Source organism: Blautia sp. AF17-9LB (assembly GCF_003479185.1).
Lineage (GTDB): Bacteria > Bacillota > Clostridia > Lachnospirales > Lachnospiraceae > Fusicatenibacter > Fusicatenibacter saccharivorans.
Window position 1 is genome coordinate 305 of record NZ_QUGU01000023.1, and the last position, 57,671, is coordinate 57,975.

Sequence of the window (57,671 nt, forward strand, 5' to 3'; positions counted from 1 at the left end):
AACTTTCGAGGATGTGTTTCACTGTTTAATTATCAAGGATCTTTGCTGTTCCGACTCGGATCAGCTCGTTTATTTTATCACAGAACCTTTCGTTTGTCAAGAACTTTTTTAATTTATTTTTTGAAGCTCTTTCGAACTTCTTTGCCATTCTTTCGATCAGCAACTCGTTCATTTTATCAAACTTGTTTGCTTTTGTCAAGAACTTTTTTCAAGTTTTTTGAAGCAGTTTTTGCAACCCGCGGCAGCCACCCGGCTCCGAACTAGGTTTTTCTGTTTCAAAAGAACTCATTCACTGTAGCTCTCGCTGACAGCTTAGTTATAATAACACCACCAAAAGCAAAAGTCAACACCTTTTTTTCGAATTTTCTTATTTTTAGAAAAATATAGTTAATTCTGCATATTTTATATTTTATCTGACTATTTGCAATCTATTCGAAACCGTCCAAAAGAAAAGGCGCCTTCCGGCGCCCTTTCCCTTTCAACTCTTATTTCTCACGTTTACGATAAACAACTGCTCCGACCACTGCTGCTGCAGAAACGCCGAGCAGGATCACCCACAGCATCGCCTGTGTGCGGTCTCCCGTGTCCGGACTCTTTGTTGCTTTCTTCAGATAGAATACGGTATCCGCCTGGCCCTTGCTTGAAACGATCGAAATCGTATGCTTGCCTTCTGCCAGACTCTTTGTATACTCGGCCTTCAGCGTAACCTGCGTATTCTCTTTTCCAGCCGTCACATAATTCTTCGCATCAATCTCTTTCTGGTCGATGAGAACCTTTTTGAGATCCTTTGCTTCAAAATCTGCGGTGAAGGAAAGCTCCTTGCCCTGCATACCTGACTGATTGACTCCTTTGGTAATCTTCGGAAGATTCTGCGCAGTCATCGGTTTCTGTTTCAGGCCGGCAATCGCTTTTTCCAGCGCTGCCGCATAACCATCCACCGTCTTCTGCTCCGTGATATTCTTTCCGCGTACAATCGCTGCTTTTGCATCATTGACTGCTTTTACGCTCTCGTCCGTGTATTTCTTCAGATCGTTTGGAATCTTCTTCACTGCGGCATCTACTTTGCTGTAGTCCGCATCTTTATACGTAAGGCCGGCAATCGCTGCCTCGATCTTTTTTGCGTAACCGTCTACGCTCTCCTGCTCTGTGACCGGCCGCTCGGTTACGACGCTGTTCTTTGCATCTTCCAGTGCTTTTACAGACGCATCGGTATACAGACTGAGGTCCGCCGGAATCTTTTTGATGGCTTCCTCTACTTTGGAATAATCTGCTTTCCGAACCTGCAGTCCTGCCAGTGCATTTTCAATTGCTGCTGCCCAGCCGTCTACTTCTGCCTGATCCAGAATGGTTTTTCCGCTTTCTACGCTGTTGATCGCTGTCTGAAGCGGCTGAATGCTTTCTTCCGTATAAATACTCAGATCATTCGAAACTTTGGCAAGAGCCGCGTCTACGGCGCTGTAGTCCGCCGGTTTCAGGGTCAGTCCGTCAAGAGCTGCTTTCAGGTTTTCTGCAGACTGATCGACTTCCTCCTGTCTGCTGTCATCCAGATCCCATACAATGGCTTCTTTTGCCGCATTCAGTGCTTTTACACTCTTTTCGGTATAAATGGATAAGTCTTTCGGAATCTTTCCCAGGAGTTCTTCCACTCCCTGATAATCTGCCGGAACCGGTTTGCGTACCAGTGCTGCAATTGCATTCTCCAGTGCTTCCGCATAAGCATCAACTGCCTGCTGCTCTTCTACCGTTTTGGTGCGGTCGATGGATGCGATGACTGCATTCAGTGCTTCCACGCTCTCTTCCGTATAGATAGAAAGATCTCCCGGAACTTTGGCAAGTACTGCATCAACTTCTGTGTAATCTGCGCCAAGAAGCGTCAGTGCGTTTACTGCTGTCTGAATGGCTGCCGCATAACCATTTACGGTTTCCTGTTCAGCTGATGGCAGGTTCTCTTTTACCGCATCTTTTGCTTTCTGAACAGCTGCCGCGCTTTCTTCTGTATACCGGCCCATGTCCTCCGGGATCAGCGCCAGCGCTTCTGTTACTTTGGTGTAATCTGCGGCTTTTACAATCACAGTGAATTCCTGTGTGAAGTCAACGCCGGTTTTCTTTCCGTCTTTGATTGTCGCCAGAAGTTTTACGGTTCCGGCATTCGTTACTTTCAGGTTTGTGCCGTCTAAAACAGCACCTGTCATTCCGGCATCCGTGATTTCCCATGTGATCTGTTTCTGATCTGCATTTTCTGGAACTGCTTTGCCCGTCAGTGCGGTGATTCCCGGGATTTCTTTCGGTATGCCCTGGATTTCTGTTACAGCTACGTACTCATAGGTTCTTATCTGGATTTCAATGGCATCTTTTGTTTCCGTTTCTGCGATCTTTGTTACAATCCAGCTTCCGTTCCAGCTGTCTGCCTTTTTAAGCAGATAATCTGCCGGAGCCTTTTTGGCCTTTTCCGTAAGATCCTTCAGATTCCAGGAAGCCGCCGCTGCGATCACAGCCTCTTTTTCTGTTTTTATTCTTTCTTTGTCATCTTTCTTTTCATCCAGATTTGTTTTTTCTGAAAGTATTCGGATTTCTCTGTTCTCTGCATCATTTTTAATCTCCGTATCTTTGCCGAGAACGTCGCCTGCTTTCAGCGAAAGCTCTCCGAACTTCCACGTTTTGGCTTCCTCTTTTGCGAATGCCATGGTTGGGAACATCGTCACGATCAGAAGCATGGACAGTACAAACGAAAGCATTTTTTTCGTTTTCTTCATAACACAAATCCTCCTTTCCTTTTGATTGTTTTGCAGCCGCCAGGGGCCGCAGTTTCTCTTGTTACTTTCATTATACGTGTGTCAGAAAAAGAGTCAACGGGCCGTAAAAATTCGTAAGAATTCTTGTGCATTTCCGCTAAAATACTTTCAACGTTTTTTCACAATACTTCCATGAATTTTTACGGCCCGTCAGATTTTCTTAAGATATTCCTTTATTTGTGATGAAGCACATATTTCACATACGCAATTCTGCGGCTGTCCGGTGCCCAGGAGTTGACGTTGATACTGCCCTGGCCGCCGAAAAAATCCAGCACTTTTTTCTTATTCTGTCCGTCATAATCCATCATTCCAAGCGATACATACATGTTCGGCAGATGCTCATTCGGTTCCAGCTCACCTTTAGCGAAGGTCAGGTAAATGACGTGTTTTCCATCCGGCGAAACGTGGCCGAACCAGTTGTTGGCATCGAAATCGGTCATCTGGGTGAGACCGCTGCCGTCACGGTTCATCCGCCATACCTGCATCAGACCGCTTCTGGTGCTGTTGAACCAGATGTGCTTTCCGTCCGGTGAATACTCCGGACCGTCGTTGTAGCCTTTGCCGTCCGTCAGGCAGGTTTCCTCGCCGCCGTCTGATGGAATCGTACAGATCTCAATGCGCATAGTCTCCTCCTCCGGCTTTTTGCGGAAGGCACAGTACGCAAGCTCTTTTCCGTCCGGCGACCAGCCGTGCAGATAGCTGAGACCCGGTCCGGTGAGGTCTTTTGGTTCACCGCCTGTCATCGGGAGCACGTAGATGTGGGATTCATACGTTCCATCTGTGAGTTCCGGCGGCATGCAGCTTACCGCCAGCAGCTGGTTGTCCGGTGACGGAACGTGGTCATTGTTGCACTGCACGCAGAAACCGGTATCAACCTGCTCCACATGGTCTTTGTCGATCTCATAGCGGTAGATTTTTCCATCCGCATTATAAAGCAGGGTGTTTCCATCGTTCAGCCAGTTCGGTGCCTCGATGATTCCCGGAAACTCATGCAGCACGGTTTCTTCTCCGGTCTCCACATCCATCGTGCAGAGAATACTGTCGGTGTTGTCTCTGTCCCCTGTCCATCCGGAGAGCATTTTTCCGGCGCGGCAGGTATCCTCCAGTGTTGCCGCATCCATATCCACAATCTGCAGTGCACCGTTTGCGCGGGCGAACTGGAAGCAGGCTTTCAGATCAACCATGCCTTTTCCAAGCAGCGCTTCCTGGCCGGTGATTTTCATATCTTTATAATGAACGGCTTTGACTCGGTCCGCATGCGCCCAGAGGAACTCTTCCGGGTCGACGCCGCCGCAGTACATCCAGCCGGCATCTACTTCTGCTCCGACTTTTTCACCGCAGGCTTCCAGGAGATATTCGTACGCTGTTTTTCCATTCACGCGGATACAGATATCTTCTTTTTCGTTGTGGATCAGAAGACCTGCTCCGGCTTTTTCCAGTTCTTCTGCCAGTTCGCGGTATCTTGCAGCGGTTTCATCCAGAACATCTTTTGTCAGGCGTGCCGGGCTCTTTACGACAAACCAGGAAATGTGGTATTTCTGCGCCAGTTCTGTAAGAATGGCAAGTTCTCTTTCATAGTGGTATTCATCCAGGAAAATGTGGACCGCATGAACCTCAATGTGGTATTTTGCAAGCAGCGGCATTGCCTGCTCCAGATCCTCCGGGATCCAGAAACCGTAGTCCCTGGCATCAACACGGAATCCGAGACACGGCTCGATCTGGCGGTAGCCTGCCTCATAGATTTTCTTTAAAAATCCTTCGGGATCCTGTTTCCATTCTTTGGATACCCCATACATCTGTACACCAAAATACATATTTGTTTCCTCCTTCTCCAGATCCGCTGTTTCCCCATTTTCAGCGGATTTTCTTTTCCTCCATTTTACCACATTTCTTCTATTATAGATATGATTTTTCCTGTCAGTTATAAGAAACACGCTTTGCGTAAAAAAGGCGCCCCGTATGTGTTTTTTCCACATACGGAACGCCTTTTTCCGCCATTTTTTTCAGGGCCTGGTTATTCTTATACAAACTGGTTCGTTTTCTCATCGTACTCATAGTCGATGAGCGCCAGTTTTTCCCGCAGATCGGATTCCTCTGTCTGCATGGCCGCGCAGAATTCTGCGAGCGACGGGTAAAAATCTCTTAACTGCGTATTGACATAGCTCAGCAGCATTACGGGATCTTTCGGCATCATTCGTCTACTACCTCCACACCTGGTTTGATCATTGCCTTCAGGCCGCCGTTTTCCACATCCAGAAGGATCGTATCGCCCTCGCTGACCTGACCGCCAAGGATCAGTTTTGCGGTGCTGGTTTCTACCTCTTTCTGTACGAAACGTTTCAATGGACGGGCGCCGTAAACAGGGTCGTAGCCGCCCTCAATGACAAACTGTTTTGCAGCCGGGCTCAGTTCGACGGTAAGCTCCTGGTCTGCCAGACGTTTGTTCAGTCCTTTCAGCAACAGATCTACGATATGACCAATGTTGTCTTTTGTCAATGGTTTGAACATAATTGTTTCATCCAGACGGTTCAGGAACTCCGGACGGAAGTGTGCACGCAGATCCTGCATGACCAGGTTTCTCGCCTCTTCGGAGATGCTGCCGTCGTCCTGAATGCCGTCCAGCAGATACTGGGATCCGATATTGGAGGTCATGATCAGGATCGTATTTTTAAAGTCTACGGTACGGCCCTGGGAGTCGGTGATACGGCCGTCATCGAGTACCTGCAGCAGAACGTTGAAGACGTCCGGATGCGCTTTCTCGATCTCATCGAACAGAACAACAGAATATGGTTTTCTGCGCACTGCCTCGGTCAGCTGGCCGCCCTCCTCGTAGCCTACATATCCCGGAGGCGCTCCGATCAGACGGGAGACGGAGTATTTCTCCATGTATTCACTCATATCGATTCGAACCATGTTGTTCTCATCATCAAACAGCTTTTCTGCCAACGTTTTCGCAAGCTCTGTTTTACCGACACCGGTAGGTCCAAGGAACAGGAACGAACCGATCGGTTTTGTCGGATCCTTGATTCCGGCTTTGGAACGGATGATCGCATCCGAAACCTTGGTGACTGCTTCATTCTGGCCGATAACTCTCGTGTGAAGTTCATCTTCCAGGCCGAGGATCTTAGTTCTCTCGCCTTCGGTCAGTTTTGCAACCGGGATTCCGGTCCAGCGGGAGACAATTCTGGCAATCTCTTCATCCGTTACACTCTCGTGTACCAGTGAGAGATCTTCATTTTTAACTTTTTTCTCTTCTGCTTCCAGCATCTGCTGTAATTTCGGGAGTTCACCGTACTGCAGTTCAGCGGCGCGGTTCAGATCGTAATCATTCTTTGCTTTCTGGATCTGGCGGTTCATGTCCTCGATCTGCTCACGCAGTTTGGACAGTTTCTCAACGGAACTCTTTTCATTTTCCCACTGTGCCTTTGCAGAATTGAAGGTATCCTTTAACTCAGCCAGCTCTTTCTGCAGTGTTTCCAGACGCTCGCGGCTCAGATTGTCGGTCTCTTTTTTCAGTGCGGCTTCCTCGATCTGCATCTGCAGAATCTTACGGCGCTGCTCATCCAGCTCGGCCGGCATGGAATCCAGTTCTGTCTTGATCAGAGCGCATGCCTCGTCGACCAGGTCGATTGCTTTATCCGGCAGGAAACGGTCGCTGATGTAACGGTTCGAAAGGGTTGCGGCTGCAACGAGGGCACCGTCGGTGATTTTTACGCCGTGGTAAACTTCGTAGCGCTCTTTTAAGCCACGCAGGATGGAAATCGTATCCTCTACGGTCGGCTCATCAACCTGAACCGGCTGGAAACGGCGCTCCAGGGCGGCATCTTTTTCGATGTACTGGCGGTACTCATCCAGCGTTGTGGCACCGATGCAGTGCAGTTCGCCTCGTGCCAGCATAGGTTTCAGCATGTTTCCGGCATCCATCGCGCCGTCGGTCTTTCCGGCGCCGACGATCAGGTGCAGCTCATCGATGAACAGAATGATTTTTCCGTCGCTCTTTCTGACTTCCTCCAGAACAGCTTTCAGACGCTCCTCGAATTCGCCGCGGTATTTTGCTCCGGCTACCAGGGCTCCCATATCGAGGGAGAAAATGGTTTTATCTTTCAGGCTCTCCGGTACATCGCCGTTGGCGATTCGCTGGGCCAGGCCTTCTACGACTGCGGTTTTACCAACACCAGGCTCACCGATCAGAACCGGATTGTTTTTTGTCTTACGGGACAGGATACGGACAACGTTCCGAATTTCGGTATCACGGCCGATAACCGGGTCCATTTTCTGGTTTCTGGCTTTTTCTACGATATCCTGGCCATATTTTTCCAGGGTGTCGTATGTTGCCTCCGGGTTGTCGGTGGTAACTCTCTGGTTTCCGCGCACGGTGCTTAATGCCTGCAGGAAACGTTCTCTTGTGATGCCGTACTCCTGAAACAGTTTTTTCATGGACGGGCTTGGGTTTTTCAGCATTGCCAGGAAGAGGTGTTCTACGGAAACATACTCGTCTCCCATGGCTTTCGCCTCATCCTCAGCATTTATCAGTGCTTTATTCAGATACTGACCGATATACGGCTGACCGCCGGATACTTTGACGCGGTCGTTCAGCGCCGTCTCGACACGGTTCAGAAAATGATCTTTGTTGATTTCCATCTTTTCGATCATTTTCAGAATCAGGCTGTCGTCCTGATGCAGGAGGTTATACAACAGATGCTCCTGCTCTATTTCCTGGTTGCCGAAATCGTATGCGGTCTTTTCCAGGTCCTGTACAGCCTGCAGCGATTTTTGTGTGAATTTACTAATATTCATAATCGGCTTCCTCCTTATCTATTTGGGTGCTAACATTCGCTCCGAACAAAAAGAGCGTTGATGTGAATTTTCTTTTCTTTCTTTGTTCTAGTCGTACTATAACACTAGTTATTAGCACTGTCAAGAGGTGAGTGCTAATTTTTTTTATTTTTCCCGACGCTCCTTTTCTCCCTCCCCCCCTAAAAGATTTTTATTCATCGCCGTACACAGCAATAAAATGAATCAGTGCCTCTGTTTCGGAACTGGCATACTTTTTGGCAGATGCTTCCAGCGGCTGTGATTGATATGCTTCAAACGAATCGCCCTCGTCGCGTCCAGATATGTAGCGATTATCATTTAGTTTCCACTTCCTCATTTCTTCAAAATAAGCAGTATTCGCCATTTCCGAATTCCAGTCCATTCGCTCCAGCAGATAATACTCCATTCCATGATAACATTCTTCGCAAATTCCCGTAAAAAATTCTTCTGCTGTCTGAGATGTTAAATGCTCTGGAGCATACCATATTTCGTTCTCTTCATTATTATATAATGCAACGCAATTCGATGATCCTGTCTCTTTCACATACAGCGGAATTTCGGGAATTCCAAGTCGTTCTGTTTCAAGCCGTACCATCTTCTGCGCTGCAATTGTTCTTTCTTCCAGTGTTTTTTGCCTCCATTCGCTCTCCTTTAAGCTCAGCAGAAATTCTTTATTTTCCTGAAAAATGTTCTCCTGATTCTGGACGAGATTATAGTCCTTTTTTCGTTCGTAAAGTTCTGCCACTCCGGACGGAGACTCAAGCTTCCAATATATCATCATACAAGTCGGTACCATACTCACGCATACTGAAACAAACAGAAATGCGTTTAAGTCACTTCTTTTTAATCTCCAGAATTTTTTCGGAGAATATTTTCGTTTTTTTCTATGTAAATCTCTTAAAACCGTAACAAGAAATATCCCATCCAGCACTGCAAGAAACAACACAATTTTCAGTGAATATTGGGCAAATAAAAACAGCATCAGTATGCTCGGCGGAAATGTATAGAATAAAACTTCATTTGCAGTTCCATCTGCGCAGTAGCTTCGAATGGGTGAGGCCAGCCACAAAATCAGGCACAGCGCATAGGCAAAAAGCATTGTCCCCGACGAAATATGGACGGAACATTCTGTAATATATACCTCAACCTGTTTCACATACATCACATACAAGATACAGATCGGATATAAAATCGAGCTTTTGCTCAACCAGTATGCCGCTGATTTTCTTTCCCGTCTTCTTTTCTGTTCCTCCATATCAGATCCCCCTGATTTTTCTTTTGTTTTATTTGAAATACTTGTATGTTTATTTTAGCGTAATTTTTCGTTTTTGCCTATCCTTCGTTTTTCAGTTGAATCTTTCTGTAAAAACCAAAATTGCGAAACCCTGTTTTGGCAGGACTCCGCAATCTCTTTTTCCTATTTACTTTATGATACATGACGGGCAGCATATTTCATTTTCTGGTTTCCGGCGCATTTCTTAAAATACTGCCGGATCGCATCTTCGTTCATATCGTTTCCGATAAACACAGCCTGGCCGGCGTTTTTCTGTTCTGTGCCGGTGATGCTGTAGCGGTGATCGGCGACATCAAATTGGAGAAACTGGTCTCCGGCTGCGAACTGTCCTTTTGCACGGATGATATTTCCAAACGCTCCGCGAATGATCTGTTCCAGAAAACACCACAGGGTTTCCGGTGCCTCCATTCGGATATTTTCGAAGGAGAAGGTCTCCGGCATCTTTTCGCCGCTCTGCGTATCCTGTACTTCTTTCTCATATCGGCCGCCCAGCAGCAGGCTCTGGTAATCTTCCCGTGTCATCGTGGATGCATAATCCGTGATGATTTTTGCCTGCGGGTTAATTTCCTGCAGAAATTTCTGGATGCGCTGTTTTTCTTCCGCCTGGCATGCTTCTGTTTTGGAAACAATGATCGTATCCGCGCTTCGGATCTGATCCTGATACAGCTCGGGATATTCCGCCATATAGCGGCGGTAACTGTAAACATCCACAATAGTGACCGGCGAGAGAAGCTGAATTCTCTCGTACTCGATCTGACGCAGATTTTCTATAATCCGGGCGAGACTTCCGACGCCTGTCGGTTCTACGATCAGGTATTCCGGGTCTACCACATTGGCAATGGTCAGCACGGATGCTGCAAAATCCTTTTTCCCGATGCAGCAGATGCACTGCTCTGTCATTTCCCATACATTTTTCTGCGTTCCTTGCCGGTTCTGGCCAAGACGTGCGCCGTCGATTCCTGCGGCTCCATATTCATTTTCCAGTATGGCAAACCGCTGATCGACGTTCCTGGCCAGCCGTTTGATAAATGTTGTTTTTCCCGCGCCCAAAAAGCCGGATACGATCAATATTTTCATACGTTTCCTTTTTCAGTCAAATTTTCAAATCATCAGTCAGCCAATTTAACGACTGGTTTGATTAAATCCTTCGGTTTATCTCTCATGAGGAACAGTGCTTCTTCCAGATGATCCCATCCATCAAACACATGTGTGGACAGCGGGCTGACATCCAGCTTGCCTGCCGAAACAAGAGCTCCCAGTTTTTCCATGCGGAGTCTTCCGCCAGGCATCAGGCCTCCGTTAATCTGTTTGTGACCCATTCCAACGCCCCACTCTACACGCGGAATATCAATGTTGTCACCGGATCCAAGATAGTTTACATTTCCGATCTTTCCGCCCGGTTTCAGGCATTTTACTGCTTCTGCAAAGGTTTCTACACCACCGCCGGCGATGACTACTTTATCAACACCTTTTCCATCTGTCATATCAAGTACCTGCTGGAAAATCGGTCCGTTCTTGTAGCTGACAAAATCCGTTGCGCCGTATTTTTTTGCCGCTTCTACGCAGACCGGTCTCGTTCCGACAGCAATGATTCTCGATGCGCCGCGCATATTCGTTCCGGCTACCGACATCAGACCAACTGGTCCGATTCCGATGACAAGAACTGTATCACCAAACTGTACATCGGCAAGCTCTACGCCGTGGAATCCGGTCGGCACCATATCGGAAAGCATGCACGCGTCGACAACATTGATGTTTTTCGGAAGCAGCGCAAGGTTTCCATCGGCATCATTTACATGAAAGAATTCAGAAAAGACACCATCTTTGAAGTTGGAGAATTTCCAGCCTGCCAGCATTCCGCCGGAGTGCATGGAATAACCAGCCTGTGCTTCCAGAGAATTCCAGTCCGGAGTGATGGCCGGCACAAGAACCCGGTCTCCCGGTTTGAAATCTTTTACGAGCTCTCCGACTTCCACAACCTCTGCACAGCACTCATGGCCCAGAATCATGTTATGACGGTCACCGATGGCCCCTTCCCATAAAGTGTGGACATCTGATGTGCAGATGGCAACTGCCAGTGGACGGCAAATGGCATCCATCGGCCCGCATTTCGGGCGTTCTTTCTCGATCCATCCGGATTCACCGATTTTCAGCATTGCATAACCTTTCATATCTTTTGCTCTCCTTTCAGATTGTTAATGATTTATCGATTCCTATGATTCGAATATATCACTAATAGGTTACTAATTCAACAGAAAAGTCACGGAATATCGTAGAATATTCCGTGACTTTTTTATAGCTTTTGCACAATAGATTACTTATAGATACTTTTTATCAAATTCTGCACCGACCGCATTCCCATACCGAAACGGCTGCAGCCGGCTTTCTGCATTTCCTGTATAGTTTCCAGACTGCGGATTCCACCGGCGGCCTTGATCTGAATGCGACCGGCGGCTTCACGGCTCATGATTCGAACCTGCTCCACGGTGGAAGGACAGCCGGGATACCATCCGGTGCTCGTCTTTACATAATCCGCACGGCCTTTCACACACAGATCCACTGCCTGGCAGATTTCCTGCTCCGTCAGCTGCGGTGCCTCGATGATCACCTTAAAAATCGCCGAAGGCACCTGCTCCCGGATGGCCAGAAGTTCTTCTTTTACATAAGAAAATTCGTGGCTTCTGAATGCCGTAAGATTCATCACCATGTCGATTTCCCGGCAGCCAGCCTCCCACAGTTCTTTTGCCTGCCGCTTCTTCTGTCCGGTCGTATCTCCGCCGCCCGGAAAGCTTACCACGCCTCCCGCATGGATTTCTCTGGTGTCCTGCAGCCGTTCTGCCACATGGGCGCTGAACGCCGGCAAGGTAAACACAGCAGCCAGACGATATTTCTTTGCCAGCTCCACCATCGCATCAATTTCATCCATTGTATGAAATGCCTGTACACAGCTGATATCAATCTGCCGCATCAGTTTCTTCTGTTCTTCTGTCTCATCGCTCATTTACTCCGTCCTTTTCCCGAAATCTCCACCTCGTACTTGCTTCCGATGATCCGCACATGGTCAATGCTCACCGGCCGGTTCTGCCAGTAGGTGACTCTGTGCACCACAAGAAGCGCATCCTTCGGCTCCGTTTTCAGAACCTGGGCTTCCATAAAGGTCGCGGATTTCGCTGAAATTCTGTCTCGTGTCTCATCAATCTGCAAGCCGAATTTCTCCTCCAGAAACTGATACAGCGCTACAAACTGATTCTCATACGCTTCGATGCCAGGGACTTTCGCATATTCGATATAATTTTCCATCAGCGTAACAGGCTCTTCATCCGCAAGCTGCAGCCGCTGAATCCTCGCCACGCTGGTTCCCTCCGGAATTTCCAGTTCATCGGCGAGCTGTTTGTCCGCCGAAATGATGTCGATCATCATATCTGACGTCGTTACCCGATATCCTTTTTTCATCAGGGATTCCGTGACCGATGTGACCTTGTTATAATTCTGAATTGCCTTATGATTCAGCACCCTCGTTCCAGAACCCTGGCGAACCTCAACCAGTCCCTCCTGCACCAGCATCTTTACTGCATTCCGTACCGTAGTACGGCTGACCTGATAGATTTTCTCCAGTTCACACTCCTTCGGCAGAAATCCCCCGACAGGATATGTTCCCTTATTGATCTCGTTTTTCAGTCTGCTGTAAACCTTCACATAAGCCGGTGCATTTTTCATCTTCTTCCCCTCCCGTGAAATATCAATATCCGCTTTTTGATCCTTTTTGCAGTATACCATATTTTGACGGCACAATCGAGTCCCAAAGAAGAGTTCCTGTTTTCTGCTTTGTCACCGACACATACTCTGCCAGACGCACAGAAAAAAGGCAGACGCATGTCATTTCTTTATGACTCACATCTGCTCTGCATGAATCTTCTTTTTTCTGCTGTCTGCGAAATACTTCCATTCTCCAGAAGCAAATCTCTCTTTCTGCGGTGTAAATTTTTGTTACAAATTTTTTATTGTTCTTTTCTATTTTTTCGTATCAAACCGCATCACCGCCATGTGCACCACGTACGGCACCAAGATGACCGGGATTGCCAGGTATGCCAGGATGCTGTACGCCTTCTGGATCAGCGTCAGCAGACCAAACTGTGCGATGAGGAAGTCTGCGATGCAGCAAGCGAGGGCGGCGAGGATCTGGGTGCGGCTGATTTTGCCTGCGGTTTCTGTTCTGCTGCTTCGTTCAGCGAGACCGGCGTGGATTCGTTTGACCATGGCGGCAACCATGTTGACGGCTGTGGATACGGCACCGAGGATGATCAGTACGGAAATCAGCGGTGTCATGAATTTACTGCCGACGCCCTGCTGAACCATAAATAATGTCGGGACGCTCTGCTGGCTCATTTCCGGGTTCTGGTATACGGTCATGATTCCGAGGACGACCATGATCATCAGAAGGGCATTTAATACGGCACCGACTGCCATGCTCTTTCCGGCATCCTGCGGTTTTTCGAAGGATTTGGCATGCTGGACGAAGACTGCGACATTGGCAAGCTGGAAGGTTCCGTAGAGGAATGCGGCGTACAGGGCTTTGCCGAATGGGAGGTCTGCGGTTTTCATGGCGTTTACAGTATCGCCGATCTTTCCGGCTCCGGCGATGATGTTCGGGACGTAGACGATCAGCAGACCGGCGATAATGCAGATGGACAGCACTGACGCTACTTTCCGCACCAGATCCGTTCCGAATACCGAAACGACGAAAATAATTTTCCAGTTTCATAACGATTCTCCCTTCTTCCTAACAAGCAAAAGGGCGTACTGACCTTCTGTTGGTCAATACGCCCTTGTATCTCCGATGTGCTTTAGTATATCACAGTTTTAACGCGAATGCACTCAATTTTAAGCAAAACGCAAAAGATCCCGGGATTTTTCTCTCCCGGGATCTGAAAATTCTTACTATGTAATTCCTTTTTAAACCACACGTCTTACCGCAAGAATCGTGGTATACGCTGCGTTGCTGCTGATCTTGATACCGTCGCGCTCATTGCTTGCGTGTACGATTGCACCGCCGCCGATGTAGATGGCTACGTGGCCGCTGTAGCAGATAATATCGCCCGGCTGAGCCTCGGCATAAGATACACCGCGTCCTACACCACGCAGTGCACTGGAGGAATGCGGAAGGTCGTATCCGAAGTGTGCGTAAACGCTCATGATAAAACCAGAGCAGTCAGCTCCGTTGGTAAGGCTTGTGCCGCCCCATACGTATGGATTTCCAATAAACTGTGTTGCATAGGATACGATGGCACTTCCGGTTGCGCTTCCGGTGCTGCTGGAGCTGCTGGAATCATCCGAGCTGCTGGTATCGCTGGACGAAGAATCATCGTAAGAGCTTCCTCCGTTAGACGGTGTTGTTGTCGTGGTGGAGCTTCCTGTGCTGGACGGTGTGTTGTCTGCCGTTGTTGCATTATTTGCAGCACTGCTTGCGGCTGCTTCTGCCTGTCTTGCAGCTTCTGCCTGGCGCGCTGCCTCGGCTGCTTCTGCTGCCTGACGTGCCTCTTCTGCTTTTCTTGCTTCCTCAGCGGCTTTCGCTGCTTCTTCGGCTGCAATCTCTTCCTGAATCTGCTGGATCTTTGCGTTCTGTTCTGCCAGGACTGCGTTGTACTGTGCAGCCATGTCATTCAGGTCTGCAATCTGGTTCTCGTAGTCATCGGAAACGGCTTTCTTCTGCTCGAGCATTTCCTCGAGGGACTGCTGCTGTGCTTCCTGCTCTGCCTCGCTGGCTTCCAGGTCTGCTTTCTCGTCTGCGAGCTGATTGCTGTAATCCGTTACCTGCTGTACCAGATCCATGTACTCCTGCAGGCACTCTCTGTCGTATTTGTATAATTTCTGGGTGTACTCAGCCTGGTTCAGGATGCTGCTTAAATCTTTTCCTTCCAGAATCAGTGCTGCCCAGCCGTTGTCTCCGCCGCTTTCATAGAGGAATTTGATACGTTTTTTCATCTGCTCGTACTGCTCGTCCTCTTCTGCCTGTGCGTCACTTAATTTTTTCTGAGTATCTTCAATCTCAGTCTGTTTCTCTGCAATTTCATTTTTCAGATTTTCAACGGATGCCATGGTTACGACAAGCTGTGCGTCCAGGTCATCAATCTCGCCGGTAATCTGATTCTTTTTAGTTTCCAGATCGTCGATTTCTGCTTTTGCGTTGTCAAGCTGTGCGCTGGTCTCGGCCTGTGCTGCCTGCTGCTGCTGTAACTGCTCCTGTTTCGAGGCGCTTACTGTCATTACCTGAGCTGCACTTACGATCACTGCTAAACTTAAGGCAAGAAATTTTTTTCTCATTCTTTCACTCCCAAATTGATTCGTTGTATGTAGGTTTCTTTGTTTCAGGTTTCCCTGTTTCTTAGAAATTCAATTATTCTGTAACAATTTTGAAATATTTTTCCCAATTCTTTTACATAATATCACAATTCACAAATGGATGCAAGGAAAAATATCCCGACTTTTTGTAAACAATTCGTGAACAGTAACGATACATGTTATTTTACCTTCTGTACACTCACACAACTCAATTTGTATTGATCCGGCGAGGAAAGCGCATCGCCGTCAGGGATTGAAAAGTCCTCTGCGGAGAATTTCGCACAGAGTGCCCGGTACTGATCCTCTGTAAAGTACGGCACCGCATCCTGATTCCATTCCAGACTGATTTCCTGATCGGTCACGCCGCGCGTTACAATTTTCCCGCCTTCAAAATCCTTTTGTTTCATTTCTTTTAACGCATTGTAAACTGCAGTTCCATAATCCAGACGTACTTTCAACACGGCATTGGCGTACTCCTCCACGCCGCCGTTTGCGATCAGTGCTCCGCCTGCCGCAGATGCTGCTGCGCCAAGTACATTCTGATACGATGCACCGTCCGAGAAGAGAATCTGTCCGCCCTCACCATACCAGCTTTTGATTTTTTCCAAATACGACGGTGATACGCTGCTGCTTTTCCGATACGTATAATCCAGCGTGATGCTGTTTTCTCCAAGTCCCAGATCCGCAGCGGCCGCCTCTGCACCGAGTGCATAACCTGTCCCGTACTTTGTTCCGTTCTCTTCGTTTTTCTGTCCGATATAGCCCAGGTGCGTGTAGCCGGCCTGTACTGCCGCATATCCTGCCAGGTAGCCGGCCTCTGATACATCAATTTCCAGGCTTTCTGTATTTCCGCGGAGACGGCTGCGGCCGCTCTCACTGACCGGTTCTGCCTCCAGCAGCAGAAAACGGACATCCTTCCAGTCGCGCTGTGCATCGTAAACGGCGCGGCTCATGCTCGTTCCGGCACAGACGATAACGGATGCTCCCTTCTGCGCCGCCTCTTTGATGGTGTTTTCATAGTCCTCTGTTGTCCGTCCTGCCGGAACACTTGCTTCATATTTCAGACCGCTCTCGTCTCCATACTGCGCAAGACCGTTCCATGCTGACTGATACACGGCATCGGAAGCTACCTCACTGCCGTCGGTTACCAGCACCAGATCCACTGGTTCCGTCTTTTCTTTTCCGCAGCCGCCCAGCAGCAGCAACGACACTGCGCCAAGACAGAGCGCCCATTTCCAGCTCTTTCGCATGTTTACTCCCCTTGTATTTTTATTTTCCAGATTTTTTCTTTTGTATTTCTGATCTGCGTCTTTCACGCACCTTCTAGTATAGACAATTCCAGCGCAAAAAGAAAGAGAGAATACACGAACTACAAAGTTTTTTTGTATTCTCTCTTATTTTTTATAGAAGATATTTTACTGGAACAGATCGTTCAGGATTTCTGCCGGTTTCTTCCTGCGGTAGCCTTCACTGTCACTTAAGATACTGCTGCTCCAGGTGAAATGATTCACACCGGTCAGATAGGACCGGTCAAGAACTTTTACACCATACCGCTCATACGCAACCGGATAATACATTTTCATGTATTCATTTGCCAGCTCAATAGCTTCACTGTTAATGCTTCCTGTTGAAGAAACGGTTCCGCCAAGCTGAATATACGGCGGTGTCGCATGAATGACAACCACGCTGCCGTCCGAGCACTGGCCAATGACAATCCAGACATGACCGCTCTTGCTGACCACATCACCCGGCGTAAATTTCTGGGACGTATCGCCTGTCACGCAGGTTCCCCAGCCTTTTCTTGCAAAGTAGGCCGGCATTCCAGTGGAGGTTGTCGTTGCATACTCTTTCGTCACCTGATGTGCGGTCCATCCGACATAGCCGGAACAGTCAAGACCTTTTCCGTACTCATACAGATGATCGGAATAGTTGTAGGTGGAATTCTGTGTATTGAAGAATTGTTTCCACTGCGCATTGACGCCGTAACTCTCTGCCTCTGCGTCTGTGTGGCCGCCTCCCCAGATATACAGGGTGTTTCCAAGCGGAAGCAGTGCATTTTTCAGAAAGTTCCGTACGGTGCGGACACCGATCTGCGCGGACGGTTCAAATCCGTCCGGACTCTGTACCAGCTTGCCGTCCTCATCGAACACATACGTTTTTCCGTCGATCACCTGTTTTCCGGTTATCATGCCGCCCCAGTTTCGGAAATAGTATGTATTTCCGCCAATCGACTGCCAGCCGATTGCCATTTTCGAGTCAGATCCAAGGTAATAGAGGTTATTATCATAGGTAATAAACGCATTCTTGTACATGCCGCCCCAGCTTCTCGGATAATAATAGTTATAATCCCAGTATACCCAGCCGCTTGTCGCCATAACGCCGTTTTTGTCTACATAATAATAGTTTCCGTCGTACTGAAACAGCTCGTCATCTCTTCTGGTTCCATTGGCGTTGATCCAGTAATACGTTCCGTCCAGAAGCAGCCAGCCCGTATGGCTTGTGCCGTCCTCATCGAAATAATATGTTTTTCCGCCGTTCTGCACCCAGCCGGTGGCAAATGTTCCATCTGAATTGGCATAGTATGTTTTACCGCCGATGGTAAATGTCTGATCATGGTACAGACCGCCCCAGCTCTGGAATGCGTATTTTGTTCCGCCGATGGTATGAATTCCGGTGTACATGCCGCCCCAGCTTCGGAAATAGTAGCGGTTTTTGTCGTAGGTGATCCATTCAGACGATGCCATCGTACCGTCTTCTTTCATCCAGTACCAGTTGTTGTCATATTTCACCCAGCCGGTCTGAAGCGACGTATCCTTGTTGATCCAGTAATACGTTCCGTTGGTCAGATACCAGCCCTCTTTTGTAATCTGCTCGCCGTCTTCCAGAAAATAGTATTTCTTTCCATTGATATCGCAGACACCTGTATAGAAGGTTCCGTCATCTTTTGCCCAGTATTTCTTTCCCTGCCAGGTAAAAGATTCGTTATGGTAAACGCCGCCCCAGCTGTGGAAATAATATCTTGTTCCGTCAACCTCTTTCATTCCGGTGTACATCACACCGTCACCGTCGAAATAATATCGGTTGTTGTCATACGTGATCCATTCAGATGCAGCACGTGTGCCGTCCGCTTTCAGCCAGTACCATTTGCCTTCCAGCTTCAGCCAGCCGGTCTGAACAGAACCATCCTGATTGATCCAGTAAGTCTGATCTCCCAGCTGAACCCAGCCAGTCTGGCTGGCATGATAGATCGATCCGTCATTCTGCGCTATGTAGGTTTTCCCTTTTACGGTAAAGAAGGTGTTTCGATATACACCACCCCAGCTCTGGAAATAATACTCGTTTCCTCCGATGCTCTGGAAACCGTTTTTATAAATGCCGCCCCAGCTCCGGAAGTAATACAGATTGTTGTTGATTTCTTTCCAGCCGGATGTCATCATGACACCATTATCATCAAACCAGTACCAGTTATCATCGTACAGCAGCCAGCCGGTCTGCAGGACGCCGTCTTCTCTTACCCAATAATATGATGTGCCTTTTTTCAGCCAGCCTTTTTGTGTGATCTGCGCTCCCGTAGTATCATCAAATGCGCAGAGATCACCATGTCCATTCATTGTTCTGACTATTCCACGGGCAACGATACCATTTTCCTGTACATAATACATTTTTCCGCTGATGCTGAGATACACATTTCTCTGAATGCCGCCCCAGCTCTGGAAATAATAAAGGTTTCCATCTACTTCCTGAAAACCATTTTTATAGATTGCTCCGTCTCCCTTGGCATAATAAAGATTATTATCGTATGTGAACCAGCTGTTTTCTGCCATGCGGCCGTTCCGGTCCGGATCCAGCCAGTACCAGTTTCCATTCCGGTAAAGCCATCCTGTTTTCAGCTGTCCGTTCTCATAAAAATACCAGCCGCTGTCGCCTGCCTTAACCCAGCCATTCTGACTGGCCCGCACAGCAGCACCGCTGTCCTGTGAAGCCTGTGTCTGCGTTTCACTCTGTATCCCGCTCTGCTGATCCTCTGTCTCCACAGACTGGTCCATCACCGTGCTGCTCCCCACAGCACTCGCGGAAACAGTCGTCGGATGTACGCTGAGCATCAGCACCATAAAAAGTGTACCGCCCAGAAGACTTCTCAATTTTTTCTTCGATGTCATTGGCAAGTAACTCCCTTACTATATTATATCTGCTTTTCTCTCCATGTTATCATTAGAAATTATATTATCTTTTGTAATATTTTGCAATAAAAACGTAAAAAAAGAGACATTCACGAAGGAATGTCTCTTTTTTTCTGTGTTTTATTTCACGCTTTATTCTGTCTTTTCAAGACAATATCCTGTGTTATTAGAACAATCCTGTAATCTTTCCAGTAGCGTCTACATCGATACGCTCTGCTGCCGGAACTTTCGGCAGACCTGGCATGGTCATGATGTCACCGGTCAGGGCTACGATGAAGCCTGCACCAGCGGAGATTTTCAGGTTACGTACGGTAACTTCGAATCCGGTCGGTGCGCCGAGTTTGGTCTGATCATCGGTCAGGCTGTACTGGGTTTTTGCCATACAGATCGGGCAGTTGCCAAATCCGAGAGCCTCTAACTGTTTTGCCTGTTTCTGTGCATTTGCGGTCAGGACAACTCTGCTTCCGCCGTAGATCTTCTGAACGATGGCGTTCAGTTTCTCTTCGATGGAGCCTTCCAGATCGTATGCATAGGTGAAATCGTTCGGCTGCTCGCAAAGACGGACAACTTCTTCTGCCAGGGCTACGCCGCCCTCGCCGCCTTTTGCCCATACCTCGGACAGAACAACGTTGACACCGAGCTCTTTGCATTTCTCCTCAACCAGCTTCAGCTCTGCTTCGGTATCGGTCGGGAATGCGTTGATAGCAACGACACATGGCAGTTTGTATACGTTTGTGATGTTGCTTACGTGTTTCAGAAGGTTCGGCATACCTTTCTCCAGAGCTTCCAGGTTCTCGCCGTTCAGTTCTGCTTTCGGAACGCCGCCGTTGTATTTCAGGGCACGAACAGTTGCTACGACTACAACTGCATTCGGTTTCAGACCTGCCATACGGCATTTGATGTCGAGGAATTTCTCAGCACCAAGGTCAGCACCGAAGCCTGCCTCTGTGATAGTGTAATCTGCTAATTTCAGGCACATTTTGGTTGCTGTTACAGAGTTGCAGCCGTGTGCGATGTTTGCGAATGGTCCGCCGTGAACGATAGCCGGAGTTCCTTCCAGAGTCTGTACCAGGTTTGGTTTCAGGGCATCCTTCAAGAGTGCTGCCATAGCGCCCTGCGCATGCAGATCTCCTGCTGTTACCGGTTTCTGCTCGGATACTTTTCCGTAGGTATATCCGATGATAATTCTGGAAAGTCTTTCTTTCAGATCTGAGATGTCGCTTGCCAGACACAGAACTGCCATGATCTCAGATGCTACCGTGATATCGTAGCCGTCTTCTCTCGGCATTCCGTTTGTCTTTCCGCCAAGGCCGTCTACTACATTACGAAGCTGACGGTCATTCATATCTACGCATCGTTTCCAGGTGATCTTTCTCGGATCGATATTCAGAGCGTTTCCCTGGAAAATGTGGTTGTCGATCATAGCTGCCAGCAGGTTGTTTGCTGCACCGATTGCATGGAAGTCACCGGTGAAGTGAAGGTTGATATCTTCCATTGGAACAACCTGTGCGTATCCGCCGCCTGCTGCTCCGCCTTTTACACCGAAGACCGGTCCAAGAGATGGCTCGCGAAGTGCAACCATTGCTTTTTTACCGATTCTGGAAAGTCCGTCTACCAGACCTACAGAAGTTGTTGTTTTTCCTTCTCCTGCCGGTGTCGGGTTGATGGCTGTAACGAGGATCAGTTTTCCATCCTCCGCATTGGTGTCTTTTAACAGGTTGTAATCAATTTTTGCTTTGTACTTTCCGTACTGCTCCAGATATTTGTCATCAATACCTGCTTTTTCTGCGATCGCTGTGATCGGCTGCATGGTACATTCCTGTGCAATTTCAATGTCTGATTTGTAACCCATTGTTTTAAAATCCCCTTTCTTTTTTCCGCTTTGTCCGCCGATTGATAGCCATATTTTACCATGTTTTGTAAGATGATTCAATTGATAATTATTTATTTCACAATCTTTATACGTTTTGTACCAAAAAATGCAGAAAATTCCGCCAAAAGGCGGAGCGGCACAATTCTGCATTAAAAAAAGAAGGATTCCCGGCTTTTTGCTGCCGAAAATCCTTCTCTTTTTTATTTTTTAAGAATACTGCGACTCATCCACCTCAAACGGTTCGTCGCACGGTCCTTCGAGGAGGCGGTAGCTGCCCTGTGTGGAGAAGTAATACCATTTTCCGTCGATCAGTTTCCATCCTTTTACGGCGTAGCCGTTTGCGTCAATGTAGTATCTCTGCTCGGTGTCGTTTGCATAGCGGTGCGGGTTCAGGGAAACCCATTCGCTTTTGGCCCAGCGGTCTTCGTCTTCGATGTAGAACCTCCAGCCCTCATCGGTTTTGGTCCAGATGGAGGTTACCTGCTCTTCCATTTTTTCGAAGAATTTGGATTTCTGGGAGAGATCATCATTGAGCTGGTCGAAAGTCAGCTTCTCTGCAAGCGTCTGTTCACCTGAAAACAGGTTCGTTCCAAGACCGAGGCGGTCACCCTCGATGGTAGCTCCGAGACTTGCGATGGTGGTCGGGAACATGTCCATGGTGGTGAAACTTCTGTTTTTCTCCTGCTGCGGCTGGATCGGAGAGTTGATAATCACGTTGTATACGGTTCTGATGTAGTCCGGATCAATGTTCTCACAGAAATCGGAATCCATCGTCAGATGGTCGCCAGAAATTACGATCGTTGTGTTCTCGTAGAAATCCTGCTGCTGAATCCAGGAAACGAACTCGGTGACCTGCTTGCTGGAGCAGTGCAGAACCATTCCGTACTGGTTGTCACCGTCGTTTTCTTCATCGCAGAGCTCACACGGATAGCCATCCTCAAAATGGGTGTCTGCGGTCAGCATGGTGAAGTTGAACGGCTCTCCCTCTGCTGCGATTTCGGTCAGACGGTCTTTGGCAAAGGAAAAGAGTTTTTCATCCTCATAGCCCCACCATTCGTAATATCCTTCCGGGATCAGGCCTTTTTCCATAGCCCAGTTGTAATCGTCTACTTCGTAGTCGCCGTGCTCTTTAAAGTACTCTTCCCGGCCGCCGAACTGTCCGATTGAACCGATGAAGAAATACTGCTTGTAGCCTTCATCCGCCAGGACATCACCCAGGGTATTGATTTCCGGGAAGAAGCTGGCCTGATATGCCATCTCATTTCGCTGGATTCCGATGCTGAGAGGCAGACCGGAGGTCTGTGCGAAAATTCCGGCAATGGTCCAGGTTGCGTTTACGGTAGGCTGGCCGCCGCCGAGCAGCTCCGAATTGGAAAAACTGATGTTGTCTGCGGCAAGCTGGGTCAGCTCCGGGATATAGTTTTTATCGAATGCTCCGCCGGAAGCTTTGTCTGCGTAGGTGCTCTCCATGGATTCCAGATAGAGATAGATCAGATTTCGTTTCTGTTCCGGGAACGTGATATTCACGCGGTCCGGATCTACGTAGTTGTCTTCTACCACGGTATTGTACGTGCTCTGATTTTTCAGATAATCTTTTACGTCCAGTGCTGCCCACACGTCATTGATGGAATAGACGATGCTGGCGGCTCCTGCCGCGATACAGATCATCCCGAACGCCACATGGGCTTTGCGTTTTTCTCGAAGAAAAATGCTGACCAGAATCAGAAGGATGAGTGCTGCCGCTGCGATCAGCGCACTTGAGCAGATATAACTCATCAGAAGATCATGGCTGGTTCCGGCAATCGGGGCCTTTAACTGGTAAACAAGCTCTTCCATGCTCAGATTCGGCCATGTTTTCCGCATCCAGCGCTCGGACGTAAACAGCAGCACGCCAAGCGTTCCGATCAACACTGCAAACACAGCCAGCAGAATGCGCCCTGCTTTTTTTGCTTTTTTCGTTTTTTTCTGTTTCTTGTGTTTCATCTTCCTGCCTCCAAAAAGCATTACAGCTTACAAAATCTTAACTTTTTTTACAATCGCCTTACGTATTATAGCAAAGACCGTTTTAAAAAGATAGAAAATTTTTATAAAATTTTTGCACAAAAAGTACAGCCAAAAACATATTTTTTGCATGACACATAAAAACCCGCCCGGCACCGCAAATCTCTTCGCGGCCCAAGCGGGTTTTTCATCTCTATTCCGGGAAAGCCTTATCAGCTTGCCTTGTTCTTTCTCTGTTTGATGACCTTCAGTCGTGTGAACTCCTCGCGCTCCTTCTCCTCCAGTGCGTCCGCGATATCCTTGGACAACTGGGTGTAATGCGGAATCGTGATGTTCTTCAGCGCATTGGCGCGCTTCTGTGTTTTCTTGATTGCCGCAGCAAGGCGGTATGCCGAGTTCTCAATCATGGAAAGGTTTAAGGTCAGGTCTTTTACTTTTTCAAAGGCCTGTCTTGCCTGATCCAGGGACTCCTTCGTGCTGTAGTAAGCATAAGTCGGGGCCTGTCCGGACGGATCAGCCTCTACCAGCGGAATTTCCACGCCCATGATACTCCTTGTCTTGATCCGGATAGATTCCTCCACCGGAACGGTATAGGACACGGTCTGTACGTTGGTGATACCGATCTCCATGTTCGCAATCTGCAGCGCCGCATATGCTTCGCGGAATGTCACATCAATCTGACGCTGAATATCTTTTGCCTCATCGATCAGGCCCATGAGCTCGCGGATCAGAATATTCCGCTTCTTGTCCATCAGCTCGTAACCCATGTGGGCAAGTTTCAGAGAGTTCTTTGCAAGAATCAGGTTTCCCTTGGTAGGAAAGGTATTCGGGTCCATTCCGATCTCACTCCTCTCGCTTACTCATTCATGGCATCGGCTTCTGCCTTTGCTTTTGCTACTGCATCAATGGTGGTCGGATGATAATACTGATCCAGAACCTTGGTGTTGACACGGTCGAGCTCTTCTCTCGGAAGCAGTCCAAGAAGCTCCCATGCCTTGTTCAGCGTATCTTCCATGGAACGGTTTTCATCCATTCCCTGGCCGATGAATTCATGCTCGAATTCATTACCGAATACCAGGTACTGTTTATCGATCGGAGAAAGCTCATCCTCACCGATAACGGATGCCAGGGAACGCGCATCTCCTACCTTTGCATAGCAGGAGAACAGCTGGTTCGCTACGTCCTGATGATCGGCTCTTGTGTAGCCCTCACCGATACCATCCTTCATCAGACGGGAAAGACTCGGCAGTACGCTGATTGGCGGGTAAATAGACTGGCCGTGAAGCTGACGGTCCAGTACGATCTGACCCTCGGTGATGTAACCGGTCAGGTCAGGGATCGGGTGCGTGATATCATCGTTTGGCATGGTCAGGATCGGAATCTGTGTTACGGATCCCTCTACGCCCTGTACGATTCCGGCGCGCTCATACAGCGTAGCCAGCTCACTGTACAGGTATCCAGGATAACCTTTACGGGAAGGAATCTCTCCACGGGAGGAGGAAACCTCACGCATAGCCTCGCAGAAGGATGTGATATCGGTCAGGATAACCAGGATATGCATGCCTTTCTCGAACGCAAGGTACTCAGCAGCTGTCAGTGCTACCTTCGGGGTGATCAGACGCTCTACAACCGGGTCGTTTGCCAGATTCAGGAACATAACAACATGGTCAGATACACCGCTTTCCTCAAATGTTCGGCGGAAGAACTCTGCTACGTCGTATTTAACACCCATAGCGGCAAATACAATTGCGAACTTTTCATCGGAATCTCCAAGGGATGCCTGCTGTACGATCTGTGCTGCCAGCTGGTCGTGCGGAAGTCCGTTTCCGGAGAAGATCGGCAGCTTCTGGCCACGAATCAGGGTGGTCAGACCATCAATTGCAGAGATACCGGTATGGATATAGTTTCTTGGGTATTTACGGGTAACCGGGTTCAGCGGCAGGCCGTTGACGTTTCTTTTTACTTCAGCATCAATCGGTCCCATGCGGTCGATCGGTTTTCCGATACCGTCGAAGGTACGTCCCAGAATTTCCTCGGAAAGTCCGATCTCCATAGGATGTCCGGTCAGACGGGTATGGGTATTGGTAAGAGACATGCTCGAAGTTCCCTCAAATACCTGAATAACGGCTTTATCTTCGTATACAGCAACGATACGTCCCAGTTTTTTCTCATTGCCGTCTACGGTAAATTCTACGATTTCCTCGTAGGAAGCATTTTTTACACCTTCCAGAACAACCAGAGGGCCATTGACCTCACTAAGGCCTAAATATTCAATTGCCATGATGAATTCCCTCCTTAACCATTCTTCTCGAGTACCTTATCGTAGAAGGTGTCGATATCTTTTTTGTATGTGTCAAACAGATCCAGACGGTCATTCGGTACATCGTATTTAATAGAAACGACGCGGTCGAAGATCTTGTCCTCTTTCAGTACGGACATTGGCATGCCCATCGTCACGAGCGCTTTGGATTTCTTGTACAGATAAAGAATAACTTCCATCATCTTGTACTGTTTTTCCAAGGATACGCAGGTGTCATCTGGATGGAATGCGTTCTGCTGCAGGAAGCCCAGTCGAATAACTCTGGCGATTTCCAGGGTCAGCTTCTGGTCATCCGGAAGAACATCGCTACCGATCAGTTTTACAATTTCCATCAGGGAGCTCTCGGAGTTCAGGATTCCCATTAACTGGTTCCGCATATCTACAAAGTTTTTGTTTACGTGATCTTTGTACCACGGCGACAGATCCTGCAGGTATTCACTGTAACTGGTCAGCCAGTGGATCGCCGGGAAATGACGGGCGTAAGCCAGAGATTTATCCAGTCCCCAGAAGCAGCGGACGAAACGTTTGGTGTTCATGGTAACAGGCTCGGAGAAGTCACCACCCTGCGGAGATACAGCTCCGATGATGGATACGCTTCCCTCTGCGCCGCAAAGGGTCTGCATCATGCCGGCACGCTCATAGAAAGCGGACAGACGGGATGCCAGATATGCCGGGAAACCTTCCTCGGCAGGCATTTCCTCCAGACGGCCGGACAGCTCACGGAGTGCCTCTGCCCAACGGGATGTGGAGTCTGCCATGATTGCTACATCATAGCCCATATCGCGGTAATACTCAGCCAGTGTCAGTCCGGAATACAGAGATGCCTCACGGGCTGCAACAGGCATGTTGGATGTGTTGGCGATCAGGGTGGTACGGTCCATCAGCGGGTTGCCGCTCTTCGGGTCGATCAGTTCCTGGAACTCCTCCAGAACCTGTGTCATCTCGTTTCCACGCTCTCCACATCCGATATAGATGATGATATCGGCATCAGACCATTTTGCGATCTGGTGCTGGGTCATGGTTTTTCCGGTACCGAATCCGCCAGGGATGGCTGCTGTGCCGCCTTTTGCGATCGGGAACATCGTATCCAGGATACGCTGTCCTGTGATCAGCGGAACGGATGCCGGATATCTTTTCAGGGTTGGACGCGGTACACGGATCGGCCATTTCTGTGCCAGTGTGATCTCTTTTTCGGTGCCATCTTCCAGTTTCAGTTTTACAATCGGGTCAAGGATGGTGTACTTTCCGTCTTTGGCAGCCCAGATAACCGTGCCGTTGACATCCGGCGGAACCATCGATTTGTGTACGATGGAACGGGTCTCCTGTGTCTCTGCAATGATTGCGCCGCCCATCAGCTCTTCGCCTTCTGAAACAGTTACATGGACATCCCATTTTTTCTCTGTATCCAGAGAATCTACGGTAAGACCGCGGCTGATATATTTACCGGACTGCTTTGCAATCTCGGACAGCGGACGCTCAATACCGTCAAAAATGTTGTTCAGGATTCCAGGTCCCAGTGTAACAGAGAGGGCATCTCCGGATGCGGTAACTGTTTCGCCTGGTTTCAGTCCTGTGGTTTCCTCGAAAACCTGTACTGTAGTGGTATCCTTTGTCAGGGCAATAACCTCGCCGACCAGACGTTCTTTACCAACGTAAACCATCTCGGACATTTTAAATCCGGTGTTTCCTTTCAGATATACGACCGGACCGTTGATTCCATAGATAACTCCGGTTTTATTCATGCTCTACACCTCCGTGAAAGATGAAATTCTCCCGCTCTTCGTTCAGAAGGGTCTCGAAGGAATTATCGATCAGAATATTTTTCTCCGGAATGACCGCGCGCACGCCGCCAAGGAACGGCATGGCCGAAATGGTAAGGGTTACGGAGAGTTTCTGCTCCAGGGAAGCCTTATGAGCTTCGTCTGACGGATCCAGATATAAGGTCAGTTTGTCATTTCCGGCAAACGTAACGGCTTCACGGATTTTGCGCTCCAGATACTCCTCATAGGATGGATCCTTTTTATAAGCGGTAAGTTTTTCACGAACTTCTTTAAACAGTTTTTCTTTTAATTCCAGATTTTTACGGGACAGCTTCCGTCTGATATGAAGCTGATCCGCTGACAGTGTCTTATTGACATCACGTTTTGCTTTCTCGGTCTCGGCAGCAATTTCTTCTTCTGCCTGACGTCTTGCAGTTGCTTTATGCTCCTCGAAGATCTTATCCAGAGCTTTCTGGTGATCGCCGATCACACGTTCTGCTTCACGGTTTGCACTGTCCAGGGAATGATTATAAAAATTCTGAAGTTTCTCCTCAGTAGTCAATTGTGTCACCTCCAGGGCATTCTTACAGTTTTAATCCAATAGATTCATTTACAAAGGAAGTGATAAAGTCCGGCGCTCTTCCGGTACCGTGACGGTCCGGAATTTCAATGAGCAGCGGAAGCTTATGGTTGAGGCGGACATCCTCCAGAATGTCCGGGAATTCCTTCCCGAACTTTTCTGTAAGGAGAATAATTCCGATCTCTTTGTCTGCCAGTGTTTTCTGCAGTGTATCATAAAGCTCCTCGCGCTCATGAACGACAACGCCTTCCACTCCGGCCAGGCGCATGCCCGTCTGAGTGTCTACGTTATCACTGATCAAGAACATTTTCATTTATGATTCCTCCAACTTAAGGTGAAGATCAATACCTTCCGGTTTTGGAATCAAAGTTTACCAAGAATCATGAAGGAGATGATCAGACCATACAGAGCGATACCTTCGGCCATAGCTACGAAGATCATGGATTTACCAAAGATGCTGCCGTCTTCGCTGATTGCTCCAAGAGCTGCGCTTGCGGAAGATGCAACGGCGATACCGGAACCAATACCGGAAAGACCTGTAACAAGAGCTGCACCGATGTAACCAAGACCGGTTGCAAGACCAGCGCCTGCTTCTGTTGCAGCAGATGCAGTTGTTGCGCCTGCGAAGGAAACAACGGTTGCGATCAGCAGAAGGCCGAAGAAGCCGCTTACATTGGCTGCCAGAGATTTTTTGTAACGATTTTTGTTGTGCTCACCTTTGAAGTAATAAGTCATAGGAACAACGATGGTTAATACCATTGCGATTGCAGTAAGTACCTGTACAAATGCTGAGTTCATAATAGTTTTCCTCCTGAAGTTAATTCATTAAATTTACTCTTTGCTGCGATCCGGAGCCATTTTCACTTTTTCCCGATACAGCTTCCCGCCATATTCACTTCCATTTCGCATGGCTCTGAATCCTCTTTTATTTCTCGCCTTTTTTCAAAAACGGAACAAATGGTTTTCCGTCTCCTTCATAGAACCGGCTGAACATCTCGTAATACTCCAGACGCAGTACCTGGATCGCTACCAGCAGTGCCTCAAGGCAGGCAACGAAGACATTTCCGAGAACAATAACCGGCCAGCTGATGCTGCCGCCGCCTGTTGCTCCGCCGAGCATCAGGACAACCTCCATCATAGCCGCATGGCTGACTGCATATGCGCCGACACGGACAAAGGAAATTGTGTTGGAGAAGTAGCTCAAAAGTACATCGAAGAGTTCGAAGAATGCCTGTACAAAGAACATTCCCTTTCCGGTATCCGGAAATGCATTGCCCTTCTTCTCTACCATACGCTCCAGTGGCTCTTTTAAGAAGATCGCAAGAAGCGGAATACCGAACATGACTACCATCACGCCGACAGCCGGAGCTTTATGGCCGCTGAACAGGAGAACGAGTGTAACGGCAAGGGCTCCGTAGAAAATGAAGCCTGCCAGGGAGTTCTGGCTGAACAGAAGCTCGCCGAGCTTATGGTTTCTTGCTGCATTGATCATATGCAGAACCATTCCTGTCAGAATCATGAACATACCAAATGCAACCGCTGCGACAAATACGGTGTTCATCGAACCGATGAACGGAAGCGTTGTCATCGCTTCCTTCGGATGCAGCCAGAGGGCCGGTATGACATTCTCAAATCCGAAGAAGCTGCCGAACAAGAATCCGAAGATCACAGAGAATACCGCGCAGGTACTCATGATCGCTGCCAGATCCATCTTCTTGTAGTGGTACAGCAGTGCGCCGCCAATCAGCAGACACAGTCCCTGTCCTACATCGGCAAACATGATTCCGAAAATAAATGCATAGGTAAGTCCTACGATAATCGTAGGGTCAATTTCATTGTAATTTGGCAGTCCGTACATCTTCACATACATCTCAAACGGACGGAAGATTTTCGGGTTTTTCAGCTTTGTCGGCGGCTGACGCAGAACGTTGTTTGCATCATCCTCGATAAAGCAGAAGAGATTTGTGTCGTTTTCGATGTCTTTCTGGAAGGAAGCGGCATCTTTTTCCGACATCCAGCCGCACAGAATATAGAAAGTTTCCTTCTTGGATTTTGTGCAGGCTGCCAGGCGACGGACATCAAAGTTGCCGGAGAGCTGCTCTAACTGCTCTTTTGCTGCAACCAGATCCTCTGCGGAATCCGAAAGGCATTTTGCCAGTTTCCGTGAGCACTCGCTGAGTGCATCGTCTGTCTTTTTGATTTCTGCCTGAAGTGCTGCGTAAGCATCCTCCGGCGTTCCACTGTACTCGTCCGGAACGTAGATTCTTTCGAAGTGCAGGGATGAGAATACGGCGTCCACTTTCGTGACCTGATCTCTCGGGCAGAAGTAAATGCCCCATACATACTGCTCATCGGAATGGCAGCGGTAGAATACCGTATCGCTGTTCTCATAGCAGTAGCTCTCAAACTTGTTGTAATACTCTTTTGTGATCTTTCCGAATCTGAATTTGATAAAGTGGAAATCCAGAATGGAGGAAAGATTGCAGTGCAGATCCTGGAACGGCTCGATTTTCTGTGCTTTTTCCATCAAGTCTTTCTTTTTTGCTTCCAGTTCTGTACGCTCCTGGTTCAACTGGCCAAGGGTGTGATCCAAACCATGGACACAGTTGATGGCATCTTCCAGGGAAAGTCTTTTCGTGGTGGTACGCTTGTCTTCCGGCAGAAGTGCTGTAAAATCTTCCGCCTGTTTTAAGGTCTCTTTGTATGGGTTGATCTGGATATACGGTGTGATATTCTGCATCGTAGACAGCTCCGTCAGAGCGTTTTCCAGATGTATCTCATATTTTGAGAGATAAGTGTTGACCACACGGTCAATGTCGGCTTTCGGCCCGGTGATGCTCAAAAATTTCATCTTGACAATCAATGAGTACACCTCCCCGTGTATTAAGTTTTTGCGATATGCTGCATTGCCTCGTCAGCGCTGATACGGTAACGTACGCACTCGAGTGCAATAATAAGCCGGTTTACCTCGTGCTCTTTGTGATAGAGGTATGAGTATATGGTGGCAACGGAATAAGGATCCTGTCTGGATTCACTGGAAAGTATGTGCTTCATAATGGCTGCATACATGGATTCCAGCGTATCGACTTTGAAGGAATCATACCGTTTCGCATAATAGGTTTGTTCCAGCAGCTGGGAAAATGCACTCATATTCTCGGCTTCTACCAGTGCCTTTACCACATCCTTTTTCAGCCGGTGATGAACCGGAATCAGCAGGGCGTAGATTTGTGCGCTGGTCATGTGATAATAGCGTTTGGAACGGTAGATCCACTGAAGGTTCAGCATGTCAAACTTGCTTCCCCATGCAGCGGTCAACTCTTCCAGATCCCGCTTTGTCACTACTTTTGATCTGTCTTTCCACATCTGTGCAAAGTAATACAGATCCAGGGTCATCTCATAGTCGAACAGGGTCGGACGCTCGATATCCGCGAGCTGCGACAGCGGGGCATAATATTCTGTCCCTTTCAGGTTCGCAATCAGTTCTTCGATCGTCCTGGAGGACGCCAGAAGATTGATGTCCAGCTGGGAATGCTTGTTAAAGAACTCGTCGAATATGGACAGGTTCAATACCACATCACGGTGATCAAATACCGTGTTCAGGCATTCTTTGATAACGGACACTTCGTATCGTTTAAAGTAGAGCGCAAGGAACTTTCTCTGCTCCACATTTGCAAAACGGTACAGCTTGGAAAAATCCCGGTATACCGTCAGGCGCAGCATTTTCTCGATCTGACCTCGGTGAAGGTCAGCTTCGTTGTAGCCCTCAAACAGATCCTCATAGCCTTTATGCTGCTTGAGGTAAGAAACTGCCTGCGGTACACTCTCCAGTTCCACGATTTCCCGAAAATTCTGGTCGTTTAAAAGATGGCTCTGCATGGCTCTTATCTTTGTGGTAAGGCCGCTGTAGGATAATAGACCGCTCATCGTTTCACTTCCTTATAATGTTTTCGTAAATCTGCGTGGACAGTGTTCCGTGATTCTGTTCGTAATAAGCGTCCAGTGAAGATAGAAGTTCGGCGGCAGAGTCCCGCTGCTTTTTCTGATCCGCATCTGTAGTAGAATGAAGTTTTGTTGTGATCTCTTCAATCCGCTTTGCCGTTTCCGCTTCCAGATCTGCATCGAATTTTGCAATCCGCTCTTCCTGCTGCTCGTCCTGGAGCTTCTTCTGATTCTCGGCAGCCTGCATAATCTTAGTAGCAGCCGTTTCGATCTCTGCAAGTTTGTTAATTACAGATTCCATAGCATCGCTTTCCCTCCTTATTTATTTAAAAGACAACAAAGACGAGGAAAACTCCCCGCATCTTTGCTGTTAGTATTCTACACCTTTTTTTCCAAAGTTGACATATTGAAATCGTAAAAAAAAGTGGGATTTCGATCGACTTTTTGATTAAAAATAGACAATGGGTCATATTTTTTCTTCCAATATCAATAGCCAAAAGATGGTCCCTCATATGATTTCGATATGGTTCCAATCCGATTGTCATATTGCTGATAAGAAATGCTATGTGCAGGTTGATATTGTATATAGTATTTTGAAAACTTCGAAAATTTGAAAACGGGATTTTTCTGTTTTGCTTTTTCGGGAGCTATGATATACTGGATATGATTGGCTTTTATTCTAATATTTATCACTTAAGAAAGGAATTTTACGCATATGCGCCTTAGAAATATCAGAGGATCAAAAGATGTGATTGCTTCCTGTCCGTTCGTTGTGCAGGAGCCGGAGAGCTGCCGGGGACGGTGGGCTGAAATTTTTGGAAATGAAAATCCGATTCATATTGAGGTCGGTATGGGAAAGGGCCGCTTTTTGATGGATATGGCGGTTCTGCATCCGGAAATCAACTACGTCGGCATTGAAATGTACGACAGCGTGCTGCTCCGCGCAGTACAGAAACGGGAAAAACTGGAGACGGAAATCAAAAACCTGTTTTTCATCCGCATGGATGCACGCCAGCTTCCGGAAGTGTTTGCTGAGGGCGAGGTAGACCGCATTTACCTCAACTTCTCCGATCCGTGGCCGAAGGACCGCCATGCGAAGCGGAGACTGACGTCACATGAGTTTCTTGCACGGTACGAGAAGATTTTAAAGAAGGACGGAACACTGGAATTCAAAACCGATAATAAAGATCTGTTTGACTTCTCTCTTGAAGAGATGAAAAATGCAGAGGGATGGGAACTCACTGCATTCACATACGATCTGCACCACGATGTGGTTCTCTCAGAAGGAAATGTAATGACGGAATATGAGGAGAAGTTTTCCTCAATTGGAAACCCGATCTGTAAGATGGAGGCACGGTTTCTGTAGCGGAATGCTTTCGCAAATGATTTGATTCCCATCCAAAATACAAACCGGCAGCAGAACGGTCTCTTGAAAAGTAAGACCGCTCCGCTGCCGGTTTTTCTCTGTTTCTATCGCAATGTAAAAAAGTTGATACACAGACTTTTGGTATTTTGCTTGTAAAACAAGAAAAACACCGTCCCCGCAGCTCTCAGGTCTGCAAAAACAGTGCTTTCGATGCGCCTTCAGGGACTCGAACCCTGGACAAATAGATTAAGAGTCTACTGCTCTACCAACTGAGCTAAAGGCGCTTACTTTTGTTTTTCTGTGTTTCATTGGATGATCCACTCGCTGAACACAAATAAGATTATAAAGGATTCTGCCGAAAAAAGCAACCTTTTTTTCACTGTTTCTTTACTTTTGTTAAAAACAGCGAAAACAGGTCTTATAATTCTATTAAATTTCACAATTTTTTCGTATATTTCCGTTTGTTTCGATGACGGCTCCAATGGCAGCCGAACCTACTTCCGTTTCTTATCTTTCTTTTTCAAAAGCTTCTCCAGCTCCTGCATGGATTTCTGGATTTTATAAAGACAGCCGCTGCCGGCATATTTATTCTGATAGCAGAAATCCTGGAGTTTCTGCTGAAGGAAACCTGATTTTCTGATCAAACTTCTTCTCCGCTTTCCGGCGTACCGGACACGGGCACCGGAAAAGTTCTTTTTCTTCTATATTATACAGGGAATGTCAAAAATGACCAGAAAATAGCTTGTTTTAGCCATTGTTTTCCCATTTCCTTTCCGCTATAATACAGCAAAAACTACTATTTATACTTTGGGGGAATTTTTATGAAAACACGAATGAATTTTAAGGATGAATTTTACCAGAAACTAAAACTCCTCGTCCTTCCGATTGCGATCCAGAATTTTATGCTGGCTCTCGTCAGCGCAACGGATGCGATCATGCTGGGCTGGATTGATCAGACTTCGTTGTCTGCTGTTTCACTGGCCGGACAGGTGCAGTTTGTTTTGAGCCTTTTTATCTCAGGCATCGCGGCGGGCGCCGGTATTATGGCAGCGCAGTACTGGGGGAAACAGGATGCCGCTTCGATCGAAAAAGTGATTCCGATCGCACTTCGCACCAACCTGCTGTTCTCCGGCCTGTTTACCATCCTTGCCGGTTTCTGTCCCGAAATGCTGATGCGCATCTTTACAAATGATGCGGCCCTGGTTGCAAGCGGAAGCCAGTATTTACGCGCTGTTGCACTCTCCTACGTACTCTGCGGTATTTCGCAGGTCTATCTGATCCTGCTGAAAAACACCGGTCATGCAGCAGTCAGCTCCCGCATCAGTTCCACTGCGGTTGTACTGAACATCATTTTAAATGCCATCCTCATCTACGGTCTTTGCGGTGCTCCGGCACTTGGGATCCGCGGAGCAGCTTATGCAACGGTAGCTGCCCGCGTTGTGGAACTGATCTGGGCTTATCTCGAGACAAAGAAACCGGAGCGTGTACGGATTCTCTGGAACCGCCTCTTCTCTTCCGCAGGGAAAATACTTTCAGAAGACTTCTGGCGCTACACGCTTCCCGTGCTTGCGGCCTCCCTCGTCTGGGGAATTGCCTACGTTCTGTACTCCGTTATCATGGGCCACATGGGAAGCGATGCTGTTGCAGCAAACTCGATTACCTCGATTGCAAAGAGCCTCCTCTCCTGCCTGATCCGCGGTGTGAGCGGCGGTGCCGGTGTTCTGATCGGAAACCTGCTCGGTGCAGATGAACTCGAGAAAGCACGCGAATACGGCGGCCGCCTGACGCATCTTGCAATTGCCATCGGCGTTGTGACCGGCGGTCTTCTGATGTTGATCTCTCCTGCAATCGTCCACTTCGCTCCGCTTACCGATACCGCGGCAGAATATCTGCAGTACATGCTTCTCTTCTGCGGTCTGAACTTGATGGCACAGTCGGTCAACACCACCGTTCTCGACGGCATCTTCTGTGCCGGCGGCGATGCGAAATTCGATATGCAGGGAAATATCGGCGCGATGTGGTGCTTTTCCGTACCGCTTGGTTTCCTCGCCGCGTTCTGGCTGAAGCTGCCGGTCATGGTTGTCTACTGTATCGTAAACCTCGATGAGATCGTGAAACTGCCTGCGGTTTATCTTCATTATAAAAAATACGTCTGGGTACGCAACATCACCCGCGATATCGAAGAATAATTGCCGAACTATAAAATCCCCTGCGGAAAATCCAAACCGAATGGATTTCCCGCAGGGGATTTCGTTCTTTTATCGTATTACAAATATCGCAATGATTTTACATCGATTTTCTCTCTGCAATTTCCGCCATCTTTGCTTCATTCAGACGTGTGTCGCCATGGACACGGCTGTAGGAAAGATAGCCGTTCATACGGTCGATCTTTGTCAGGTTCTTGGAACCGCAGACCGGGCAGACATCCATGTCGAGTTCCTGGTGGCCGCAGTCATCGCAGTAAGCCAGGGACAGGTTGACGCCCTCGTAGTAGCCAAGCTCCATCGCACGCTCGATCAGTGTCTTGATCGCGCCTTTGTTGTAGCCGACCGGATAGCGCACGTACTGGATTTTTCCGCCGTTGCAGAGCTCCCAGAAACGTCCCTCGAGATCCTGTTTCTGGATCGGGGTAATGTCCTCGGTTACGTGGCAGTGGAAACTGTTGCTCACATACGGGCGGTCCGAAACGTTGCGGACGATGCCGTACTGTTTGCGGAACTGCTCTATCTGCAGGCCGCACAGGGATTCTGCCGGTGTGCCGTAGATCGCATAGAGGATGCCGTCCTCTTTCTTAAACTCGGCAACCTTGTCGTTGATATATTTCAGCGTGTCAAGTGCGAACTGTCCGTCCTCAACAAGAGATTTTCCGTTGTACAGCTCCTGCAGCTCGTTCAGCGCCGTGATACCGAACGATGCGGTCATCGGCTTTAACAGCGGGCGGATCTTGTCGGACGGTTTTAAGTGGCCGCCGTAGAAACCTCCCTCACAGTAAGCCAGCGGGTTCGTGGATGCACGCATCTCGCCGAGGTAATCGTAGGTCCGTTTGTGCAGATCGCGGATCATCTCGAGGTAGAAATCAAGCACTTCGTGGAAATCGCGGTTCTCGGAACGGGATTTTGCCAGGATCATCGGAAGATGAAGGGAAACGGCTCCGATGTTGAAACGTCCGACAAAGACCGGTTTGTCGTTCTCATCTGCCGGCTCCATGCCTCCGCGCTCGTACCACGGGCTAAGGAAAGCACGGCATCCCATCGGGCTGATGACTCTCTTGTATTTCTTGTACATCTCGGCGATGTAGCCCTCGCCGCTCATCGACAGCCAGTCCGGATACATGGTTTTAGAGGAACAGTCAAGTCCTGCCTCAAAGACATCTTCTGCGATGCCGCCCTCTCCGTGAATTGCCTTGTCATATAAGAAGACGATTTTCGGGAAGAGCACCGGCTTTTTGTGGCCTTTCTTGCCCTGTCCGTTTTTGTGGACCTCAAGAAGGGAGATGGAAATCATCTTCTCGAACATGCTCGTTCCAAGGCCGAGGGTCACGGTAACGAACGGATAATCACCGCGGGAAGATCCAACAGTGTTCAGTTTATACTCAATTCCCTGCCATCCCTGATCGCACTCTCTTCTTACTTTGTCGATCGCATACTCGATGGCTTTCTCCTGTGCACCCTCCCAGGATGCGTCGGTATATTTCAGGAACTCTTTTACGTAGTAATCGTAGCTCTTCTGTGCGTACGGAGCAAGGATCTTGTCCACCTCCGGCACGGTAAAGCCGCCGTACTGCTGTGCAGCGGTGCTGAGGACGATATCGCCCATGACATCAAATGCGGTGTCGAGTGTCTTCGGCTCGTTGTACCAGACATTTCCCATCTCGAAACCGCCTTTTAAAACGTTTCCGACATCGAACAGACAGCAGTTCATGGTATCGAGACGTGCGGACTGGTCGTGGATGTAGATGTAACCGTCCTTACAGGCCTGCAGCTCGTTGCGGTTCATGAAGAACTTGCGGTACAGCTCTTTGTTCAGCTCGTTGAAAATCAGGCTTCGCTTCGTTGCAACGAGGGCGCTGTCGGTGTTGGCATTGCTCTTGTCGCCGATGTAGCGGATGGACTGGCTCTTCGTGTAGACCTCGTCCATCATATGGATAAAATCAGTTTTGTAATTGCGGTAATCGCGGTAGCTTTTTGCCACAGCCGGGTTTACTTTTTCGAGTGCTCCCTCCACGATATTGTGCATATCGCTGATCGGAATTTCGGTCTTTCCAAGGGAATATACGTGCTCGGTTGCGAACTTACAGATAAAGTCAATCTCCTGCTGTGAGAAGGTATACAGGATTCTCTGTGCGGATTTATTTACGGCACGGACGATCTTCTGCGCGTCGAATTCTTCTTTGGTGCCGTCCTTTTTGATAATATAAACCATTGTGGTGTCCTCCAATTCAAACACTATATCTTGTGTGTCCCCCACCCTTTTCTTGTAGCGGGCACCACATATTGTAGCATGTTTCTTTTGAAAAGAAAAGGCATTTCCTGTAAGTTTTTATTTTCAGAATATTGCATACTGCTCTTTCGTGCAGACAGAAATCTGCATTTTTCAAATTCGTTCTGCAAGCGTTCCTTCAAAAACGGTCTCGGCCGGGCCGGTCAGAAGGACCTTATTTTTCGTCCGGTCCCATGTAACGAAAAGCCTGCCGCCGCGCAGTTCTACGGCAGTTTCTCCCTCCGAAACACAGCCGGAAAGCATCGCCGCGACGGCTGCCGCACACGCTCCCGTTCCGCAGGACAGCGTTTCACCGCTCCCACGTTCCCAGACTCTCATTTTTATTGTGTGTTGATCTAAAGTCTGGATAAACTCTGTATTGATACGGTCCGGGAAGCAGGAAAGGTGTTCAAAAGCGGAACCGGTCTTTGCAATGGATATTTTTTCCACATCTTCCACCGGAATCACCGCATGCGGATTTCCCATCGAAAGGCAGGTCATCGTATAATTTTCCCCGCACACGGTAATTTTATGCTCCAGCACATATTCCCCCAGAGAAACAACGGGGATCTGTGCGGCGCGGAATTCCGGCGTTCCCATCTCCACTGTCACCTGACAGATCTTATTCGGATTCTCCCCCGTCTGCAGATGAATCACACGGTTTCCGCTGCCGGTTTCGATAGTCAGCGTCGTTTTTCTCGTCAGCCCATGCTCGTACACGTATTTTCCCACACAGCGGATGCCGTTGCCGCACATCGCGCCCTTCGAGCCGTCGGCGTTGTACATTTCCATCGAAAAATCTGCTGTTTTGGATGCCCCGATCAGAATCAGCCCGTCCGCGCCGATGCCGAAATGGCGGTCACTTACCGCTTTTGCCAGCCGTCCCGGACTCTCCACCCGCTCCTCCATGGCATTTACATAGATATAATCATTTCCGCAGCCCTGCATTTTTGTAAAACGCATACACAGCCTCCTCCCAGACTTCTGCCCTTTCCAGTTCCTTACTAAATATGTATTCCGTACCGCGCTTTTGAAAAACCATTTTTCTCAAATCCGCTTCAGACATTGGAAAACGAAGCGGAATGTGATAGAATAGGGGGAACTGATATCGTTACTTACATGAAGTAACTCTCAAATATTTTTAACCATTTATTATGAGGAGGTTTTGATGAAAAAATACCGTTGGGTTTTAACAGCAGTATTTGCCGCTTTCCTCGTGGGAACGAGCGGCTGCGGAAAGAAAACAGAAACGATTCCGATCACAACCATCAGTCAGAGTACCGACGATGACGACCCCAAAGACAATCTGGCGGCCTCCGGCGATTCCGATGAGATTCCGGAATACGATGTGGATCTCTCGAAGAACCTGAACAGTTTTCAGCTTGCCATCTGGGGCGATACATACGAAGTTCCGGAATCCTACGCGGATTTTACAGCGCTTGGCTGGGTCTACAGCGGCGACGACACAAAGGAAATCCAGCCGGAATCCTTCTCAGAGGGCGAAAGCTTTGAAAAGGACGGAAACCAGATTACCGTCGATATTGCCAATCCGGACACCACGGCAAAGCCAGTGGCGGAATGCCTGATCGGAGGCATTCACATCGATACCTCGACCGCTGAGGGTCAGAATATCTATGTCGGCCTGCCGAACGGCGTCACCCTGCAGCAGTCGCTGATGGAGGATGTGGAAAGCATCTACGGTGCGCCAAAGGACCGTTATGAGGCCGATACCTCTGTGCAGTTCACGTATGAATACGGGCTGTACCAGACGATCACGCTCGGCTTCGATAACGAAACGGGAATTCTGTATTCCCTCGATATGCAGAACTTTACGACCACGGCTGATGCAGAAGCGCTCGATGGTGTCAGCGATGCCACAACACCGGAAGTGGAGGCCTACCAGGCACCGGAAGCCGACAGCAGTAAAATCAACGACTGGACCGTCCGCTTTGACGATGTACTCTATCATCTTCCCGTTCCGGTCAGTGAACTTCTGGACCACGACTGGACCGTCAATACGAAAGAGTCCGATACGGCCGTTTTAAACGGAAAATACGGCTACGTCACGCTGGAAAAGGGCGGTCAGAAGCTTTACTGCACCGTACATAATTACGGCGCGGAGGCGACGACAGTACGCAACTGTTTTGTTACTTCGCTGTACGGCGATCTCGATACGACAAAGATTCCGATTTCAATCACAAACGGCATCACGCTCGGCACTTCCGAGAGCGATTTTCTGGCGAAGGCAGGGGATGCCAAATCAGAAAAAACGGAAAAAGAGGATAGTAACCTGACACTCTACACATTCTATAGTGATGACGAAAAGCTGGACTACACTGAAATCGGCATCGACAACGATCTGAAGCTGGTACGCAGCATCAAGGTGGTTCACAACCAGCCGGAAGCGCCGGAAGAAGAAGCCAAAAAAACTTCCGCGGAAGATTCATCTTCCGTTTCCGACAGTCAGGAACCGTCCGAAACACCGGCTCCGTAACGATACTTTCAGAAAAATGGCTGCATGGCAGCTTACTACAGACGAAAACGAGGATTTTTATGGAAAACTTATACGACGTTATCATCATCGGCTCCGGCCCGGCGGGTCTTTCTGCCGCGATTTATGCGAAACGCGCAAAGCTCTCCTCTCTTACGATTGAGGCAAACTTTGCAAGCGGCGGCCAGGTGCTGAATACCTATGAAGTAGACAACTATCCCGGCCTTCCGGGCATCAGCGGCATGGATCTCGGAAGCACGCTGCGCGCACACGCTGAAAAAATGGGCGCGGAATTTTCCCGTGAGCGTGTGAAGGAGCTTGTTCTTGACGAAGAGATCAAGATTGTCCGCACGAGAAAAAATGAGTATCATGCCAAAACGGTCATTCTTGCAACCGGTGCGGAGCACCGCGCGTTAAATGTACCTGGTGAAAAGGAGCTCTCCGGCATGGGCGTCTCTTACTGTGCAACGTGTGACGGCGCATTTTTCAAAGACAAAACCGTTGCCGTTATCGGCGGCGGCGATGTCGCCGTGGAGGATGCGATTTTCCTTGCCAGAACGTGCAAAAAGGTTTACGTGATCCACCGCCGCGATGAACTGCGGGCAGCCGGTGTTCTCCAGGATGCACTGCTGGCACTGCCGAATGTGGAAATGGTGTGGGATACGGTTGTGGATTCCATCGAAGGAAACGAGATGGTGTCCGGCGTGAAGGTAACGAACAAAAAGGCAGGGGAAGCCGGTGTGATCACGGTAGACGGCGTGTTTATTGCCGTCGGCATCGTTCCGGTCTCCGCACTGATCGCAGGCATCGTAGAAACCGATGAGGCTGGCTACATCAAAGCCGGCGAAGACGGTGTGACGAGCGTGCCGGGCGTGTTCGCCGCAGGCGATGTCCGCACGAAGCAGCTCCGTCAGATCATCACGGCAGCCGCCGACGGCGCGAACTGTGTGACTTCGGTAGAGAAATATCTGATCAGCCACTGATGGCTTCTTTCGAATAGAATACGGCAAAAGCAGGCATTCTTCGTATTGTACGGAGAACTGCCTGCTTTTTTCTGTTTTTCCGTAGTTTCTGAAATCTGAAAAACCTTTCATGTCAGTCGTGTAAAACTTTAAAACCTCTTTTTGTCGAAATTGCACAAAGAAACCGGTTTTTTCCCACACGGGCCAATTTTATAAACATCCCGTCCACAAGTTATCCACATAGTTAACCACCGAAAACATGCCTAAAAACAAGTTATACACCGAGTTATCCACATTATCCACGAAAAACGGTGTGGAAAGCATGTGTTTAAATCTTGCGAAATCAGAACGCGTGTTTTGGTCATAACAGAGAAAACCGTTATTTCGCCAAAAGATTTTATAAAGCACTTGACTTTTTAAGTGTCAATCTCTGTTGGTTTTTGACTTGAATTGTGTGAATTTTTCGTACAATTTAATATTACATTTTTCGTGTTCTTTTGCTGTTTTTACAATGGCTGCAAAAAGAAAATCTCCTGTTCGGAAAACGATTGTTTCGTTCCCAGACAGGAGATTTTGATTGGATTTTTCTTTGTTTTACTCTGCCAGCTTTCCAAGCCGCTTTGCTTCTGCCCTCAGCTCTTCGATCCGGCGGTTGCACATGCCCACCGGGACGCCGGTGTCGATGACACGTTCACAGCTCTTCATCAGCTCGCAGGCGCGGGCAAATGCCTCGTCGCTGATCTCCTGGAACGGTGCTTCGGTTACCGTCTCCATCGCCAGAATGCGGGCGAGCTGGTAATCGATATCGTTCGTATACAGGACGCCTGCCGCAAACGGGACATTTTCCTTCTGCAGTTTCCGGAACACCGGGATTCCCGTTCCGCCGCCTGCGAGGACAAAGACGCGCGGTGTTCCCTCCGGCCGCGGCAGCTCGATGCTTCCGAAGCACGGGTCAAACGAACCATTGTCAATCTCGTATAGTTCGCGGATGATATCCTCGCGGAAAATTGTCTCCGGTGCGCCGAAATGGGAAATAGCATCGCCCTTGACGCAGATGATCTTATCTGAAATTTTCTGTGCCAGATCGATCTCATGCAGCGACATGATGACGGTGATGCCCTTCTCCTTTGCCATGCGGCGCAGAATCGCGAGCAGTTCCAGCTTGTGGCGGATATCGAGGAAAGAAGTTGGCTCGTCGAGGATGATGACCTCCGGCTCCTGACAGATCGCACGCGCAAGAAGCACTCTCTGGCGCTGGCCGTCGCTGATGGCGTTGAAATCGCGGCCGCCGAGCTCTTCGGCATGAACGGCGCGCATCGCCTTCTCGACCTTCTCCTCATCCTCGCGGGTCAGCATGCCGAGCCGTCCGGTGTACGGATAGCGGCCCGTTGCCACAATATCGTGGCAGGTCATCAGCTCCGGCTTCATGCGCTCCGTCAGCACAACGGCCATCTTCGTGGACAACTCGCGGAACGAAAGCTCATGCAGGTTTTTCCCGTCAAACTCCACATTTCCGCCGACCAGCTTTAACTGGCGGGTGATGCTTTTCAGAATCGTTGATTTACCGGAACCGTTCGGTCCGATCAGCGTAACGATCTCGCCTTTTTCGATGCCGATGCAGATATCTTTGATCAGCGGCTTCTTATCATAGCCGACCGTCAGGTGGTCCAGATGAAAATAATATTCATTCATATTCTCTTACCCCCTTTTCCGGCGCAGCATCATGAAAATGACGACCGGCGCACCAAAGATCGATGTGACCGTACTGATGGACAGCTCCAGCGGTGCAAACGCCATACGCGCGATCAGGTCGCACATCATACAGAAGACGGCTCCGCCGAGGAACGTTCCCGGGATTACGACGAGCGGACGCGATGTGCCGAGGCTCTGTTTAACGAGGAACGGGACGGCAATGCCGACAAACGAAATCGGACCGGCAAATGCGGTGACGCATGCGGAGAGAATACTCGAAAGCAGAATCAGCGCGATGCGGAATACTTTGATGTTGACACCCATGCTCTGCGCATACGCCTCACCGAGCTGATATGCACCGATCGGTTTTGCCATCAGGAACGTGATGACAAAGGTGATGCCGATCACAGCCGCAGAGATCGCTACGTTGCTCCAGCTCATGCCGGAGAAGCTTCCCTGTGACCAGCCGTGGAGGTTGACGATATCGGAATCCTCCGCGAAGGTGACAACAAAATCCGTGACCGCCGAGCAGATGTAACCGATCATAATACCGCCGACGAGAAGTCCTGCCATATTTTTGATCCGCCGGGACATCAGCAGAATGAAGCTGACGGAGAGAAGGGATCCTAAGAATGCTGCAACAATCATCGTGTAAGATGTGATATTGCGCGCCCGCTCCAGATAAAAGATCATGGTCAGCGCCACGACCATTTTGGCTCCCGAGGAAATTCCAAGAACAAACGGACCGGCAATCGGGTTTTCAAAGAAAGTCTGTAAAAGGAAGCCCGACAGGGACAGAGCACCGCCCAGGATTGCCGCCATCAGAATACGCGGAAGGCGGATTTTCCAGATAATATTGTACGCTTTCCCCTCTCCGGTCCGCCGCAGCAGAATCCGGAAAATTTCCGGAATCGAAATATTTACGTTTCCGGAATTGATATTCAGCACGGTGATGGCGGCGAACGCCAGAATCAGCACCAGGAACACAGCGGCATACCGCGAACGGCGCCGGAAGTTTTCCATATGGAAACTGTTCTCTTTTCCTGTCATATTTTTTTTCTCTGACATACGTTCCTCCATCAGGATAATTTTCTTAAGAATACCATCTGATCCGGATCGCCGCCCGTTACCAGAAGGTTAATGTCGTTGGTAAACTGTGCAATTTTATCGGTTGCCTGATACATGGATTTCTCGGTTGTCCAGACGTTGCCCTCTTTGACTGCTTTGTAATCGGCAAACATGGAATCCTTTGCCAGCAGGTCGTCCAGGGTTTTGACGGTGGAATCGATGCTTGCGTTGTAGATCAGGTAGTCCGCATCTTCGGCCGTATCGTAGAACTGCTCCATCGTGATCGGCACGGATGTTTTTCCGCTGTCGTCCTGGAGATCACGGAAGGCGTTGCGCGCACCGCCAAGCTCGATCATGTTGGAAATGTAGTCCTCCGGGTTCCGCACAACGGCAGCTCCGCTCGTATTAATATAGAAGAAAGCGACCGTTTTTTCGGTATTCTGGAAATCCTTCAGATTTTCCACAACACTTGCCTGATTTGCAAAGAAGTCGGCTGCCTCCTCCTCTTTGTCCAGCATGGCACCGTAGAGTTTGATCCATTCGGTTCTGCCAAGAGGCTGGGATTCGTAGCTGGAACGGTCGATGAAGACCGGAATATCGAGCATCTCGATCATCTCCTGTACCTTCGGGGAATGGAGGATCATCGTGGATTCAATGGCCAGATCACAGTTCTCACTGACCAGAAGTTCGTAATCCGGCTCACTGTATTTTCCGGCGAAGATCATCGTTCCGGCATTCATCGCGTCAACGGCATCCTGTACGTACCAGTTGTCTGCGGTTTCACCGGAGAGACGAATCGTATCGAGGGAGTCGATGGCATCGAACAGCGCCATCGGAGAGGTTGCTGCCATGTAGATGCGTTCCAGCGGCTGATGGATTACAATTACGTCGGAATCGAGGTCATCCGGCGCCTCTTTTCCGTCCGGGACGAGCAGATACTGCGCGCCGTCTTTGACATCGATCAGTTTATAGCCGTCTGTGCAGTAGTATACGTTAAAGCACTCCGCGTAATTCAGGACCATCTTGCTCTCGATGGTGATTCCGGTGATGTCCGGTGCGTCGCTGACATCGTCTGTCGTTGCGAAACCATCCGCGGATGCGGTATCACTCCCGGAGGTGCTGCTCGCAGCAGTGGCTTCGGAGGTGCTTTCACTTTCAGCCGTACTTTCCGAGACGGATGTGCTCTCCGTCTGGCTTTCGGAAACGTCTGCTGCGGATGCTGTGGATGTGCTGCTCTCAGAAACTGCCGAAGTGCCCGACGCGGACGATGTGCTGCTTCCCGTTGATGCGGTGCTGCCGCAGGCCGTCAGTGACATCGCTGCTGCAAGAAAAAGTGCGGCCCATTTTTTCAGCTTTCTTTCGTTTTTTCCTGTCATTTGATATTCCTTTCTGAAAGAAAAAGCCGCTGCCATACGGCAGCAGCCCTTTCTCATTTTTTGCTGCAAATTATTGTACTTATTTATTCTCTTCTGCCTTTACCATCTGCTGGAACAGCTCGTTTGCCTGATCCTCGCATCCGAAGATCACGCCGTAGACTTTCAGCCACTCTGCTTTCGCAAGATCGGTCTTCTCGTCTGCGGAACGGTCAACCAGCATCGGAATGGTCAGGGTTGCCAGACGCTCTGCGGTGTCGGACAGACGCTCATTTTCCTCTTTCAGAAGTTCTTCCGTAGTCTTGTCTTCGTCTGCTTTCTCATCCGTTGTCTTATCGTCTTTATCGTCCTTCTGATCCTCAGCTTTGGTATCTGCGGTCTCGTCGGCTGCATCAGCATCTTCCTCATCTTTTGCATTTCCCGGAAGGAACTCAGACGGAAGAATTGCAAAATCGATTTCGTCTTTTACCAGAGCTTTGTAGTCCAGATCATCGAATGCTCCGTCGAAGGAGATTTTTTTGTCTTCCATTGCTTTTGCAATGTTTTCGATCTGGCAGTCTTTCTGCTCCATGCCGACTGCTTTGATGCTCTCTGCTGCGTCTAACTGCTCATCGAGAAGTTTCAGGGCATCCTCAGATGCTACGTATGTTTTCTCAACCGGAAGCTGGATCACGATCATATCTTTGTCCAGTCCTGCCGGAATCTCAACATCTTTCGGAACGATCAGATATTTGACAACATTGCCTTCGTACAGCTCTTTTGTCTTTTCGGTCAGATCTTTCGCTTTCTCAGTGCTGGTCTTTTTGGAATCGGATGCTGCTGCCGCTTCTTCCTCGTCGGTTGCTGCTGCGGTATCCTCCGCTGCTGCGGTATCGGTATCTTCTGCTTTCTTGTCGTCCTCGTTCTGTTTCTCCGGATCACGCTCGGTATCTTTTGTCATATCGATCTCCAGCAGGGTGATGCCTTCGTCGTAATGATACATCTTGAAGTACTCTGCGTAAGCAAGTTTTGTCTCTGCTTTGTATTCCAGTCCCATGATCTCTGGAGCGGTGGTATCCAACTTGGAGTTATCGGTGCTGATCGTGGAGATTGTTCCGTCTGCTTTTACAAATCCTGTGCTGGAAGAAGTGCTGCCGCCCTTCTTTGCTGCTGCCAGGGAGATGAAGATGTTGTAGGAAATCTCATGGGCAACGGACATTCTGGTGGTCATACCGATGATGGTATTGTTCTTGTTCAGCTCAACCGGAATGGTGAAGATGCTGCTTCCGCCGCTGACATTTGCCATGTATTTATTTCCGTTTGCTTTTACATATCCGTAGTACGGACTGCTGAATGCGATCGTTGCATAAGCCTGTCCGTTCGTTACAGTAATCTTGCTGCAGGAGATGGTTACCTTTCCGGATCCGCCGGAGAAGGAGAATCCGTCTGGTGTGTAAACGCCGTCTGCCAGTGTGGTTGCACTGTCTACTTTGGATGTGCCGCCGCTTAAGTCAGACTCATATTTGGATTCCTGCTCCGGTTTGGTATCGGCCGGTTTCTGGGTCGGTGCCGGAGTCGGAGTGCTGGTCGGTTTTACAACCGGTGTCTCGGATGGAGATACGGTTGGGGTCTTGGTCGGAACGAGGGTTGGTTTCGGATCGTTGGAATCATCCGACGGCAGATCTCCGGTCTTTTTCAGGCTGGAGGATGCGATCGTGATGGTTCTGTCAAACCATTTGCCGCTCTTTACTGCGTGAGCTGCCACTGCCAGGCCCTGATCCAGTGCTTCTACCGGAATTTCAAACTGCAGTCCTGTTTTTGTCTCGCCGTTTAAGGTGTACTCACCTTTTCCTTTGGATGCAATCCATGCACTCTTATCTGCTGCTGCATCTGCTGCTGTTCCCAGATACAGGTAATTGTAACCTGCTCCGCTTAAGGTGATAAGTGCTGTCATTTTTCCATCTTTTGCAGTCAGTTTTACTTTGACTACTTTAAACATTGCTGCACCAGTCTCAGCAGTTGCTTCGTAGATACCGTCTGCAATTTTGTTTGTCTCATCTGCCGGAAGATCTGAGGTCTTTTTCAGACTTGCTGATGCGATGGTGATGGTTCTTGCATACCATTTGTCCCGTTTTTCAGAATGGGATGCAACGGTAAGCGGCTGATCAAGTGCTGCTACCGGGATTTCATACTGCATTCCGGTTTTGGTCTGTCCGTCATCGGTCGTATAATCCGCTGTTCCGATGCCCGCGATCCATGCGCTCTTATCTGCAGCAGCTGCCTCTTCCGGAGTTCCCATATACAGGTAGTCATAAGCAACACCGCTTAAGGTGATCTTAGCTTTCATATCACCATCTTTTACGGTCAGCTCCACAGCCACTACTTTGAACATCTGAGCACCCGTCTCGGCGGTTCCGCTGTAAATGCCATTTGGAACTTTAGATGGCTCCGGGGTCGGCGTTGCGGTTGGTGCCGGGATCTCAGTCGGTTCCGGGGTTACGGTCGGTTCCGGGGTTGGTGTAACATCTGGTGTTTTCGTTCCCGGAATCACAAAGTAAAGCTGCTGTTTCGTATACCAGGTTCCGTCTTTCTTTCCAAGAACAATCGGAACGGTTGTGCCGGCTTTGTCAGCATCTACTTCAAACGCAAAGGAAAAACCGTCGTTTGCTTCCTGCATTCCCTGAATAACCGGTGCTTTTGCAAGGTCATCATTATTTCCAAAATACAGTTTATCAAACGATGTGTTGTTTGTTTTCAGGGTAAGAACAAGTTTGTCGCCCTTGTTGATCATGGTTGCCTCAGAGATGAGGAACATTTTGAATGCTTGACCGTTGTCCTTTACAACAGGTGCTTCTACGCTGACTGGTGTCTCGGAAGAATCATCGCCTGGTGTTTCACTCGGGGCCGGGGGCTCGGTCGGTTCCGGGGTTACGGTCGGGATTGCAGCGGTGCTGTGGATCGTAACAGTTTTATCAGCCCATGTTTTTTTCTTGGCTGAGCGAACGGCAACATCCATCTGTTTGTCAAGCTCTTCCACCGGAATTTCAAAACGATATCCGGTCTTTTCTGCACCGGTCTTCGTATCCGTATAGGTTTCGCTTCCTGTCGGAGCAATCCAGCTCTTTTCATCTGCTGCGGCAGCTTCTGCTGCTGTTCCCGTATACAGGTAATCATAGCCGGTTCCACTCAGCAGAATGGATGCTTTCAGTTTTCCATCTTTTACGATGAGTCTGGAAGAAATCACACGGAACATGCTTCCGGTTGCTTCTGCAGAAGTCTCATACTCACCATCTGCCGGTTTTGCTGCTTCCGCTGCTTTTGTTTCTTTCTCCTCGGCTGTATTGGATGCCTCATTTTTGGTTGTTTCTTTTACTTCCGTTTTCGGCTGTTCTGCCGCCGGACTGGTATTCTCTTTTACAGCATCTTTGGTTTCTTCTTTTGCCGGTGTTTCTTTTTTAGCATCCTTGGAAGTCTCATCTGCTGCTTCCGGCTCTTTTTCTGTGGTATCGGCAGTCTCTTCACCGTCTTTTGCAGTGTCCTCTGCAGTATCTTCCGAAGCATCCTCATCTGCAGATGGTGTCTCGGTCTCGTCAGATCCTGCCGGTGTCTGATCCTCTGCAGGCGCAACCGGTGTTTCCGTCGGCTCTTCTGCCGGAGTCTCTGCAGTGCTTTCACTGCTCTCGGTTTCTGCCGGTGTTGTTTCCGGTTCTGCCGTCTCTGCTGTTTCTTCGCTCTGCAGCGCTTCCTCTGCGGCTGCGCTGCTTTCTGTCTGTGCTGCTTTTTCCTGCGTATCTGCTAATACGCTGGCAGTCGGGCTCATGATCATGGACGCCGACAACAGCAGTGCCAGAAATTTGCTTGAATTTCCTTTCATAACTTCTCCTTTTCTTCGGATATCCTTCGCGCATCTGCTCCGGATTCCGTCTGACTTTTTCAGGCAGCTGGGCGGTGCCTGTCCCCGTCAATGATGTCTCCCTGCAAGTAATCTTGTTTTTGAGGACACATTTTTTCTGCGAAAAGACAAACAGACATCTGCTTTTTCTGCAAAAGAGTTTCTCCACCGGAGCTCTTTTTCGGACGCATGGCGACAAAAAAGCAGATGTCCGATTTTGCTTCGTACATCTTTCCATGAATATATGCTTTCATCGGAAGCGATTCACTAACCTTTCCAGCAGGTTTCCTGACTCGCAGATCTTCACGGCAGCCGCGCCTTCTCATGCGTTTCGCACAATGGCATTTCTGCAGCTAACACTCCCTGCTTACAGTGACCGGATCGCTCAGGATTTCCACCTGATTCCCTTTTATCTTCGCGGATTCTTTTTCAAATCCGTTCCGCACTGAAAAGTCCCTTATTTCATTCGTTACTGATTATAGCAAAGCCGTTTTGGAAAGTCAAATGAAAGGCCACGGAAAAAGCGCATAAAATCAGCATTTTTTTCATACTTTATGATAACTGTCCGCACCGGAGCCTATTCTATGAAACCAGCTTCTCTGCACCGCCGCATCCTGTTCCCTCTGCTTCTGTGCGGCGGACTTCTTTTCGCCCTGCTGTTCTGGTATTTTTCCCCGTTCTTTTCCCCTGGTGAGAACCGCCGGTTTTCCGCGTATGTGGAGGAACGGTTCCACTCCGAGGTAACCTCTTCTGCCATCACGCTCCACTATACCCTCGCTGATCCGGCTTCCCGCGGAATTGCCCCCGGCACCGCCTCGTTCGGCACGGTTTCCATCCCTGACCGCACCTCATATGATGCCCTGCTGCAGAGTGTGGAAACAACGCTCACATCCTTTCATCGCAACCGCCTCTCCGCGGAAAATCAGATCACGCTCGATCTTCTGCTCTACGAGCTGGACTGCGAGAAAATGCCGGGCAGCACCAGCCTTCTTGCGGAACCGCTCGGTCCGTCGCTCGGGATTCAGGCACAGCTTCCCATTCTGCTCGCAGAGTACCCGTTCCGCACACAGCAGGATATCGCCGATTACCTCCATCTTCTGCAGGATCTCCCGCGCTATTTCTCCGACCTCATCGCACTCGAGCAGGAAAAATCCCGGCAGGGCGTGTTTCAGAATGACCTTGCGGTCGATGGCATTATCCGCCAGTGCAGTGCTTTTCTCGCCGACGCGGATACACCGGAAAGCCATCTGCTCCACACCGTTTTTCAGAATAAACTGCAGGCGTCTTCACTGTTTTCTGAGGCGGAAAGGAATCTCTGTCTGCAGACGCATGAAAAACTCCTTACCTCCTGTGTTTTTCCCGCCTACCGCTCTCTTTCCGATGCGCTTTCTTCACTCTGCGGCAAAGGAACGCAGAACGCCGGCGGTCTTTCCCGGCAGGAAGACGGACTTTCCTACTATGCGTATCTTCTCCGCAGCCGCGTCGGTGTTGACGCTTCACCGGAGGAGCTGACCCGCCTTTTAACACAGCAGCTTGCGGACCAGTGTGCCGAAATGCAGATCATTCTCGATCAGAATCCGTCGCTCTCCCTCTCAGAGCAGGCGCTCGTGCTGCCGTTCTCCACGCCGGAGGAAATGCTTGCCGATCTGCAGAATGCCGTTTCTGAAGATTTTCCCGTTCTTTCGGGTATCGCATACGAAGTAAAGACCGTGGATGACTCTCTCAAGGATTTTTTAAGCCCCGCCTTTTATCTCACACCGCCCGCCGATGTCAATTCACCCAACTCCATTTACCTGAATCCCGCGGATGAGATGACCGGCATCGAGCTGTATTCCACACTTGCCCACGAGGGCTTTCCCGGCCATCTGTACCAGACCGTCTCGTTCTCGCGCTCCGACCCGCTTCTGATCCGCCGTCTCTACGCGCCGTCGGGTTATGTGGAAGGATGGGCAACTTACGTTGAATCATATGCCTGCCGCTACGCCGCACGTAATCTCGATGCAAACACGCAGGCGCTCTGCCGTCTCTGGTATCTGAACCGCTCGGTGCATCTTACCCTCTGCTCGCTGCTGGATCTCGGAATCCACAGCCAGGGATGGCTCCTCTCGGATGCGTCAGCCTTTCTGGCGCAGTTCGGCATCACGGATGCGTCGGCCGCTGCCTCTTTATATCAGTATATTCTCGAGACACCGGCGAACTATCTGAAATACTGTGTCGGATCGCTCTCGTTTTCACAGCTCCTCTCGGAAGTGCAGGAACAGGAAGGTGACTCATTCTCATTGATCGGTTTCCATGAAAAACTGCTCCGTCTCGGGCCTCTGCCGTTTCCGCTCGTAGAAAAATATCTGTAAACGGTTCGCCCTGCTGAAAAAAAGATCTCACAAACTTTCTTCTATAAATAATAGAAAGTTCTGTGAGATCTTTTTCATTTTCAAAATTCTTTAACCTAAATTGTAAAGAGATGGATCTGTCGGCCGCTGCGGATCAATAACAGAGGCAGAATCAAACAGATCGCTTGTTCTGTCCTCGCCGCCTCCGTAGAGGTTCTGGTACAGACGGTATCCATCCAGGTTTCTTCGTCCCATACGCAGGTAATTGTCTCTTACCTGAACAAAATACTGGGAGGAATCTACGTTGCAGTAGATGTTGAAGCCCTGGCTCTTTAAGTAAGCAAACTTCTCATTGTCCATCGTGTAATCGTGCCAGTCGGAAAGATCCTGTCCATGTGCAAAGATGATGATATCGCTTCCGCCGATGAGCGGTGCAACATACGTCAGCCATTTCTCGGTATCCGCCTGGATCGTCTCGATCGGTTTGTCGCCGACACGGATATGGCCCCAGGTATGGCTTGCGAATGTCCAGCCGTCTGCTTTGATCGCATTGGCTACTTTTTTCGCCTCCTCGCACTCTTTATCCCAGTCGAAATCCGGGTGTGCATCAAGCCATGCTACCTGATCATCCGTCAGATCTTCTCTCGTCTTGTAATCACCGTCGGTGCGGTATCCGAGGATTCCATCGTAGCCGGTCAGTGCTACGGTTCCGCGCGCATTGTGGTATACGGCATCCGGATGCGCTTCGATAAACTGATCCATCAGCGGGATACAGTCGTAAGCACCGGTCACAACAGTTCCGTCATCCTGAATATATTCGCAGGTCGGTTTTCCGTCGTCGCCGACTACCATCTTGCTGGCAATACCGCGTCCGTCGTAAGAGTGGTAATAGGAAAGGTCATCCAGAGAAAGAACGAATGCTTTCTTGCCCTCCGGCAGGTAAATGTCCCCTTCCTCGTAATGAACGGTTCCGTCATCATCTACGGTCTTTTTCACGAGATCGTTGATCGAAACCATGACATATCCTCTGTCGTACATCTGCTGGGTAATCGCGTTGAACTCATCCACGGTGGTCATCCACTGGCAGAAGCCTGCGGTCTGTGCGTTGTCCTGATAGAACGCTTTCTGCGGATCGACTACAAGAGAATGATAGAAAATGTGGGTTACTTCGTTGACGTTGACGCGCACACAGGCATCTCTCGTGCTGGTGTACTCTGCTACTTTTGTGATGATATCCGCGTCGGTCGCTGCGCCCTCTACGCTCTGGAGCTTTTCAATGGCTCCATCGTAATCGTATGTCTGCGCAAGTGCATCGGCTTCCGCCATAATCTGTGCTTTCGTTGTCGGCGCTTCAGCACTTCCCGTGCTGTCCGACGATACGGAACCGTCCACCTCTGCTGTTTTCTGATCCTCTTTTTCCTGTGCTTTCTGCTGGATTTTTTCTGTTCCTCCGGCCAAAGCCCAGACTCCAATGCCGAAGATGACAAGCAGAACACATAGAATTCCTGTTTTGATCATCAGCGCACGCTTCCGCTTTCTTCTTCGGAGCTCCTTTTTACTGATGTTTTTTTTCTCACTCATTTTTCCTTCCTCCCAAAACAGCTTTTGCTTTTCTGGCAAATATTACAGTTTTACCGGACTGACAGAAATTCAGCCCGGACTCTGCTCTTTCTATTTTAGCTCAAAATACCGGTTCTGTCGAGTAGGTTTCCGGCAGGTTAAGAGAAATGTAAGAAAACCGGTAACGCTCTTTCTTTTATGCGCGCTGGCCGTGTGCCTCATACATGAGAACGGCGGATGCAATCGCTGCGTTTAACGACTCCACTTTTCCTTCCATCGGAATACGGATCAGGCACTCGGCGGCCTCTGCCATTGCATCGGTCAGGCCGTTTCCCTCATTTCCGATCAGGAATGCCGTTCCTTTTGTGTAATCCTCCTCGCGGTAGGAATGCACGCCGTGCAGATGTGCCGCGTACGTACAGATCTTCCGCGCTTTTAAGCCTTTTACAAATCCGACCGCATCGTCGACGATCAGAAACGGCATACGGTAAATCGAGCCCATCGTCGAGCGAATCGTTTTCGGATTGAAGATATCCGCGGTACCGCGGCTCATGATGATGCCGGTGACTCCTGCGCCCTCTGCGGTGCGGATGATTGTTCCGACATTTCCAGGGTCCTGCAGATCCTCAAGTACCATCAGAAGCGGTGTCTTTCCGTTGTCCATCACCTCCTCTTCGGTGTAATGCGGCATGCGGATCATACTTAAAACACCCTGCGGCGTCTTCGTGTCGCACATGGACTGGAACACGCGGTCGTCCACTACTTCGTATTCTGTCCCGTCGGACGGCATTTCATGCATTTTGCTGCCGCTCTCAGACACATATACTTTTTTCAGCCATTCCCGCGGCGCTTCCTGGAACATTTTCCAGCCCTCCGCCACGAAAACATCCTGCTCCCGGCGTTCTTTTGCTTTTTTGTTCAGCGCAATAATGTTTTTTACCTGTGCATTGCTGCTGCTTGTAATCATGAATGGTCCCCTCATTTCCTGTTTTTCATCAATTTGGCAAGTTCTTTGTTTTCGCCGATCAGAATCAGCACTTCCTCTGCGCGGAGCAGCGTCTTCGGATTGACCGTGACACGGATGTCTTCCCCGTCCTTGACGGCGATTACGTTGATACTGTATTTCTTCCGCAGATCCAGCTCCTCGAGGTTATGCCCCGTCCACTCTTCCGGCACGGGAAGCTCTACCATGGAGAACGAATCCGACAGCATGAAGAAGTCCTGGAAGCCACCGGAAATCAGGCTTTTTCCGAGGCGGATGCCCGTCTCACTCTCCGCCATCACGACGCGGTCCGCGCCGACTTTTTTCAAAATATTGGCATGCATCTGGCTCATGCCCTTTGCGATGACGAGCGGCACGCCCGCCTCTTTTGCCTGCAGGGTGGCGAGGATGCTCGACTCCATATTTTCAGAGATGCCGACGATCACGACATCCATGTTGCTGATGCCAAGCGATGCAAAAACACGGCTGTCGGTGATGTCCGCGCGCGCCGCATATGTGACGAGATCGGCGATCTCCTGTACCAGCTCCGGGTCTTTATCGACTGCGAGCACTTCTTTTCCTGCCTGTGCCAGCGTCGTCGCCACGGCGAAGCCGAATTTTCCAAGTCCGATGACTGCGTATTGTTTACTCATGTTTTTTCTCCTCTTTTATCCAATCAGCACCCGCTGTTCCGGGCGCTGGATATCCACATCTTTTCTTCCGCTTCTCCGCCGCAGTGCGATGGCCAGCGTAACCGGTCCAAGACGTCCCATGAACATGACCAGAATTACGATGATTTTTCCCGCCGCCGGAAGTGTCGGCGTAAGCGACCGCGTCAGTCCCACGGTTGCCACAGCGGAAACGATCTCATACAGGCAGTCCAGCAGAGGACTTCCGGTGACAGAGATCAGAAGCACCGTCGCGGTGAATGCCATCGTCAGTGCGAAGAAGAAAATAACGACCGCGGTGCGGATGTTTTCTTCCATGACCTTCCGTCCCCAGACCACGGTGTCGGAATCGCCGCGGATGTAGGATGCGACGACCACGAGCAGAATCGCAACAGTCGTCGTCTTGACACCGCCCGCCGTTCCCATCGGAGAGCCGCCGATGAACATGAGGATCATACTTACCATCGCGGAGCCGTCCGAGAAGTTTGCCTGCGGGATCGTCTCAAAGCCGGCGGTTCGCGTCGTCACGGACTGGAAGAAGGCCGCCATAGCCTTCTGCGCCGGTTTTAAGCTGCCAAGCGAGGATGCGTTGTTCCAGTCCAGCGCGAGGATCAGAAGCGCCCCGCCGAACAGAAGAATGACGGTTGTCGTCAGAACCAGTTTGGTGTGGAGCGTGAAGCCGCGCACGAAGTTTTTCCGGGTCCGTTTTCCTTTTACAAGATCCTGCACGCGCTCCAGCACTTCCCACCAGACCGGAAAGCCAAGGCCGCTTAAGAAAATCAGGCCCATCGTCGTAAAGTTGATGAGAGGGTTCGTCACAAACGGGGCGAACGAGGATTCCCCGACGAGGTCAATTCCGGCGTTGCAGAAGGCGGATACGGAGTGGAACAGGCTGTAGCCGATTCCCTTCCAGAAACCGTATTCCGGCACAAACCAGAAGCTGTAGAAAAAGGCTCCCGCCAGCTCCACCGCCGCCGTGCCGATCAGCAGCTTCCGCACAATACCGACGCTGCCCTTTAAAACCGGCAGATTGTAAGTGTCCTGGATCAGTTTACGGCTCTGCAGACTGATTTTCCGGCGCAGGATCAGAAACACCATCGTCAGGCACGCCATGATGCCAAGACCTCCGAACTGAATCAACCCGAGGATCACAATTTTTCCAAAGGTACTCCATGTCGTCGCCGTCGGAACGGTGACAAGGCCCGTCACGCAGACAGATGTCGTTGCGGTAAACAGGGCGTCGAGCCAGTAAACGCTTTTTCCGTCCGCCGCAGAAACCGGCAGGCAAAGAAGAATTGTCCCCAGCAGAATCACCGCAGCAAACCCCAGCATCATAATCCGCTCCGCCGGTGTGTGCCATTTATTTTTGCTTTCTTTTTCGGCCATCGCTCCTCCTATTCTGCCGCTTCATTTTCTGCTTCACTGCTGTAGTAGAGCTTTCCGGTCTCACTGTCCGTCACGGTAATATCCGCAAAATATTCCCCGCAGGAACCCTCACACTGGTAATAGACGTCAAACGAAACCGTCATGTCATCTTCTCCTTCCAGGTATTCCGCGTGAACCTGATTTTTCGCGGTCCGCGTCGTTCTGCTCCACACTTTATCATCCACAAGAAGCTCCTTTTTGATCTTCACAGGAAATTCACTGGATGCAATTTCGTGCTGATTGGACTCGTTTTTGATCCGGTAATAGAGATTCATGTACAGCCCGTCATCTTCCTCATGGAAAAACCAGCCGTAGATATCATCCTCCGCAACAATCGTCGGCTGGATCAGCTCAGCGTTTGTTTTGGTCGTGAATGCATTCATCTCATGCGTAAACTCATTCTGCATCCGGCGATGCTTCATCAGCCAGCTGCCTTCCTTCACACCGGCCGCAGCCACGGCAAGAACGACAGCGCCGATGCAAAGGCCAATGATTTTCTTTTTTGTCATTATTTAATTTCCCCTTTTCTTTTTGAAATACAAAAATAAGATACCCCTAAGAACATACTTATGAGTATCTTATCAGTTTGCACATATAAAGTCAACGGAGCCAACCCGATCCAGCCTGCTGTTTCTGCCTCACCGAGTGCTTCTGCTACCATAAGCCGGCTGCTGCGGCTTGTAGAAAAGCTACGGAATCTGTGCTTTTTATTCTACATGAAATTGAGGGAAGATTGTGTTAAAGTTGCGTAAAATACGTTCTCAGGTTTATGCACTCGCAAGCACAAGCTCTCTTGTCTCCACAATCACGATCTCATCGATCGACACATTCAGTACCGCTGCCAGCACGACCAGGTTGTCGATTGCCGGCATGGCGGTGCCGTGCTGCCACTTGTAGATTGCCTGCGGGGTGGTGAAACCGAAAATTTCCTGCAGGTCGCGGACGGTAAGGCCTGCCTGCTGCCGCAGTCTTGTAATGTTTCTTCCTGTTGCTTCCATATCAATTGACGGAATTGCCATCATTTTTTCTTCCTCCTTCTTGCGGAGGAATTTTACTGGTTTCCTCCGCCTCTATTCTGATGCTTTGAAATTATAAACGGGACGCAGCACCTCCACGACATCGACCGATGCACGGACTATATCGAGAATGTCATCCAGCGATTTGTACGCCATCGGCGCCTCGTCCAGGGTATGTTCGTTGACGGAAGTCGTATAGATTCCCTCCATGCTCTTCTGGTATTCCTCCAGTGCCAGGGTTTCCTTCGCTTTTTTACGCGACATCAGCCGTCCGGCTCCGTGCGGGGCAGAATCGTTCCACTCCGGATTTCCTTTTCCGACGGCGAGAATACTGCCGTCACGCATATTGATCGGAATCAGCACTCGTTCTCCTTTGTGCGCTGCGATTGCGCCTTTTCGGAGTATCATCTCGTTTGTGTCGATATAGTTATGAATCGTGTGGAACGCATCGGTGCCGGTAAGGCCGGTTCGTTCCAGCAGGATTTCCGCCATTT

The 57,671-nt window shown here is 49.3% G+C and carries 44 protein-coding genes, 1 tRNA gene and 1 riboswitch (1 of these 46 cut by a window edge); of the genes, 5 read left to right on the plus strand and 40 right to left on the minus strand.

Translation table 11 applies throughout. From position 1 onward, the window contains the following. Positions 1-485: 485 nt before the first annotated feature. From DWX00_RS17925 to DWX00_RS18045, 24 genes are all read right to left on the minus strand, one after another. Positions 486-2,753 carry a hypothetical protein gene (locus DWX00_RS17925; RefSeq protein ID WP_118595935.1) on the minus strand — a complete coding sequence of 756 codons (2,268 nt, stop codon included), beginning with the start codon at positions 2,751-2,753 and terminating at the stop codon, positions 486-488. Between the two features lie 212 nt (positions 2,754-2,965). Continuing rightward, entirely contained in the window at positions 2,966-4,606 is a 1,641-nt protein-coding gene (locus tag DWX00_RS17930; protein WP_158578907.1) for a TIM barrel protein, read from the minus strand. 206 nt (positions 4,607-4,812) lie between these two features. Further along, positions 4,813-4,986, minus strand: coding sequence for a DUF4250 domain-containing protein (locus tag DWX00_RS17935; protein ID WP_022461670.1), 174 nt, complete (start codon positions 4,984-4,986; stop codon positions 4,813-4,815). Next, positions 4,983-7,589, minus strand: coding sequence for an ATP-dependent chaperone ClpB (gene clpB / locus DWX00_RS17940; protein ID WP_055220290.1), 2,607 nt, complete (start codon positions 7,587-7,589; stop codon positions 4,983-4,985). Before clpB ends, DWX00_RS17935 begins: the two co-directional genes overlap by 4 nt. 190 nt (positions 7,590-7,779) lie before the next feature. Continuing rightward, on the minus strand, positions 7,780-8,862 hold the full coding sequence (locus tag DWX00_RS17945) for a hypothetical protein (RefSeq protein ID WP_117510090.1): 1,083 nt from the start codon (positions 8,860-8,862) through the stop codon (positions 7,780-7,782). A 171-nt stretch (positions 8,863-9,033) separates the two neighbouring features. Continuing rightward, the gene (locus DWX00_RS17950; RefSeq protein WP_055267686.1) at positions 9,034-9,978 is read right to left on the minus strand and encodes a CobW family GTP-binding protein; all 945 of its coding nucleotides are present in this window, start codon (positions 9,976-9,978) and stop codon (positions 9,034-9,036) included. Between the two features lie 32 nt (positions 9,979-10,010). Beyond that, positions 10,011-11,072, minus strand: coding sequence for an NAD(P)-dependent alcohol dehydrogenase (locus DWX00_RS17955; RefSeq protein ID WP_022461674.1), 1,062 nt, complete (start codon positions 11,070-11,072; stop codon positions 10,011-10,013). Positions 11,073-11,215: 143 nt separating this feature from the next. Then, positions 11,216-11,902: a deoxyribose-phosphate aldolase gene (deoC, locus tag DWX00_RS17960; protein ID WP_022461675.1), complete on the minus strand. Its 687-nt coding sequence runs from the start codon at positions 11,900-11,902 to the stop codon at positions 11,216-11,218. Next, the gene (locus tag DWX00_RS17965; protein WP_055220242.1) at positions 11,899-12,618 is read right to left on the minus strand and encodes a GntR family transcriptional regulator; all 720 of its coding nucleotides are present in this window, start codon (positions 12,616-12,618) and stop codon (positions 11,899-11,901) included. The genes deoC and DWX00_RS17965 overlap by 4 nt, the downstream gene beginning before the upstream one ends. 294 nt (positions 12,619-12,912) lie before the next feature. Next, on the minus strand, positions 12,913-13,614 hold the full coding sequence (locus tag DWX00_RS17975; protein ID WP_022461677.1) for a membrane protein: 702 nt from the start codon (positions 13,612-13,614) through the stop codon (positions 12,913-12,915). A gap of 240 nt (positions 13,615-13,854) precedes the next feature. Next, positions 13,855-15,222 (minus strand): C40 family peptidase, encoded by a 1,368-nt coding sequence (locus DWX00_RS17980; protein ID WP_118595937.1) that lies wholly within the window; start codon positions 15,220-15,222, stop codon positions 13,855-13,857. A gap of 197 nt (positions 15,223-15,419) precedes the next feature. Beyond that, complete coding sequence (locus tag DWX00_RS17985) at positions 15,420-16,490, minus strand: BMP family ABC transporter substrate-binding protein (RefSeq protein ID WP_147343055.1); 1,071 nt, start codon at positions 16,488-16,490, stop codon at positions 15,420-15,422. Positions 16,491-16,655: 165 nt separating this feature from the next. After that, entirely contained in the window at positions 16,656-19,400 is a 2,745-nt protein-coding gene (locus DWX00_RS17990) for a hypothetical protein (RefSeq protein WP_118595938.1), read from the minus strand. Between the two features lie 187 nt (positions 19,401-19,587). Then, positions 19,588-21,273, minus strand: coding sequence for a formate--tetrahydrofolate ligase (locus DWX00_RS17995; RefSeq protein ID WP_118595939.1), 1,686 nt, complete (start codon positions 21,271-21,273; stop codon positions 19,588-19,590). A 228-nt stretch (positions 21,274-21,501) separates the two neighbouring features. Then, on the minus strand, positions 21,502-23,277 hold the full coding sequence (locus tag DWX00_RS18000) for a sulfatase-like hydrolase/transferase (RefSeq protein ID WP_118595940.1): 1,776 nt from the start codon (positions 23,275-23,277) through the stop codon (positions 21,502-21,504). A 230-nt stretch (positions 23,278-23,507) separates the two neighbouring features. After that, positions 23,508-24,131 carry a V-type ATP synthase subunit D gene (locus DWX00_RS18005; RefSeq protein WP_022461683.1) on the minus strand — a complete coding sequence of 208 codons (624 nt, stop codon included), beginning with the start codon at positions 24,129-24,131 and terminating at the stop codon, positions 23,508-23,510. A gap of 20 nt (positions 24,132-24,151) precedes the next feature. Further along, complete coding sequence (locus DWX00_RS18010; RefSeq protein ID WP_118595941.1) at positions 24,152-25,576, minus strand: V-type ATP synthase subunit B; 1,425 nt, start codon at positions 25,574-25,576, stop codon at positions 24,152-24,154. A 14-nt stretch (positions 25,577-25,590) separates the two neighbouring features. Next, positions 25,591-27,357 carry a V-type ATP synthase subunit A gene (locus DWX00_RS18015; protein WP_022461685.1) on the minus strand — a complete coding sequence of 589 codons (1,767 nt, stop codon included), beginning with the start codon at positions 27,355-27,357 and terminating at the stop codon, positions 25,591-25,593. Further along, complete coding sequence (locus tag DWX00_RS18020) at positions 27,350-27,937, minus strand: V-type ATP synthase subunit E (protein ID WP_158555012.1); 588 nt, start codon at positions 27,935-27,937, stop codon at positions 27,350-27,352. Before DWX00_RS18020 ends, DWX00_RS18015 begins: the two co-directional genes overlap by 8 nt. A gap of 22 nt (positions 27,938-27,959) precedes the next feature. Next, entirely contained in the window at positions 27,960-28,268 is a 309-nt protein-coding gene (locus DWX00_RS18025) for a V-type ATP synthase subunit F (RefSeq protein WP_055220228.1), read from the minus strand. Between the two features lie 50 nt (positions 28,269-28,318). Next, on the minus strand, positions 28,319-28,753 hold the full coding sequence (locus DWX00_RS18030; RefSeq protein WP_022461688.1) for an ATP synthase subunit C: 435 nt from the start codon (positions 28,751-28,753) through the stop codon (positions 28,319-28,321). 127 nt (positions 28,754-28,880) lie between these two features. Further along, positions 28,881-30,827 carry a V-type ATP synthase subunit I gene (locus DWX00_RS18035; protein WP_416388396.1) on the minus strand — a complete coding sequence of 649 codons (1,947 nt, stop codon included), beginning with the start codon at positions 30,825-30,827 and terminating at the stop codon, positions 28,881-28,883. Between the two features lie 11 nt (positions 30,828-30,838). Then, positions 30,839-31,879 (minus strand): V0D/AC39 family V-type ATPase subunit, encoded by a 1,041-nt coding sequence (locus tag DWX00_RS18040; protein WP_022461690.1) that lies wholly within the window; start codon positions 31,877-31,879, stop codon positions 30,839-30,841. 4 nt (positions 31,880-31,883) lie between these two features. Next, positions 31,884-32,195, minus strand: a complete 312-nt coding sequence (locus DWX00_RS18045) for a hypothetical protein (protein WP_022461691.1) — start codon at positions 32,193-32,195, stop codon at positions 31,884-31,886. Positions 32,196-32,609: 414 nt separating this feature from the next. Here DWX00_RS18045 and trmB point away from each other — a divergent pair, with 414 nt between their 5' ends. Further along, entirely contained in the window at positions 32,610-33,260 is a 651-nt protein-coding gene (trmB, locus tag DWX00_RS18050; RefSeq protein WP_117801545.1) for a tRNA (guanosine(46)-N7)-methyltransferase TrmB, read from the plus strand. A gap of 211 nt (positions 33,261-33,471) precedes the next feature. On the opposite strand, the gene DWX00_RS18055 is transcribed toward trmB, so the two are convergent. Together DWX00_RS18055 and DWX00_RS19760 are read right to left on the minus strand one after the other, a co-directional pair. Further along, positions 33,472-33,544: transfer RNA gene (locus DWX00_RS18055), tRNA-Lys, on the minus strand. A 210-nt stretch (positions 33,545-33,754) separates the two neighbouring features. After that, positions 33,755-33,904, minus strand: a complete 150-nt coding sequence (locus tag DWX00_RS19760; protein ID WP_156327623.1) for a hypothetical protein — start codon at positions 33,902-33,904, stop codon at positions 33,755-33,757. A gap of 177 nt (positions 33,905-34,081) precedes the next feature. Here DWX00_RS19760 and DWX00_RS18060 point away from each other — a divergent pair, with 177 nt between their 5' ends. Further along, the gene (locus DWX00_RS18060) at positions 34,082-35,449 is read left to right on the plus strand and encodes an MATE family efflux transporter (protein WP_117510099.1); all 1,368 of its coding nucleotides are present in this window, start codon (positions 34,082-34,084) and stop codon (positions 35,447-35,449) included. Between the two features lie 97 nt (positions 35,450-35,546). On the opposite strand, the gene nrdD is transcribed toward DWX00_RS18060, so the two are convergent. Together nrdD and dapF are read right to left on the minus strand one after the other, a co-directional pair. Next, positions 35,547-37,682, minus strand: a complete 2,136-nt coding sequence (nrdD, locus tag DWX00_RS18065; RefSeq protein ID WP_022461695.1) for an anaerobic ribonucleoside-triphosphate reductase — start codon at positions 37,680-37,682, stop codon at positions 35,547-35,549. 171 nt (positions 37,683-37,853) lie between these two features. Beyond that, positions 37,854-38,702, minus strand: coding sequence for a diaminopimelate epimerase (gene dapF / locus DWX00_RS18070; RefSeq protein ID WP_117805222.1), 849 nt, complete (start codon positions 38,700-38,702; stop codon positions 37,854-37,856). Between the two features lie 205 nt (positions 38,703-38,907). Here dapF and DWX00_RS18075 point away from each other — a divergent pair, with 205 nt between their 5' ends. Together DWX00_RS18075 and trxB are read left to right on the plus strand one after the other, a co-directional pair. Next, positions 38,908-40,233, plus strand: a complete 1,326-nt coding sequence (locus DWX00_RS18075; protein WP_117801548.1) for a hypothetical protein — start codon at positions 38,908-38,910, stop codon at positions 40,231-40,233. A gap of 59 nt (positions 40,234-40,292) precedes the next feature. Then, entirely contained in the window at positions 40,293-41,213 is a 921-nt protein-coding gene (gene trxB, locus DWX00_RS18080; RefSeq protein WP_117510103.1) for a thioredoxin-disulfide reductase, read from the plus strand. Between the two features lie 573 nt (positions 41,214-41,786). Here the strand turns inward: trxB and DWX00_RS18085 are convergent. The 4 genes from DWX00_RS18085 to DWX00_RS18100 all read right to left on the minus strand — a co-directional run bounded on the left by DWX00_RS18085 (position 41,787) and on the right by DWX00_RS18100 (position 49,178). Further along, entirely contained in the window at positions 41,787-42,884 is a 1,098-nt protein-coding gene (locus tag DWX00_RS18085; protein WP_055220215.1) for an ABC transporter ATP-binding protein, read from the minus strand. A 6-nt stretch (positions 42,885-42,890) separates the two neighbouring features. Next, positions 42,891-43,952 (minus strand): FecCD family ABC transporter permease, encoded by a 1,062-nt coding sequence (locus DWX00_RS18090; protein WP_243001844.1) that lies wholly within the window; start codon positions 43,950-43,952, stop codon positions 42,891-42,893. A gap of 11 nt (positions 43,953-43,963) precedes the next feature. Beyond that, positions 43,964-45,328 carry an ABC transporter substrate-binding protein gene (locus DWX00_RS18095; protein WP_243002113.1) on the minus strand — a complete coding sequence of 455 codons (1,365 nt, stop codon included), beginning with the start codon at positions 45,326-45,328 and terminating at the stop codon, positions 43,964-43,966. Between the two features lie 79 nt (positions 45,329-45,407). Continuing rightward, positions 45,408-49,178: a hypothetical protein gene (locus DWX00_RS18100; protein ID WP_118595943.1), complete on the minus strand. Its 3,771-nt coding sequence runs from the start codon at positions 49,176-49,178 to the stop codon at positions 45,408-45,410. 279 nt (positions 49,179-49,457) lie between these two features. Then, positions 49,458-49,661, minus strand: a riboswitch (cobalamin riboswitch). Positions 49,662-49,780: 119 nt separating this feature from the next. Between DWX00_RS18100 and DWX00_RS18105 the strand changes: the two genes are divergently transcribed. Continuing rightward, positions 49,781-51,547, plus strand: a complete 1,767-nt coding sequence (locus tag DWX00_RS18105; RefSeq protein WP_158578909.1) for a DUF885 domain-containing protein — start codon at positions 49,781-49,783, stop codon at positions 51,545-51,547. A gap of 90 nt (positions 51,548-51,637) precedes the next feature. Here DWX00_RS18105 and DWX00_RS18110 read toward each other — a convergent pair whose 3' ends face one another. The 8 genes from DWX00_RS18110 to DWX00_RS18140 form a co-directional block, all read right to left on the minus strand. Further along, a complete protein-coding gene (locus tag DWX00_RS18110) occupies positions 51,638-53,107 on the minus strand; it encodes a polysaccharide deacetylase (RefSeq protein ID WP_118595945.1) in 1,470 nt (489 codons plus the stop codon). A 175-nt stretch (positions 53,108-53,282) separates the two neighbouring features. After that, positions 53,283-54,053: a TrmH family RNA methyltransferase gene (locus DWX00_RS18115; protein ID WP_118595946.1), complete on the minus strand. Its 771-nt coding sequence runs from the start codon at positions 54,051-54,053 to the stop codon at positions 53,283-53,285. A gap of 11 nt (positions 54,054-54,064) precedes the next feature. Further along, positions 54,065-54,721, minus strand: a complete 657-nt coding sequence (locus tag DWX00_RS18120; RefSeq protein WP_055267716.1) for a potassium channel family protein — start codon at positions 54,719-54,721, stop codon at positions 54,065-54,067. 15 nt (positions 54,722-54,736) lie between these two features. After that, positions 54,737-56,122 carry a TrkH family potassium uptake protein gene (locus DWX00_RS18125; protein WP_117801552.1) on the minus strand — a complete coding sequence of 462 codons (1,386 nt, stop codon included), beginning with the start codon at positions 56,120-56,122 and terminating at the stop codon, positions 54,737-54,739. Positions 56,123-56,130: 8 nt separating this feature from the next. Beyond that, positions 56,131-56,670 (minus strand): hypothetical protein, encoded by a 540-nt coding sequence (locus DWX00_RS18130; RefSeq protein WP_118595947.1) that lies wholly within the window; start codon positions 56,668-56,670, stop codon positions 56,131-56,133. Continuing rightward, positions 56,670-56,822 carry a hypothetical protein gene (locus tag DWX00_RS19765; RefSeq protein WP_158555015.1) on the minus strand — a complete coding sequence of 51 codons (153 nt, stop codon included), beginning with the start codon at positions 56,820-56,822 and terminating at the stop codon, positions 56,670-56,672. The genes DWX00_RS18130 and DWX00_RS19765 overlap by 1 nt, the downstream gene beginning before the upstream one ends. Positions 56,823-56,928: 106 nt before the next feature. Continuing rightward, entirely contained in the window at positions 56,929-57,183 is a 255-nt protein-coding gene (locus DWX00_RS18135) for a helix-turn-helix domain-containing protein (protein WP_117510109.1), read from the minus strand. Positions 57,184-57,231: 48 nt separating this feature from the next. Next, positions 57,232-57,671: the final stretch of an RtcB family protein gene (locus DWX00_RS18140; RefSeq protein ID WP_118595948.1), read on the minus strand. 769 nt of this gene lie beyond the right edge of the window; only the last 440 of its 1,209 coding nucleotides appear in the window; its start codon lies beyond the right edge, outside the window; the stop codon is at positions 57,232-57,234.

What these genes read in the sequence shown, in the direction of transcription:
- DWX00_RS18085 (WP_055220215.1), bottom strand. Translation starts at nt 42,884, where the DNA reads ATGAATGAATATTATTTTCATCTGGACCACCTGACGGTCGGCTATGAT.
- DWX00_RS18005 (WP_022461683.1), bottom strand. Translation starts at nt 24,131, where the DNA reads ATGGACCCGAATACCTTTCCTACCAAGGGAAACCTGATTCTTGCAAAG.
- DWX00_RS18100 (WP_118595943.1), bottom strand. Translation starts at nt 49,178, where the DNA reads ATGAAAGGAAATTCAAGCAAATTTCTGGCACTGCTGTTGTCGGCGTCC.
- DWX00_RS18120 (WP_055267716.1), bottom strand. Translation starts at nt 54,721, where the DNA reads ATGAGTAAACAATACGCAGTCATCGGACTTGGAAAATTCGGCTTCGCC.
- trxB (WP_117510103.1), top strand. Translation starts at nt 40,293, where the DNA reads ATGGAAAACTTATACGACGTTATCATCATCGGCTCCGGCCCGGCGGGT.
- DWX00_RS18040 (WP_022461690.1), bottom strand. Translation starts at nt 31,879, where the DNA reads ATGAGCGGTCTATTATCCTACAGCGGCCTTACCACAAAGATAAGAGCC.
- DWX00_RS17955 (WP_022461674.1), bottom strand. Translation starts at nt 11,072, where the DNA reads ATGAAAGGTTATGCAATGCTGAAAATCGGTGAATCCGGATGGATCGAG.
- DWX00_RS18060 (WP_117510099.1), top strand. Translation starts at nt 34,082, where the DNA reads ATGAAAACACGAATGAATTTTAAGGATGAATTTTACCAGAAACTAAAA.
- DWX00_RS18045 (WP_022461691.1), bottom strand. Translation starts at nt 32,195, where the DNA reads ATGGAATCTGTAATTAACAAACTTGCAGAGATCGAAACGGCTGCTACT.
- DWX00_RS17980 (WP_118595937.1), bottom strand. Translation starts at nt 15,222, where the DNA reads ATGAGAAAAAAATTTCTTGCCTTAAGTTTAGCAGTGATCGTAAGTGCA.
- DWX00_RS17990 (WP_118595938.1), bottom strand. Translation starts at nt 19,400, where the DNA reads ATGACATCGAAGAAAAAATTGAGAAGTCTTCTGGGCGGTACACTTTTT.
- DWX00_RS17925 (WP_118595935.1), bottom strand. Translation starts at nt 2,753, where the DNA reads ATGAAGAAAACGAAAAAAATGCTTTCGTTTGTACTGTCCATGCTTCTG.
- DWX00_RS17985 (WP_147343055.1), bottom strand. Translation starts at nt 16,490, where the DNA reads ATGCGAAAGAGCTGGAAATGGGCGCTCTGTCTTGGCGCAGTGTCGTTG.
- DWX00_RS18105 (WP_158578909.1), top strand. Translation starts at nt 49,781, where the DNA reads ATGAAACCAGCTTCTCTGCACCGCCGCATCCTGTTCCCTCTGCTTCTG.
- DWX00_RS18000 (WP_118595940.1), bottom strand. Translation starts at nt 23,277, where the DNA reads ATGAAACACAAGAAACAGAAAAAAACGAAAAAAGCAAAAAAAGCAGGG.
- DWX00_RS18125 (WP_117801552.1), bottom strand. Translation starts at nt 56,122, where the DNA reads ATGGCCGAAAAAGAAAGCAAAAATAAATGGCACACACCGGCGGAGCGG.
- nrdD (WP_022461695.1), bottom strand. Translation starts at nt 37,682, where the DNA reads ATGGTTTATATTATCAAAAAGGACGGCACCAAAGAAGAATTCGACGCG.
- dapF (WP_117805222.1), bottom strand. Translation starts at nt 38,702, where the DNA reads ATGCGTTTTACAAAAATGCAGGGCTGCGGAAATGATTATATCTATGTA.
- DWX00_RS17935 (WP_022461670.1), bottom strand. Translation starts at nt 4,986, where the DNA reads ATGATGCCGAAAGATCCCGTAATGCTGCTGAGCTATGTCAATACGCAG.
- DWX00_RS18090 (WP_243001844.1), bottom strand. Translation starts at nt 43,952, where the DNA reads ATGTCAGAGAAAAAAAATATGACAGGAAAAGAGAACAGTTTCCATATG.
- DWX00_RS18110 (WP_118595945.1), bottom strand. Translation starts at nt 53,107, where the DNA reads ATGAGTGAGAAAAAAAACATCAGTAAAAAGGAGCTCCGAAGAAGAAAG.
- trmB (WP_117801545.1), top strand. Translation starts at nt 32,610, where the DNA reads ATGCGCCTTAGAAATATCAGAGGATCAAAAGATGTGATTGCTTCCTGT.
- DWX00_RS17930 (WP_158578907.1), bottom strand. Translation starts at nt 4,606, where the DNA reads ATGTATTTTGGTGTACAGATGTATGGGGTATCCAAAGAATGGAAACAG.
- DWX00_RS18010 (WP_118595941.1), bottom strand. Translation starts at nt 25,576, where the DNA reads ATGGCAATTGAATATTTAGGCCTTAGTGAGGTCAATGGCCCTCTGGTT.
- DWX00_RS18115 (WP_118595946.1), bottom strand. Translation starts at nt 54,053, where the DNA reads ATGATTACAAGCAGCAGCAATGCACAGGTAAAAAACATTATTGCGCTG.
- deoC (WP_022461675.1), bottom strand. Translation starts at nt 11,902, where the DNA reads ATGAGCGATGAGACAGAAGAACAGAAGAAACTGATGCGGCAGATTGAT.
- DWX00_RS18030 (WP_022461688.1), bottom strand. Translation starts at nt 28,753, where the DNA reads ATGAACTCAGCATTTGTACAGGTACTTACTGCAATCGCAATGGTATTA.
- DWX00_RS17945 (WP_117510090.1), bottom strand. Translation starts at nt 8,862, where the DNA reads ATGGAGGAACAGAAAAGAAGACGGGAAAGAAAATCAGCGGCATACTGG.
- DWX00_RS18135 (WP_117510109.1), bottom strand. Translation starts at nt 57,183, where the DNA reads ATGATGGCAATTCCGTCAATTGATATGGAAGCAACAGGAAGAAACATT.
- DWX00_RS17950 (WP_055267686.1), bottom strand. Translation starts at nt 9,978, where the DNA reads ATGAAAATATTGATCGTATCCGGCTTTTTGGGCGCGGGAAAAACAACA.
- DWX00_RS18095 (WP_243002113.1), bottom strand. Translation starts at nt 45,328, where the DNA reads ATGACAGGAAAAAACGAAAGAAAGCTGAAAAAATGGGCCGCACTTTTT.
- DWX00_RS17965 (WP_055220242.1), bottom strand. Translation starts at nt 12,618, where the DNA reads ATGAAAAATGCACCGGCTTATGTGAAGGTTTACAGCAGACTGAAAAAC.
- DWX00_RS18015 (WP_022461685.1), bottom strand. Translation starts at nt 27,357, where the DNA reads ATGAATAAAACCGGAGTTATCTATGGAATCAACGGTCCGGTCGTATAT.
- DWX00_RS17995 (WP_118595939.1), bottom strand. Translation starts at nt 21,273, where the DNA reads ATGGGTTACAAATCAGACATTGAAATTGCACAGGAATGTACCATGCAG.
- DWX00_RS19765 (WP_158555015.1), bottom strand. Translation starts at nt 56,822, where the DNA reads ATGGTAGCAGAAGCACTCGGTGAGGCAGAAACAGCAGGCTGGATCGGG.
- DWX00_RS18075 (WP_117801548.1), top strand. Translation starts at nt 38,908, where the DNA reads ATGAAAAAATACCGTTGGGTTTTAACAGCAGTATTTGCCGCTTTCCTC.
- DWX00_RS18130 (WP_118595947.1), bottom strand. Translation starts at nt 56,670, where the DNA reads ATGACAAAAAAGAAAATCATTGGCCTTTGCATCGGCGCTGTCGTTCTT.
- clpB (WP_055220290.1), bottom strand. Translation starts at nt 7,589, where the DNA reads ATGAATATTAGTAAATTCACACAAAAATCGCTGCAGGCTGTACAGGAC.
- DWX00_RS18025 (WP_055220228.1), bottom strand. Translation starts at nt 28,268, where the DNA reads ATGAAAATGTTCTTGATCAGTGATAACGTAGACACTCAGACGGGCATG.